At 45.8% G+C, this 57,671-nt stretch carries 50 protein-coding genes (2 of these 50 only partly in view); 34 read left to right on the top strand and 16 right to left on the bottom strand.

Features of this window, described 5'->3' with window-relative positions; genetic code table 11:
* From ABQ275_RS18235 to ABQ275_RS18210, 6 genes are all read left to right on the top strand, one after another.
* Positions 1-1,362, top strand: partial view of a sodium/sugar symporter gene (locus ABQ275_RS18235; RefSeq protein ID WP_349314589.1) — the 3' portion only. 324 nt of this gene lie to the left of the window's left edge; 1,362 of the gene's 1,686 nt are visible here — the last part of the coding sequence; its start codon lies beyond the left edge, outside the window; the stop codon is at positions 1,360-1,362.
* A 50-nt stretch (positions 1,363-1,412) separates the two neighbouring features.
* Complete coding sequence (locus ABQ275_RS18230; RefSeq protein WP_349314588.1) at positions 1,413-2,891, top strand: FGGY family carbohydrate kinase; 1,479 nt, start codon at positions 1,413-1,415, stop codon at positions 2,889-2,891.
* A 37-nt stretch (positions 2,892-2,928) separates the two neighbouring features.
* Complete coding sequence (gene xylA, locus ABQ275_RS18225; protein ID WP_349314587.1) at positions 2,929-4,257, top strand: xylose isomerase; 1,329 nt, start codon at positions 2,929-2,931, stop codon at positions 4,255-4,257.
* Between the two features lie 89 nt (positions 4,258-4,346).
* Positions 4,347-5,291: an aldose 1-epimerase gene (locus tag ABQ275_RS18220; protein WP_349314586.1), complete on the top strand. Its 945-nt coding sequence runs from the start codon at positions 4,347-4,349 to the stop codon at positions 5,289-5,291.
* A gap of 81 nt (positions 5,292-5,372) precedes the next feature.
* Positions 5,373-5,558, top strand: a complete 186-nt coding sequence (locus ABQ275_RS18215; RefSeq protein WP_349314585.1) for a CsbD family protein — start codon at positions 5,373-5,375, stop codon at positions 5,556-5,558.
* Positions 5,559-5,742: 184 nt separating this feature from the next.
* Positions 5,743-6,459, top strand: a complete 717-nt coding sequence (locus ABQ275_RS18210; RefSeq protein ID WP_349314584.1) for a carboxypeptidase-like regulatory domain-containing protein — start codon at positions 5,743-5,745, stop codon at positions 6,457-6,459.
* A gap of 101 nt (positions 6,460-6,560) precedes the next feature.
* Here ABQ275_RS18210 and ABQ275_RS18205 read toward each other — a convergent pair whose 3' ends face one another.
* The gene (locus ABQ275_RS18205) at positions 6,561-7,655 is read right to left on the bottom strand and encodes a S1C family serine protease (protein ID WP_349314583.1); all 1,095 of its coding nucleotides are present in this window, start codon (positions 7,653-7,655) and stop codon (positions 6,561-6,563) included.
* Positions 7,656-7,669: 14 nt separating this feature from the next.
* Positions 7,670-8,245, bottom strand: coding sequence for a sigma-70 family RNA polymerase sigma factor (locus tag ABQ275_RS18200; RefSeq protein ID WP_349314582.1), 576 nt, complete (start codon positions 8,243-8,245; stop codon positions 7,670-7,672).
* 132 nt (positions 8,246-8,377) lie between these two features.
* On the opposite strand from ABQ275_RS18200, the gene ABQ275_RS18195 reads away from it, so the two are divergent.
* From ABQ275_RS18195 to ABQ275_RS18160, 8 genes are all read left to right on the top strand, one after another.
* Positions 8,378-8,611, top strand: coding sequence for a hypothetical protein (locus tag ABQ275_RS18195; protein WP_349314581.1), 234 nt, complete (start codon positions 8,378-8,380; stop codon positions 8,609-8,611).
* Positions 8,612-9,174: 563 nt separating this feature from the next.
* Positions 9,175-9,999, top strand: coding sequence for a prephenate dehydratase (locus ABQ275_RS18190; protein WP_349314580.1), 825 nt, complete (start codon positions 9,175-9,177; stop codon positions 9,997-9,999).
* A gap of 20 nt (positions 10,000-10,019) precedes the next feature.
* Positions 10,020-11,183 carry an aminotransferase class I/II-fold pyridoxal phosphate-dependent enzyme gene (locus tag ABQ275_RS18185; protein WP_349314579.1) on the top strand — a complete coding sequence of 388 codons (1,164 nt, stop codon included), beginning with the start codon at positions 10,020-10,022 and terminating at the stop codon, positions 11,181-11,183.
* A complete protein-coding gene (locus ABQ275_RS18180) occupies positions 11,180-12,022 on the top strand; it encodes a prephenate dehydrogenase (RefSeq protein ID WP_349314578.1) in 843 nt (280 codons plus the stop codon). The genes ABQ275_RS18185 and ABQ275_RS18180 overlap by 4 nt, the downstream gene beginning before the upstream one ends.
* Before the next feature lie 34 nt (positions 12,023-12,056).
* Positions 12,057-13,160 carry a chorismate mutase gene (locus ABQ275_RS18175; protein ID WP_349314577.1) on the top strand — a complete coding sequence of 368 codons (1,104 nt, stop codon included), beginning with the start codon at positions 12,057-12,059 and terminating at the stop codon, positions 13,158-13,160.
* A gap of 11 nt (positions 13,161-13,171) precedes the next feature.
* Positions 13,172-14,197 carry a 3-dehydroquinate synthase gene (gene aroB, locus ABQ275_RS18170; protein WP_349314576.1) on the top strand — a complete coding sequence of 342 codons (1,026 nt, stop codon included), beginning with the start codon at positions 13,172-13,174 and terminating at the stop codon, positions 14,195-14,197.
* 39 nt (positions 14,198-14,236) lie between these two features.
* Complete coding sequence (gene aroA / locus ABQ275_RS18165; RefSeq protein ID WP_349314575.1) at positions 14,237-15,499, top strand: 3-phosphoshikimate 1-carboxyvinyltransferase; 1,263 nt, start codon at positions 14,237-14,239, stop codon at positions 15,497-15,499.
* A gap of 57 nt (positions 15,500-15,556) precedes the next feature.
* A complete protein-coding gene (locus ABQ275_RS18160) occupies positions 15,557-16,552 on the top strand; it encodes a chorismate synthase (protein ID WP_349314574.1) in 996 nt (331 codons plus the stop codon).
* Between the two features lie 110 nt (positions 16,553-16,662).
* Here the strand turns inward: ABQ275_RS18160 and ABQ275_RS18155 are convergent, their stop codons facing one another.
* The 4 genes from ABQ275_RS18155 to ABQ275_RS18140 all read right to left on the bottom strand — a co-directional run bounded on the left by ABQ275_RS18155 (position 16,663) and on the right by ABQ275_RS18140 (position 20,459).
* Positions 16,663-17,391 (bottom strand): FKBP-type peptidyl-prolyl cis-trans isomerase, encoded by a 729-nt coding sequence (locus ABQ275_RS18155; protein WP_349314573.1) that lies wholly within the window; start codon positions 17,389-17,391, stop codon positions 16,663-16,665.
* A 67-nt stretch (positions 17,392-17,458) separates the two neighbouring features.
* Complete coding sequence (locus ABQ275_RS18150) at positions 17,459-19,348, bottom strand: CocE/NonD family hydrolase (RefSeq protein WP_349314572.1); 1,890 nt, start codon at positions 19,346-19,348, stop codon at positions 17,459-17,461.
* Between the two features lie 73 nt (positions 19,349-19,421).
* Complete coding sequence (locus tag ABQ275_RS18145) at positions 19,422-19,772, bottom strand: MmcQ/YjbR family DNA-binding protein (RefSeq protein ID WP_349314571.1); 351 nt, start codon at positions 19,770-19,772, stop codon at positions 19,422-19,424.
* A gap of 174 nt (positions 19,773-19,946) precedes the next feature.
* Positions 19,947-20,459: a hypothetical protein gene (locus ABQ275_RS18140; protein WP_349314570.1), complete on the bottom strand. Its 513-nt coding sequence runs from the start codon at positions 20,457-20,459 to the stop codon at positions 19,947-19,949.
* 267 nt (positions 20,460-20,726) lie between these two features.
* Here ABQ275_RS18140 and ABQ275_RS18135 point away from each other — a divergent pair, with 267 nt between their 5' ends.
* Positions 20,727-21,989 (top strand): ectonucleotide pyrophosphatase/phosphodiesterase, encoded by a 1,263-nt coding sequence (locus ABQ275_RS18135; protein ID WP_349314569.1) that lies wholly within the window; start codon positions 20,727-20,729, stop codon positions 21,987-21,989.
* 134 nt (positions 21,990-22,123) lie between these two features.
* On the opposite strand, the gene gcvP is transcribed toward ABQ275_RS18135, so the two are convergent.
* Positions 22,124-24,946, bottom strand: a complete 2,823-nt coding sequence (gene gcvP / locus ABQ275_RS18130) for an aminomethyl-transferring glycine dehydrogenase (RefSeq protein WP_349314568.1) — start codon at positions 24,944-24,946, stop codon at positions 22,124-22,126.
* 196 nt (positions 24,947-25,142) lie between these two features.
* Here gcvP and ABQ275_RS18125 point away from each other — a divergent pair, with 196 nt between their 5' ends.
* On the top strand, positions 25,143-25,637 hold the full coding sequence (locus tag ABQ275_RS18125) for a YkgJ family cysteine cluster protein (protein ID WP_349314567.1): 495 nt from the start codon (positions 25,143-25,145) through the stop codon (positions 25,635-25,637).
* Positions 25,638-25,780: 143 nt separating this feature from the next.
* Here the strand turns inward: ABQ275_RS18125 and ABQ275_RS18120 are convergent, their stop codons facing one another.
* A complete protein-coding gene (locus ABQ275_RS18120; RefSeq protein ID WP_349314566.1) occupies positions 25,781-27,037 on the bottom strand; it encodes an MFS transporter in 1,257 nt (418 codons plus the stop codon).
* A gap of 129 nt (positions 27,038-27,166) precedes the next feature.
* Here ABQ275_RS18120 and ABQ275_RS18115 point away from each other — a divergent pair, with 129 nt between their 5' ends.
* Positions 27,167-28,390 carry a PQQ-dependent sugar dehydrogenase gene (locus ABQ275_RS18115; protein WP_349314565.1) on the top strand — a complete coding sequence of 408 codons (1,224 nt, stop codon included), beginning with the start codon at positions 27,167-27,169 and terminating at the stop codon, positions 28,388-28,390.
* Positions 28,391-28,540: 150 nt separating this feature from the next.
* Positions 28,541-30,661, top strand: a complete 2,121-nt coding sequence (locus tag ABQ275_RS18110; RefSeq protein WP_349314564.1) for a carboxy terminal-processing peptidase — start codon at positions 28,541-28,543, stop codon at positions 30,659-30,661.
* A gap of 111 nt (positions 30,662-30,772) precedes the next feature.
* On the opposite strand, the gene ABQ275_RS18105 is transcribed toward ABQ275_RS18110, so the two are convergent.
* Positions 30,773-32,380, bottom strand: a complete 1,608-nt coding sequence (locus tag ABQ275_RS18105; protein WP_349314563.1) for a S41 family peptidase — start codon at positions 32,378-32,380, stop codon at positions 30,773-30,775.
* A 213-nt stretch (positions 32,381-32,593) separates the two neighbouring features.
* Here ABQ275_RS18105 and ABQ275_RS18100 point away from each other — a divergent pair, with 213 nt between their 5' ends.
* The 8 genes from ABQ275_RS18100 to ABQ275_RS18065 all read left to right on the top strand — a co-directional run bounded on the left by ABQ275_RS18100 (position 32,594) and on the right by ABQ275_RS18065 (position 42,410).
* Positions 32,594-33,442, top strand: a complete 849-nt coding sequence (locus ABQ275_RS18100; RefSeq protein ID WP_349314562.1) for a BadF/BadG/BcrA/BcrD ATPase family protein — start codon at positions 32,594-32,596, stop codon at positions 33,440-33,442.
* Positions 33,443-33,462: 20 nt separating this feature from the next.
* The gene (gene murQ / locus ABQ275_RS18095) at positions 33,463-34,281 is read left to right on the top strand and encodes an N-acetylmuramic acid 6-phosphate etherase (protein ID WP_349314561.1); all 819 of its coding nucleotides are present in this window, start codon (positions 33,463-33,465) and stop codon (positions 34,279-34,281) included.
* A 31-nt stretch (positions 34,282-34,312) separates the two neighbouring features.
* Positions 34,313-34,876 (top strand): hypothetical protein, encoded by a 564-nt coding sequence (locus ABQ275_RS18090; RefSeq protein ID WP_349314560.1) that lies wholly within the window; start codon positions 34,313-34,315, stop codon positions 34,874-34,876.
* Positions 34,877-35,064: 188 nt separating this feature from the next.
* Positions 35,065-35,748, top strand: coding sequence for a succinate dehydrogenase cytochrome b subunit (locus tag ABQ275_RS18085; protein ID WP_349314559.1), 684 nt, complete (start codon positions 35,065-35,067; stop codon positions 35,746-35,748).
* Positions 35,749-35,767: 19 nt separating this feature from the next.
* The gene (locus ABQ275_RS18080; RefSeq protein WP_349314558.1) at positions 35,768-37,741 is read left to right on the top strand and encodes a fumarate reductase/succinate dehydrogenase flavoprotein subunit; all 1,974 of its coding nucleotides are present in this window, start codon (positions 35,768-35,770) and stop codon (positions 37,739-37,741) included.
* A 66-nt stretch (positions 37,742-37,807) separates the two neighbouring features.
* Positions 37,808-38,572: a succinate dehydrogenase/fumarate reductase iron-sulfur subunit gene (locus ABQ275_RS18075; protein WP_349314557.1), complete on the top strand. Its 765-nt coding sequence runs from the start codon at positions 37,808-37,810 to the stop codon at positions 38,570-38,572.
* 185 nt (positions 38,573-38,757) lie between these two features.
* Positions 38,758-40,149, top strand: coding sequence for a Gfo/Idh/MocA family oxidoreductase (locus ABQ275_RS18070; RefSeq protein ID WP_349314556.1), 1,392 nt, complete (start codon positions 38,758-38,760; stop codon positions 40,147-40,149).
* A gap of 206 nt (positions 40,150-40,355) precedes the next feature.
* Positions 40,356-42,410, top strand: coding sequence for a S9 family peptidase (locus ABQ275_RS18065; protein ID WP_349314555.1), 2,055 nt, complete (start codon positions 40,356-40,358; stop codon positions 42,408-42,410).
* A gap of 5 nt (positions 42,411-42,415) precedes the next feature.
* Here ABQ275_RS18065 and murI read toward each other — a convergent pair whose 3' ends face one another.
* On the bottom strand, positions 42,416-43,234 hold the full coding sequence (gene murI, locus ABQ275_RS18060) for a glutamate racemase (RefSeq protein WP_349314554.1): 819 nt from the start codon (positions 43,232-43,234) through the stop codon (positions 42,416-42,418).
* A gap of 22 nt (positions 43,235-43,256) precedes the next feature.
* Positions 43,257-43,913: a carbonic anhydrase gene (locus ABQ275_RS18055; protein WP_349314553.1), complete on the bottom strand. Its 657-nt coding sequence runs from the start codon at positions 43,911-43,913 to the stop codon at positions 43,257-43,259.
* Between the two features lie 311 nt (positions 43,914-44,224).
* On the opposite strand from ABQ275_RS18055, the gene ABQ275_RS18050 reads away from it, so the two are divergent.
* Entirely contained in the window at positions 44,225-45,871 is a 1,647-nt protein-coding gene (locus ABQ275_RS18050; protein WP_349314552.1) for an ATP-binding cassette domain-containing protein, read from the top strand.
* Positions 45,872-45,997: 126 nt separating this feature from the next.
* On the opposite strand, the gene ABQ275_RS18045 is transcribed toward ABQ275_RS18050, so the two are convergent.
* A complete protein-coding gene (locus ABQ275_RS18045; protein ID WP_349314551.1) occupies positions 45,998-46,393 on the bottom strand; it encodes a response regulator in 396 nt (131 codons plus the stop codon).
* Between the two features lie 461 nt (positions 46,394-46,854).
* On the bottom strand, positions 46,855-47,817 hold the full coding sequence (locus ABQ275_RS18040; protein ID WP_349314550.1) for a hypothetical protein: 963 nt from the start codon (positions 47,815-47,817) through the stop codon (positions 46,855-46,857).
* Positions 47,818-47,920: 103 nt separating this feature from the next.
* Between ABQ275_RS18040 and ABQ275_RS18035 the strand changes: the two genes are divergently transcribed.
* The 3 genes from ABQ275_RS18035 (at position 47,921) to ABQ275_RS18025 (ending at position 50,022) form a co-directional block, all read left to right on the top strand.
* A complete protein-coding gene (locus tag ABQ275_RS18035; protein WP_349314549.1) occupies positions 47,921-48,646 on the top strand; it encodes a ribonuclease H-like domain-containing protein in 726 nt (241 codons plus the stop codon).
* 69 nt (positions 48,647-48,715) lie between these two features.
* The gene (holA, locus tag ABQ275_RS18030) at positions 48,716-49,711 is read left to right on the top strand and encodes a DNA polymerase III subunit delta (protein WP_349314548.1); all 996 of its coding nucleotides are present in this window, start codon (positions 48,716-48,718) and stop codon (positions 49,709-49,711) included.
* Between the two features lie 26 nt (positions 49,712-49,737).
* Complete coding sequence (locus ABQ275_RS18025; protein WP_349314547.1) at positions 49,738-50,022, top strand: hypothetical protein; 285 nt, start codon at positions 49,738-49,740, stop codon at positions 50,020-50,022.
* Here ABQ275_RS18025 and ABQ275_RS18020 read toward each other — a convergent pair whose 3' ends face one another.
* Entirely contained in the window at positions 50,023-50,958 is a 936-nt protein-coding gene (locus tag ABQ275_RS18020) for a bifunctional riboflavin kinase/FAD synthetase (protein ID WP_349314546.1), read from the bottom strand.
* A 132-nt stretch (positions 50,959-51,090) separates the two neighbouring features.
* On the opposite strand from ABQ275_RS18020, the gene ABQ275_RS18015 reads away from it, so the two are divergent.
* Positions 51,091-52,269 (top strand): AIR synthase related protein, encoded by a 1,179-nt coding sequence (locus tag ABQ275_RS18015; protein ID WP_349314545.1) that lies wholly within the window; start codon positions 51,091-51,093, stop codon positions 52,267-52,269.
* A 55-nt stretch (positions 52,270-52,324) separates the two neighbouring features.
* Here the strand turns inward: ABQ275_RS18015 and ABQ275_RS18010 are convergent, their stop codons facing one another.
* Together ABQ275_RS18010 and ABQ275_RS18005 are read right to left on the bottom strand one after the other, a co-directional pair.
* Complete coding sequence (locus ABQ275_RS18010; protein ID WP_349314544.1) at positions 52,325-53,572, bottom strand: M56 family metallopeptidase; 1,248 nt, start codon at positions 53,570-53,572, stop codon at positions 52,325-52,327.
* Complete coding sequence (locus ABQ275_RS18005) at positions 53,569-53,940, bottom strand: BlaI/MecI/CopY family transcriptional regulator (protein WP_349314543.1); 372 nt, start codon at positions 53,938-53,940, stop codon at positions 53,569-53,571. The genes ABQ275_RS18010 and ABQ275_RS18005 overlap by 4 nt, the downstream gene beginning before the upstream one ends.
* Positions 53,941-54,116: 176 nt before the next feature.
* Here ABQ275_RS18005 and ABQ275_RS18000 point away from each other — a divergent pair, with 176 nt between their 5' ends.
* The 3 genes from ABQ275_RS18000 to ABQ275_RS17990 all read left to right on the top strand — a co-directional run.
* Positions 54,117-54,812 (top strand): ATP-binding cassette domain-containing protein, encoded by a 696-nt coding sequence (locus ABQ275_RS18000; protein WP_349314542.1) that lies wholly within the window; start codon positions 54,117-54,119, stop codon positions 54,810-54,812.
* A gap of 163 nt (positions 54,813-54,975) precedes the next feature.
* Positions 54,976-55,248, top strand: coding sequence for a 30S ribosomal protein S15 (gene rpsO, locus ABQ275_RS17995; protein WP_349314541.1), 273 nt, complete (start codon positions 54,976-54,978; stop codon positions 55,246-55,248).
* Positions 55,249-55,374: 126 nt separating this feature from the next.
* A protein-coding gene (locus tag ABQ275_RS17990) for a polyribonucleotide nucleotidyltransferase (RefSeq protein ID WP_349314540.1) crosses the window boundary here: on the top strand, positions 55,375-57,671 show its 5' portion. It continues 46 nt past the right edge of the window; 2,297 of the gene's 2,343 nt are visible here — the first part of the coding sequence; its start codon is at positions 55,375-55,377; the stop codon falls past the right edge of the window.

The following is a 57,671-nucleotide window of genomic DNA, read 5'->3' as shown; positions in this document are numbered from 1 at the left end:
ATCTATACCATGCCCCAGTTCCTGGAACGCAGGTATAATCAAACGGTAAGTACCATCATGGCCGTGTTCTGGCTGCTACTCTACGTGGTCGTGAACCTTACTTCTATCCTCTACCTGGGTGCGCTTGCTATTACCACAATTTCAGGTATTAACTTCTATGTATGTATGGTGGCGCTGGCCTTCTTTGCTATCCTGATCACATTGGGTGGTATGAAGGTAATCGGCTACACCGATGTGATACAGGTGTTCTTCCTGATCCTGGGCGGCCTGGCAACTACCTACCTGGCCTTGCAGCTGGTATCAGCGCATTTTGGTACAACAGGGGTATTGAAAGGGTTTTCCCTCTTAACAGAGCACGCCGGTGATCACTTCCACATGATTCTGAATAAGGAGAATCCCAAATACCTGGATCTACCCGGATTGAGTGTACTCGTCGGGGGGATGTGGATCGTAAACCTGAACTATTGGGGGTGTAATCAGTATATCACGCAACGTGCACTGGGAGCTGATCTCAAAACTGCCCGCAGTGGTTTGCTCTTTGCCGGTTTCCTGAAGTTGCTGATGCCCATCATTGTAGTATTGCCAGGTATCGCAGCCTATGTATTACACCAGCAACACCACGGTTCTTTTGAAACAGAAATGATGAAAGACGGGGTGTTGAATCCGGATAACGCCTATCCTGTATTGTTGAACCTCTTACCTATCGGTTTGAAAGGACTGGCATTTGCTGCGTTGACAGCCGCGGTGGTAGCATCTCTGGCAGGTAAAGCCAACAGTATTTCTACCATCTTCTCCCTGGATATTTATAAGAAGATATATAATAAAGATGCTGATGAGAAAAAGGTAGTAAGCGTAGGCCGTACAGTCGTGATCGTTACGATGATTATCGCCATCGTTATCTCCAATTTCCTGGGTATCGATAAAAAAGGTGGCTTCCAGTTTATCCAGGAGTACACGGGTTTTGTATCCCCCGGAGTCTTTGCTATGTTTACACTGGGTTTCTTCTGGAAACGTACTACTTCCAGCGCCGCCATGTTTGCCATGATAGGCGGTCTGTTGTTGTCTTTCCTGTTGAAATTCATGCCGGCATGGGTCAACCTGGAACCGTTGCATCAGATTGGTTATTCCGCACTGAATCCGGACAGCGGCTTGTGGGAAATGGCCTTCATTGATCGGATGGGTATTGTGTTTGTGATTTGTGTGGTGGGGATGATCATTATCACCTTGTCTGATAAAACAAGCGCCAATAATCCAAAAGGACTTGCCATCGACAGCAGTATGTTTAAACCAAGTTTAGGCTTCACCGTTGGCGCCTTACTGATTACCGGTATCCTGATCGCATTGTATACTGTTTTTTGGTAGTAAATAATATAACACCGTCTATCATTCGTCAATCGTAATTTTTTTCAGGTATGTATTTCATCGGCTATGATATAGGATCTTCTTCGATAAAAGCGGCTTTACTGGATGCAGACAGTGGCAGGTGCGTAGCATCGGCCACCAGTCCATCCAAAGAGATGCCGATCCTGGTGCAACATCCCAGCTGGGCGGAACAGGACCCCGAAAGCTGGTGGCAGGAAGTGATTCACGCCACGCAGCTGTTGCGGCAACAGTTCTCCTTCGATGCGGCCCTTGTAAAAGGTATTGGTATCGCTTACCAGATGCATGGTCTGGTGTGTGTGGATAAAGAGCAGCAGGTATTACGCCCTGCTATTATATGGTGCGATAGTCGTGCTGTGGAGATAGGGAATGACGCTTTTACTGCTTTGGGAGATAAATACTGTTTGTCACATCTGCTGAATTCTCCCGGTAACTTTACTGCTTCAAAACTACGCTGGGTACAGGAAAACGAGCCACAGGTGTATGAGCGTATCCATAAAATAATGCTGCCCGGCGATTTCATTGCCATGAAATTAACCGGTGATGCCTGTACTACGGTGTCCGGTCTTTCTGAAGGCACCTTCTGGGATTTTTCAACAAACAGTGTCAGCAAAAAGTTACTGGATCATTACAATATTGATCAAAACCTGTTGTCTGCGATTGTACCCACTTTCGGCGTACAAGGGGAACTGACAGAAAAGGCGGCGTCCATACTGGGACTGGTGGCAGGTACACCGGTTACCTATCGTGCCGGCGACCAGCCCAACAATGCTTTTTCACTGAACGTGCTGCAACCCGGCGAAGCCGCTACTACAGGGGGCACCTCCGGTGTGGTATATGCCGTACATGATAAAAATGCATTTGATCACCACAGCCGGGTCAACGCGTTTGTGCATGTCAATAATGAAGAAGAGCATGTGCGCAATGGCGTGCTCATGTGCCTGAACGGTACCGGTATCGCCAACAGCTGGCTCAAAAAAATGATAGGGGAGATCTCCTATCCCGATATGAACCAGGAAGCTGCTACCGCACCGGTAGGGGCAGCGGGACTACAGGTATTTCCGTTTGGAAACGGCGCCGAAAGGATCCTCGAAAATAAAAGTATAGGCGCCACCGTTACCAACCTTAATTTCAACACGCATAGCAGGGCGCATATGCTGCGTGCAGTACAGGAAGGCATTGTATTCGGCCTCAATTACGGCATGGACATCATGGCCGAAATGGAGCTGGACATCCACCGCGTGAGGGCCGGGCATACCAATATGTTCCTGAGCCCTGTCTTCCGCGAAGCATTTGCCAATACAGCGAATGTAGTCATTGAACTATACAATACAGACGGCGCCCAGGGTGCTGCACGCGGTGCAGCAGTAGGGGCAGGATATGTTAATCTGAAAGAAGCGTTTCATGGTATGGAGTGTCTTTCAGTCATAGAACCGGATGCAGCACTGCAAACGCAGTTTCGCGATGCATATGGTAACTGGCTGAACGGACTACGCTCCCTGTTACACTAACGGCTATTGATATACGGTATTTTAAATTTTACATTTTATGAGCATTACACTTGGAAATCACGAGTATTTTAAAGGGATAGGGAAGATCGCTTACGAAGGCCCCCAGTCTGATAATCCGCTGGCCTATAAGTGGTATGACGAAAACAGAACGATTGCCGGTAAGTCCATGAAGGAACTGTTCCGTTTTGCAGTATCCTACTGGCATACCTTCTGCGGCACCGGCGGCGATCCGTTTGGTCCCGGTACCAAAGCATTCCCCTGGCTGGCTGCCGCTGATGCCAATCAGAGTGCAAAAGACAAAATGGATGCAGCCTTTGAGTTCATCACCAAAATGGGACTTCCTTATTACTGCTTTCACGACATAGACCTGGTGGATGAAGGCGCTAACATCGCCGAATACGAAAGTCGTATGCAGCAGATTGTTGCATACGCCAAACAAAAGCAGCAGGCCAGTGGCGTAAAGCTGTTGTGGGGCACTGCCAACGTATTCAGCAATCCACGCTACATGAATGGTGCTGCTACCAATCCTGATTTTTCCGTGCTGGCCTATGCAGGTACACAGGTGAAAAATTCACTGGATGCTACCATCGCACTGGGTGGTGAAAACTATGTTTTCTGGGGTGGCCGGGAAGGTTATATGACCCTCCTGAATACAAACATGAAACGGGAACAGGAACACCTGGCACAGTTCCTCACAGTAGCCCGCGATTACGCGCGTAAACAGGGTTTCAAAGGAACTTTCTTTATTGAACCCAAACCCTGCGAGCCTACCAAACATCAATACGATTACGACAGTGCCACCGTAATAGGTTTCCTGCGTCACTTCGGACTGGATAAAGACTTTAAACTCAACATCGAAGTAAACCATGCTACCCTTGCTGGTCATACTTTCCAGCATGAATTACAGGTAGCTGTAGATGCAGGCATGTTGGGCAGCATTGACGCCAACCGCGGCGACTATCAGAATGGTTGGGATACCGATCAGTTCCCCACCAACCTGAACGATCTTATTGAAAGCATGCTCGTAATCCTTGATGGCGGCGGATTTGGCGGCGGCGGTGTTAACTTCGATGCGAAAACACGTCGTAACTCTACCGATCTCGAAGATATCTTCCACGCACACATCGGTGGTATAGATACTTTTGCCAGGGCAGCTATCATTGCCGAAAAAGTGCTGACACAAACTTCCTATAAAAAATTCCGGCAGGATCGTTATGCTTCTTTTGATGCCGGTAAAGGAAAAGAATTTGAAGAAGGTAAACTGTCACTGGAAGACCTTCGCAGCTTTGCCATTGCAAACGGCGAACCTAAGCAACTGAGCGGCAGACAGGAATGGCTGGAGAATCTTATCAACGGCTGTATCTAAAAAAAGGGATGACGAATCATACCACTGATCACTTAGTGGTATGATTCGTATTTTTTTATATTTTATGCTCAATTCAAAGAATAACCCTCATGCTTATACGTACTTTCCAGGAAGCAGGATTTGATATTATTGCGCTCACTAACCAGGAAACTGGTACACAGATAGAGATCATTCCTGCACACGGCGCGTTGTTGCATGCTTTTAAAGTGAAGCGCAACGGTGAAACAATGAACCTTATTGATAATTACAGTAGTATCCGGGATTTACAGGATAATCTCCGCGAAAGCTTTAAGGGGGTAAAACTGAGTCCTTTTGCCTGCCGTATTAAAGATGCCCAATACCAGTGGGAAGGGGTGTCTTATACTATTCAAAAAACAATACCGCCCGATAATGCGCTTCATGGCATGTTGTATGATGCCGCATTTACAGTTACACAACAGCATGCCAATGAACACAGTGCTTCCGTAACCTTATCCCATAGTTTTAAAGAAGCAGATACCGGCTATCCTTTTAGTTATGACTGTAACGCTACCTACACACTGCATGCAGATAACGAGCTGGAGATAACTACCGCGATTGTCAACCACAGCAAAACTTCCATTCCGGTAATGGATGGCTGGCATCCTTATTTCAATACCGGTACACCGGTAGATGAACTGATACTCACTTTTGCTTCCAAAGAAATGGTGGAATTTGATGAGGAGCTGATCCCTACCGGGAAAGTGCTGCCATATACTGAATTTACCCAGGGTAAGAAGCTGGCTGGTGTGGAACTCGACAACTCTTTTTTGCTGGATTTCACGCAGGCGCAACCGTTAGCCAACCTCCACGATCCGGTGAAAAATATCAACATCACCTTCTTTCCGGGTACCAGCTACCCGATCTTGCAAATATATATTCCACCGCATCGTAACAGCATCGCAATAGAGAACCTCAGCGGAGCGCCCAACGCCTTTAACAACGGGCTTGGACTGGTTACGCTGGCTGCCGGGGAAAGCAAGGTTTTTGATACAAGGATCAGGGTTACCGCCTGATTTTTTCTGCTGATGGCATAGTCTTTGGCTCCACTCCTGTAGAAAGTAACCCGATTATATCACCATATAAATTGAAAAGTTATGGATACGTTACAAATCAAAGGAAAGTGGAATGAAATCAAAGGCAGTCTCAAGCAGAAATATGCAGACCTCACAGATGATGACCTGTTATTTGAAGAAGGCCAGGAAGATAAGTTGATAGGTAAGCTTCAGCAAAAGCTGGGTAAAACCCGTGATGAAGTGATCAGCCTTCTTAAATCAGCATAAACATTAAATTAACCTGAAATGTCAATTACATGATCCTTCTGTCTATAGGCAGGAGGATTTTTGTTTTTTTAACACCGCATCATTTTCTTTAATTTGTAGCCGGATAGGATATGAACAATGTACATACTGAGATGTTTGTTCAGGAGAGGAAGGATAGTAGGGATTTAAAACTATATTCAATTCTATGAAGGTTTTCATACGCATATTTGCACTGGGCTGCATTTTCGCCTTGTTATCCACACAGCTGGCGAGTGCACAGGTTACGGTTACCGGGCAGATATCAGACAGTAATAAGCTGGTACTACCGTTTGCTACTGTAACGAATATAAACACAGGTAAGCGTTCTCTGTCTGATCAGGGCGGCTATTATAAAATTTCAGCTTCCCGTAACGACCGCATCGTATTCACTTTCGTGGGCTATCTCCCGGATACACTGAGGGTCAGCCAGACTACCGGTACCGAAACGGTGAATGTGAAAATGGTGGTGGCAGGTCAATTCCTGAAAGGAGTAGAGATTTCTTCTCAATACACCCCGTACCAGATTGATTCTATGGAGCGTCGCCAGCAGTATGGCTATATACTGGATAATCCCAATAAGCCACTGGCCGGTGGTAATACACCGGAGGGCGCCGGTATTGTGTTTAGCCCTATTACCCGTTTTTCAAAGAAAGAAAAACAGAAGCGGCAGTTTAAGAAGAATTATGAAGTGATGGAGAAAGAAAAATATATCGACTCCCGCTTCACGCCGCTGCTGGTAAACCAGGTGACTGGTCTCAAAGGAGATTCCCTGCAGTTATTTATGCGTGATAATTATCCCGATTACAATGTGATCCGCAGCTTACCAAATAATGACCTGCTATATTGGATCACCGATAAGTACAAATCGTGGAAAGCCAAATAGAATAAATATTTAGGGATTTTTTTATTTAGTTATTAAAAAATGCAGCGGAGATTTCCGCTGCATTTCAAATATATAAATTCATAAATAACTAAATCTCTAAATCAATTATATACCTTGACTAAATACACAAAGTCTTCCAGTTTTTTAATCTGATCTACCCTGTTCAGCCCTTCGAGATGGCTTTTATGGCTCCATTCTTTTCTCGGTCCTTTATCTTTCGCTACTTCGTCGAGCAGCCGTTTCAGGTGAGCCGATTTCACTGCAAATGCGATGCCGTCTGAGGTGGTTTGTTTGCCGGTAACGATCCCTACTACATCTCCTTTGCTATCCAGCAGCGGTGCGCCGCTGTTGCCCGGATTTACAGGAATGGATACCTGGTAGGCGGTAGTGTCGCCGTTGAAACCTGTTTTGGCGCTGATATAACCTTTGCCATACACCATTTCATCGCGGGGATAACCCATGGTAAATACTTCTTCGCCCACTTTCACACTTTGCGGTTTTAATGCATAGGGAAGGGGTTGGTTTTTAAAGGAAGAATCAGCGATTTTCAATACAGCCAGGTCACTGGAAATATCTTCAAAAATGCTGATCGCTTTAAATGCTTCTCCTTTATTATTCTGTACATATACGGAGTCGGCGCCTGCTACTACATGATAGTTGGTCACGATATAGCCATTGCCGGATACTGCAAAGCCGGTTCCACCGTAGGTGCCGGGGTTTACAGGTGCTTTATTCTTACTGTTGATATCGTTCATGAGTGCAGTCTGGGAGCGTTGAATATTATTCAGCACCCTTCTTACATCTTCATATTGTGCAGTGGATTTATTTTTGGCGGCTTTCTGTATTACAGCGATGGTAGACAATGATGTTACCAGTGCGATGCAGGCAGCTGCTGCCAGGTTGGTAATGGTTTTACGGCGTATGGATATCCTTTTAGCCGTATAAGTGGCTTCCTGTGCCTGTTTGCGCAGGTTGGGCATGTCCAGTTGCTGATGGATCTTATCCATTTTTGCCTGTAATGACTGTCGTTGACCATAGCTGCCCAGCTGTTGCAGGAAAAGCTGGTGTTCTATTACCTGTTTGTTGATCAGCGGATGAGTTCTACGCAGTTCTTCGAATACAGCTTTTTCCTGTCCGCTCATTTCCCCCTCCAGGTAACGCTCAATTTCACGTAATAACATCATATCTTCTTTCATGGCCGCTTTACTGCTTATAGTGATATATTATACTGATCAAAAAATAACTTTTTCAAACGCATCAGGCATTTGTACTTCTGGTTTTTGGCATTTTCGGCGTTGGTGTAGCCAAATTTGTCTGCTATTTCCTGCATGGATTTTTTATGCAGATAATAATCTTCCAGGATTGTTTTGCAGGGTTCTCCGATGTTGCCCATGGAATTTTCCATGATCCTGAACTGTTCATCTTTGGCTGCGTGGTCATCCAGTGCTTCAGTAGCGGGGATGATCTCTTCCATTTCGGGGGGCAAAGCAAAAAGTCCGTAAGTACTTTGTACTTTTTTCAGCCACAGATGCCGGCAAACGGAATATAAAAATGTTTTTAGTTTGCTGGTTAAAGAAAAATCGCCGCTGATCACCTTCTCATATAACACGATAATTGCTTCCTGAAAAACATCCTTTGCATCATCTTCCGAGCCATTGTGCTGCAAAATCATCCGAAGTACTACCGGAAAATTTTCCGAATAAATGATTTCCAATGACTTGTCATCGCTTTTTGCCAGTCCTAGCAATAACTCCCTATCTCTTGTTATGTCTTGATTTTGCTTCACTCTTAATACAGTTATTAGGCATTTGGTAACCCAAAGTACCGAAAAATTTTTTTTTTAAAGTTTGGGTTACCTTTTGGGTGATCCCGGTATAAAGATTAAATCATTCAAAAAACACCTTAAAATTATTGTACGATGAAGAACGCAATCAAACTTGGTTTCTTAGCACTTTCTTTCGGTCTGTTCGCTGTTGCTTGCGGTGGCGCTAGCACTGAAGCTACTGGTGATTCAACTGCTACTGCAGCTGCTAATGCTATCGATTCTACCGTTCAGGTAGCTGATTCAGCTACACAGGCTATTGGCGATTCAGCTAAAGCTACTGTTGATTCATTAGCTAGCAAAGTTGATTCTGCAGCTGCACATAAATAATTAGTAAACTATTCAGGTTTAATAAATAACCGTCCCGACTTTGTCAGGACGGTTTTTTTATCTTATCTGTATTGCCGGGCCTGATATTTTTACGTTTTTTCGAAAAATGTCAAAAATCGATAGTTTTTTTTGAAAAAAGTATATTTTTTATCATTAGAGCTTGGATAATTAAAATCGTGCCGTATTTTTGCCCTGCATTCAAAGCAACTGAGAAAATATCATGACTACACAAACGACTTTTGGATTTTTTGGCTTTTATTATTTCTGGTACCAGAAATAGGAAGGTCGTTTGTAAGTACAAAATAAAAAGAAACTGCAAAAGAGGCCTTCCGGTAAACCGGGGGGCCTTTTTTAGTTATTAAATATTATTATCATGTTAAATCGCAGCTTTAGTACTTATTATTTTTACTTCTTCTTTTTTGCGGAGAAGCCGGGGACTCGTTTGCAATAAAATAACTTTATATACAAAGGTAAAATGCAAAGGGTCCCGTAGACGGGGCCCTTTCTGTTTCAAATAGCTAGTTGCTGTAGCAACTATAAATAAAAAAATCAATCACATACACATGAAAATTGCCATACAAGGGTTTGAAGGTTCTTTCCACCAGGTAGCAGCGCAGGGATATTTCGGTAAACAAACGGAAATCGAAGCCTGTGCCACGTTCTCTGACCTGGTGCGTAGAGTAAAAAAACAACCCGATGTGGATGCCGGCATGATGGCCATAGAAAACTCCATCGCTGGCAGCATTTTACCAAACTATAGCCTGATCAAAAACTCAGGACTGCATGTAACCGGCGAACAATATCTGCAGATCAACCAGCACCTGATGGTATTACCCGGTCAGACAATGGAAGATATCCGTGAGGTACATTCACATCCTATGGCACTTTTGCAGTGTATCGATTTCCTGGAAAAATACCCGCATATCAAGCTGGTAGAAACAGAAGATACTGCCCTCAGCGCGAAACATGTACGGCAGAAAAAGCTGAAAAGCGTTGCGGCTATTGCCGGCAAACTGGCAGCAGAGATCTTCGAACTGGATATCATCGCACCAAACATTCAGACGAATAAGAATAACTATACCAGGTTCCTGGCCATTTCCCGTACACCGGTGATGGCTGCACCGGATGCCAACAAAGCCTCCGTCTATTTTCAAACCAGTCACGCGCATGGTGCGCTGGCCAAAGTGCTCACAAAAATTGCAGATTCAAGCATCAACTTATCAAAACTGCAATCCTTTCCCATACCGGCAAAAGAATGGAACTATTACTTCTACGCCGATATGGAATTTGATAACAAGGCGCACTTCGAAAAGGCCCTCGCGAAAATAGAAGCACTCACAGAACACCTGACAGTGCTGGGAATTTATAAAAAAGGGAAAACACATTAATCAGTTTCAGAACGCAGAATATGCAGATACAGGTTGCTAAAAGATTACAGGGTACAGAAGAATACTATTTCTCCAGGAAACTACGAGAAATAGATGAGATGAACCAAACCGGCGCAAAGGTGATCAACCTCGGCATCGGTAGTCCGGACCTGCCGCCACACCCTTCGGTGGTAGCCGCATTGAACGAGTATGCTGCCTTGCCAAACACCCACGCATACCAGGGCTACAAAGGTATCCCCGCACTGCGCAAGGCTATGGCAGACTGGTATCAGCATTATTACCAGGTTACCCTCAACCCGGATACGGAAGTATTGCCGCTGATCGGCTCCAAGGAAGGCATCATGCACATCTGCATGACCTACCTCCAGGCTGGCGACGAGGCACTGATCCCTAATCCCGGTTACCCTACCTATCGTGCTGCTGTAAACCTGAGCGGCGCTACCGTAGTGGATTACGACCTGGTAGCAGCAAATGGCTGGCTGCCCGATCTCGATGCCCTGTCGAAAAAAGACCTGAGCCGTGTGAAGCTGATGTGGGTAAACTATCCACACATGCCAACCGGTGCTAAAGTGAACAAGGAATTTGCTGCAAAGCTCGTGGCTTTCGCAAAACAACATAACATCCTCATCTGCCATGATAATCCGTACAGCTTCATTCTCAATGAGCAACCGGAAAGTCTGCTGCAGTTTGAAGGTGCCAAAGAGGTGGTACTGGAGCTGAACTCATTGAGCAAATCATCCAACATGGCCGGATGGCGTGTAGGCATGCTCGTGGGTAATGCTACCTGGATTGCCGAAGTGCTGCGCTTTAAAAGCAATATGGACTCCGGTATGTTCCAGCCCCTGCAAATGGCTGCTGTAAAGGCTTTACAGCTGGGCAGGGAATGGTATGATGAGCTGAATAAAATATATCGTGGCCGCCGCGAAAAAGTGTACCAGTTGCTGGACCTGATCGGCTGTAGCTACGATAAAAACCAGGTGGGCATGTTTGTATGGGCCAGCATACCGGCGACTTACGCCGACGGCTATACGCTGAGTGACGAAGTGCTGCAAAAAGCCCGTGTATTCATTACCCCCGGCGGTATCTTCGGAAGTAACGGAAACGGCTATATCAGGGTGAGTTTGTGTCAGGATGAAAAGGTATTCCAGGAAGCGATTGACCGTATAAAAACAAGCGTAAAATGATTGTAACTATTATAGGAACAGGTTTAATTGGTGGCTCGCTGGCTATCACCCTTAAAGAAAAGGGAGTGGCAGAGTGGATCATCGGGGTAGACCAGCAGGCATCTCACCTTCAGCGCGCCAAAGAGCTGAACATCATCGATGAAGGCGCGTCGCTGGAGGAAGCCATGCAACGCTCCGACCTGGTTGTATTGGCCATTCCGGTTGACGGCGTACTCCAGGTACTGCCCGGCATCCTGGATAAAGTACGCCCCGGCCAGGTGATTATGGACGTAGGATCTACCAAACAAATAATACTCGAACTCGTTGCCGGTCATCCCAACCGTGGCCGCTTCGTTGCTGCCCATCCGATGGCCGGCACCGAGTACTCCGGCCCCGACGCTGCTGTACGCAACCTTTTTGTAAATAAGACCATCGTATTATGCGATGTGAAGAACAGCGATGATGACGCGCTGGAAATGGTGGAGAATATGGTAGACCAATTGCAGATGCGTACCGTATACATGAATGCAGAAGAACACGACGTGCATACCGCCTACGTTTCCCACATCTCCCATATCACCTCTTTCGCACTGGCATTAACAGTATTGAAAAAGGAAAAGGAATCAGGACGCATCTTTGAACTGGCCAGCGGTGGTTTCGAATCTACCGTGCGCCTCGCCAAAAGTTCGCCGGATATGTGGGTGCCTATCTTCAAACATAACCGCACCAACGTGCTGGATGTACTCGAAGAACATATCAACCAGTTACAACAGATGAAAACACTGCTGGAACAGGAAGACTACGATACCTTTTATAAATTGATTCAGAAATCCAATAAAATCAGGAAGATCCTGAAATAACATAAATTCTAACAATCTCCTTAACTTCAATACTATGGTACAGACAATGGAACAGATATTATCCAAAACCAAATTCTCAGATCCTTCTTCTGACAAAAAGCCGTTGATTATTTCCGGTCCTTGCAGCGCAGAAACAGAGGAGCAGGTATTAGCCACCGCACTGGCCCTGCAAAAAACAGGTAAAGTGGACGTTTTACGCGCCGGCATCTGGAAACCCCGTACCCGCCCCGGTTCTTTCGAAGGCATCGGTACCAAAGGTCTGGCATGGCTGCAGAAAGCCCGCGAAATTACCGGCCTGCCGCTGGCAGTGGAAGTAGCGACCGCTAAACAGGTAGAAGATGCACTGCACTTTGGTGTGGATATTCTGTGGGTGGGTGCCCGTACTACTGTAAACCCTTTCTCCGTACAGGAAGTAGCCGACGCCCTGAAAGGTGTGGATACAACCGTACTGATCAAAAACCCTATCAATCCTGATCTGGAACTGTGGATAGGCGCTGTGGAAAGAATCCAGAAAGCCGGTATCACCAAAGTAGGTTTGATTCACCGCGGATTCTCCAGCTATGGCAACACTCAATACCGTAATGCGCCTATGTGGCATCTCGCTATTGAACTGAAACGCCGTATGCCTGAACTGCCTATGATCTGCGACCCAAGTCACATCTCCGGCCGCCGCGATATCTTACAGGAAGTTTCACAGGAAGCAATCGACCTGGATTATGATGGTCTGATGCTGGAAACACACATTGATCCTGATAACGCATGGAGCGATGCCAAACAACAGGTTACACCTGAAAAACTGGCTGAACTGCTGGACGGTATCGTATGGAGAAGAGAGCATTCCGATAAAAAAGATTTCAACTCTGCACTGGAAAAACTGCGCGCGCAGATCAACCAGGTAGATGATGAAATTATGCTGTTGCTCGGCAACCGTATGAAAATTGCTGAAAAAATCGGTTCCTATAAAAAGGAAAATAACATCACCATCCTGCAAACAAACCGCTGGAACGAGATCCTGGACCGCGCCACCGCTAAAGGTGAAAAGCTGGGCCTGACCAAAGAATTCATCGTGAAATATTTCGATGCAGTACACCTGGAATCCATCAACCGCCAGAACAAGGTGATGAACGAAGATAAATAAGTAACACAACCATGTTAAAAATAACGCACCAATTTCAGCAGCAGGCAACTACCTTTTTTTTAGGGGAACGCCTGCTGCAACTGGGCAATCATGTAGACAGGAACCGGGCGGTACTGGTGATTGATGAACATGTGGAACGGCATCACGGTCATCAGCTGCACGACTGGAAGAAAATAATAGTACCCGCAGGCGAGGAAGTGAAGAATATGGCTACCGTTGAATTGATCATCGATGGCCTCATTGCACATGAAGCGGATCGCAAAACCACACTGGTAGGCATTGGTGGCGGTATGATCACAGATGTAGCCGGATTCGCTGCCAGCATTTACATGCGTGGTATTCCTTTCGGTTTTGTACCCACCACTTTGCTGGCACAGGTGGATGCTTCCATCGGTGGTAAAAACGGCGTGAGTCATGGTAAGCATAAAAACCTGCTGGGCATTATCCGTCAACCGGAATTCATCCTCTTTGATTATGAACTTCCACTAACTATGCCCGATGAGGAATGGCACAACGGTTTTGCAGAGATCATCAAATATGCCTGCATCATGGATGCCGCCTTGTTTGACTACCTGGAAACCAACCGTGAAAAAGCCCTCGCACGCGATGTGGCCGTGCTGAAATACCTGGTGGAAAAATCTGTGGAAGCAAAAATAAAGGTGGTCCTGGAAGATGAGTTTGAAAACGGACCACGCCGCTGGCTTAACTTTGGTCATACCCTTGGGCATGCCGTAGAAAAGCTGGAACATATTGCACACGGCAAAGCCGTAGCAATAGGCATGGTGGCGGCAGCCCGCTTCTCCGAGAAACTGATGGACCTGCCGGCAGATCAAACACTGCGCCTGATAAAACTGATCAACGATTACCAGTTACCGGTTGCTTTTTCTTCCGATAAAGAAGCCGTATTCGACATATTCAAACTGGACAAGAAACGTGAGAAAGACGTAATACATTTTGTATTGCTGGAGAAGATAGGAAAGGCCACTACGATGCCTGTGCCCATAGCAGAACTGAAAGGTTTGCTACAGGAGTTGTAATTTTTTTCTAAACAAATTAAAGGCGGACGACATATACATATGCAAGTTACTGTATCACCAGCCATCATTAAAGGCACCGTTACGGCAAATCCTTCCAAGAGTGCTATGCAACGCGCTGTAGCAGCGGCTTTGCTGGCCAAAGGTAAAAGTATTATCCGTAACCCCGGCCTGAGCAATGATTGCCTGGCAGCACTGGAAGTAGCGGAAAATCTGGGCGCTAAAATCAAAAGAGAAGAAGATCATTTTGAAATCACCAGCAACGGTGTACAACCGTTTTATGATGAAATCAATTGCGGCGAATCCGGTTTGGGTATCCGTATGTTTACGCCGATTGCAGCATTAGCTGCCCTGCCTATTACAATTGTAGGCCATGGTAGCTTAACCACCCGCCCGATGGGATTCTTCGAAGAAGTACTCCCACAGCTGGATGTAAAATGCAGCACACAGGCAGGTAAACTGCCCCTGCACATAGAGGGCCCTTTACAACCTAAAAATATTACGATCGACGGCTCCCTGAGCTCCCAGTTCCTGACTGGTTTGCTCATGGCCTATGGCGCTGCCGCCGAAGATGTGACCATCACCGTGAAAGATCTTAAAAGCAAACCATACATTGCGTTAACCCTGCAATTGATGGCGCATTTCGGTGTAAATGTGGAGGAGAAGGACTTTGAGCAGTTTCACTTTGGAAAAAAACAGGCGTATAAAGCCCGCGAATATACAGTGGAAGGTGACTGGAGTGGCGCTGCATTTTTGCTGGTGGCCGCCGCAGTAGCCGGTAAGGCAGAAGTACATCATCTCAGTACAGAATCTGCCCAGTCCGACAAAGCCATTATGGAAGCCCTGGAAAAAGCCGGCGCATATATTCTGCCTGGTTTATTTACGGTAAATATTGAAAAAGCCGGACTCCAGGCTTTTGAAATAGATGCAACGGATTGCCCGGATCTGTTTCCGCCACTGGTAGCACTGGCTGCTAACTGTAACGGCACTACGAAAATAAAAGGAGTGAGCCGCCTGGCACATAAAGAAAGCGATCGTGGATTAACGTTGCAGGCAGAATTTGGCAAGATGGGTATAAAGATAGCATTGCAGGGAGATGAAATGCTGGTATACGGTGGCACCGGTATTAAAGGGGCTGTAGTACATTCGCATAATGATCACCGCATCGCCATGGCCTGTGCCGTAGCGGCACTTACAGCCGATGGTCCTGTGGTAATAGAAAGCGCGGAAGCGATCAATAAATCGTATCCCGAATTCTATGATCATCTGCAGCAATTGGGCGGCCTGGTAGCCGTGCATGCATAACTCCCGGCGCTATGCCGGTAGCCAGCGATTCTTTTTTTCATTTTAAATCATCAGCGTGTGAACAGTTTTGGCAGAATATTCAGGGTAAATGTTTTTGGGGAATCACATGGCGCCAGCGTGGGCGTTAATATAGATGGCATCCCCGCAGGTATTCCCTTAAAACAGGAAGATTTTTTATCCGACCTGGAACGCCGCAAAGGTGGTTCAAGAGGTACTACGCCCCGTAAGGAAGAAGACCTGCCTTTTATCAAATCAGGTGTATTCAACGACCGCACTACCGGCGCACCTTTGACCATTCTTTTCGAAAATAATAATACCCGCAGCGCAGATTATGAAAAGCTGCGCGAATTTCCACGCCCCGGCCATGCCGACTTTGTTGCCACTGAAAAATTCGGCGGCTTTGAAGACTATCGTGGCGGCGGGCATTTCAGCGGCAGGCTTACCCTAAACCTGGTGGCTGCCGGTGTAATCGCAAAAAAGATCCTGGGTGATAGCGTAAAAGTACAGGCTACTATAACAGAAGTGGGCGGTTATGCAAATGCAGAAGAAGGACTGGAAGCAGCTATTGCTGCCAAAGACTCTGTAGGTGGTATCGTGGAATGTGTGGTAGATGGCCTCCCCATCGGTTTGGGAGAGCCTTTCTTTGATTCCCTGGAATCAGCACTGGCACATGCCGTATTTGCTATTCCTGCCGTTAAAGGCGTTGAATTCGGCGCCGGCTTTGCCGCTGCCAAAATGAAAGGACTGGAACATAATGATCCCATTATAGACCAAACCGGTAAAACAGCCACCAACCATGCCGGTGGTATAGTAGGCGGCATTACCAACGGTAACCCGCTGGTTTTCCGTATTGCGGTAAAGCCTACCTCCAGCACACCAAAGGAGCAACATACACTCAATATCACAAGTGGTGAGGTAGAAACGTTTAGTGTAAAAGGTCGTCATGACCTGTGCATAGCACTGCGCGTACCTGTAGTACTGGAAGCTGTAACAGCCATGGTACTGGCGGATTTCATGCTACTGGAACAAATAAGACCGAGGATCTGGAAATAGCTGTTTTGAATTTGGGGATTTATTTATTTTCTTATTTAGATATTTTGTTCAGCGGTATATCTGCTTTGAAACAAAATATCTAAATAAGAAAATAAATAAATCCCCAAATTTTATTTAACGATCTCGAGTAACTCCACATCAAATATCAATGTGCTTCCGGGGCCGATTTTCGGACCTGCCTGGCGATCACCATACGCAAGATCAGCAGGAACATACAGGCGCCATTTGGAACCTACAGGCATTAACTGCAAGGCTTCTGTCCAGCCTTTGATCACACCACTTACCGGAAAAGAGATAGGCTCGCCTCTGTCAACCGAGCTATCGAACACAGTACCATCTATTAAAGTACCATGATAATGTGTTTTTACTTTATCATTGATAGTCGGTTTGGGGCCATCACCTTCTTTCAGGATCTGGTATTGCAGTCCGCTGGGAAGTGTTACCACACTTGGCTTTGATTTGTTTTCAGCCAGGAATTTCTCACCTGCTTCGCGGTTCTTGGCGAATTTCTCACCTTTTAACTGTTGCAGAAAATTACTTATACTCATATCACATTGTTCTTTAGAAAGCGTTAATGTTTTATTGGCCAACGCATCCTGGATACCTTTAGCCAGTAGCGTTGTATTCACGTTATCGAATCCCTGTGCTTTGAGATTGTCGGCTATATTGACGCCAATGCCATAACTCACGGAATCAAGACGTGTTTTGAGTGGATGTGCCTTTACTGCTGTTTTTACAGCGGGGGCTTTAGGTTTAGGTTTGGGAGCAGGTTTATTCTGACTAAAGCCGGGTAAGGCCAGTAGTCCGAGTACACCTGAAAATAAGAACTTCTTGTACATAGATGTGTGTGATTGTCAATAATTGAGTCGGATAAGATAGCGTTATTCCTGCAAGTTAATGAATTAACTATTTCATAATTGGTAGCTGCACATTTGACGGATGCGCTGCATCATGATAGATACGGATCGTTGCTTTCTTAAAGTCTTTATCAGTTGCTTTATAGATATCCATGAATTGCTGCGGATTGCGGTCTGTCAGCGGAAACCAGCTGCTCTGTACCTGGATCATAATGCGGTGGCCTTTCTGAAAGGTATGCGCTACATCCGGCATGGTGAATTTTACGGGAGTGGGCTCACCGGGAACAAAGGCTTCCGGTTTTTCAAAGCTGTTACGGAACTTGCCGCGCATGATTTCTCCACGTACCAGCATCTGGTAGCCACCCATCGGGTAGGTAGAAGAAGGCAGCCGGCGATGTTCGGTCGGTTCATCTTCTTCATATTTAAAATCATCCGGGAAAACATCTATCAGTTTTACGATGAAGTCTGCATCAGTGCCGGTTGTACTGGCGATGATGTTGGCCACCAGCGGACCTGCAAGGGTAATGTTATTGTCCAGTACGGCCGATTCAAATACCACCACATCGGGTCTGCGGGAAGCAAACCGCTGGTCATCTGTCATATAACTGATGGTCCGGTTGAAGTGAACATCTTCTGTATAAGGAACCGGTTTGGAAGGATCGCTGACATATTCGCTGAAACTATTACTGGCAGATGGTTTGGAGAAAGACAATTTACCATCTGGTTGCAGGTAGGCAGCTTGTTCCTGCATCGCAGCCGGTGGCCATTTAGGGAATTGCTTCCACTTGTTTTCACCGGTGAAGAAGATGGTGGCTTCGATATCCGGCGCCTGACCTTTACCTTTCAGGTAATAGTTAAAGAAAGGAATTTCGATATTATTGGCGTAATAAGTAGATGTGTTGCTGTCAAAGCGCACATTGCCCAGGCTGGTGCCATCGTTGGAAGCCCACTGTCCGTGGTACCAGGGACCCATTACAATGCGGTTGTTGGCTTTGGGATTCTGTGTTTCAATTGCTTTGTAGGTATTCCAGGCGCCGAAGCAGTCTTCTGCATCAAATACACCCCCTACTTCCAGCATAGCCGGTTTTACATTATACAGGAAGTTACGCACATTACGCGCTTTCCAATAGCTGTCATAATTAGGGTGGTCATACATTTCCTGCCAGAAGGCAACGCTGTCGCCAATGATCTTTGAAAAGTTTGGCAGCGCACCTGTTTCCAGGTAAAACTTGTAGTTATCGTGGGTATAATAATCGTATCCTTTAGGGCCTTCCATGGTAGGTTTTGGATGCGGATGATCAAAGACGGTATAGAAAGAGAAGGCATCCGCAATAAAGAACGCACCGTTGTGGTGGAAATCATCTCCCATAAACCAATCCGTCACCGGTGCCTGCGGACTTACCGCCTTCAACGCCGGATGTCCGCTCAAAGCGCCCATGGTAGAGTAAAAGCCGGGATATGAGATGCCGAATATGCCTACATGGCCGTTGTTGCCCGCCAGGTTTTTCACCAGCCAGTCGATAGTATCATAAGTGTCGCTTGCTTCGTCAATATCTTTTTTACCTTTTTTATTGGGATTAAAAGGCCGCACATTTACAAATTTGCCTTCACTCATCCAGGTACCTCTCACATCCTGGATCACCATGATATAGCCTTCGTGCAGGTATTGGTTGTAGTGGTTGCGGTATAGCGGCCGGAAATTGTTTTCACCATAAGGTGAGCAGGAGTAAGGTGTGCGCGTCATCAGTATAGGATGCTTCTCCGACTGATCTTTAGGCAGATATACCGAGGTGAACAATTTTACACCATCCCGCATAGGGATATACACTTCTTTTTTTGTGTAGTGTTCATACATCCACAGGGAATCCTGGTTTACCGCTTTGGTAATAACCGGGAATATAAACAGCGCGGCGCAGGCCAGCAGCAGCCATTTTCTCATAAAAACGATTTAGTTAGATTGGAACTAAAGTAGTGAAAAAACGGGGAATGGGGCAGGGGAATTGGGCGAGTGGTTAGGGCGCTAATTTCTCCCTTTCTTTTTTAGGTAAACTGGCTACCACCAGGTCATAGGAGTTTTTAATCCACTCAAGCAGCAGCTTGTTGGGGATGTTGGAATGCACGTCTACGGTGTTCCAGTGTTTTTTGTTCATGTGATAGCCCGGTGTTACGCCTTCATAACGTTCCCGTAATTCAACGGCTTCTTCCGGATCACATTTCAGGTTAATGGTTTCAAATGTTTCAAGACCGCTCAGGGCAAACATCTTTCCGGATACTTTATATACAAGGGTTTCTTCTCCAAAAGGAAATTCTTCCGTAACACCGCGGAGGGAAAGACAATATTCCCGGAATTGTTCTATGTTCATGAGCCATCTTGTTAGATAACAAATATAAGAATTGACAGGATGATATAAAAACACCGGCCGCAAGCATTTACTGCTGGTGGCCGGCTATGTGGATAATTGATTCGTCGTATATACCTGTACGTTAGCAAGCCAACGTACAGGATTTTTTTGTTTATAGATAAAAAAAGGGAAAGCTTATTTTTTATTGATCGAAATAATTACGCGGGAATAACGGGCATAGGTAATCTCTACTTCCTGGCCTGCACGGTATCCTTCCAGTACACCGTTCATCCAGTAAAAGAGGCGCTTCCTTTTATGCTCTCCCCGGATCATAATATTGGTTTGCGTATCGTTATTTTCCAGGTATACAGCCTCCATAGGCGCTTGTATGATGCCTTTCTGCAACTTTACGAGATCTTTTTTCAATGCCCAGTAACGGATATCCGTTACCTTGATCAATGCAAAGATCAGTGCAATCACAAAGCAGATAAGCCAGATCCAGAACCAGATATTCCGGTAGGAAAACAGGGACCCGTCTGCATCTCCCAGGTTGTTGTGTGTGTATAGATACAGTTGTGGGACCACGGCAGCAATTAATAACAACCCAAAGCCTATCAGTACAAACTTGGTTAATTGTTGTTTGTTCTTTTTTAACGCTTGCTGTAATAGGAAATTCTCCTCAGTTGTGATAAAGGTGTATTCGGACATAGTTCAGTAGGTTTTTCAATAAGCTAATATAAAGACAAACAATCAATTAATTAAAATTATATATATAAAAATTTAATTGATAAATGTTATTTTGATTGTTTTGGGAGATAAAATAAAAATATATGATAAAATATTATCGATAGATTTAATGAAGATATAATTATCGCAAGTCCTTACAAATGAAAATAGTTTTCTAATTTGCAGTCCATTGTAACCCATCCTGCTGTTATATCCCCGTCATTCATCTGTAATTATAAAACGACAATATTGAAACGGATTTTTTTATTTGTTGCAGTGCTGTTACTGACAAGCACAGCAAACTATGCACAGGATACGGCACAACTGGTGGTAGAAGGACGGAAAAACAGTGCCACACAACAATCCAAGCCTTATGTGATCATGATTTCTATAGATGGATTCAGGTATGACTACGCGGAAAAATACCAGGCGGAAAACCTGTTGAAACTATCGGACGAAGGCGTACGTGCTGCAGCTATGCAACCTTCCTTTCCTACGCTTACTTTTCCAAATCACTACTCCATGGTTACCGGCATGTACCCTGCTCATCATGGCCTGGTAGATAATCTTTTTTATGACCGCCAACGGAAGGCAGTATATAAAGTAGGCGACCGGAATGCAGTGGAAGATGGTACCTGGTACACCGGCATGCCGCTATGGGTGCTGGCAGAGAAACAACAGATGCTCAGCGCCAGCTACTTCTGGGTAGGCTCTGAAAGCGCCATTCAAAATATCCGACCCTCTTATTATTTTAAATACCACGAGAAAACTGCGATCGATCAACGCATACAACAGGTAGTGAACTGGCTCAGCATGCCGGAAGATCAACGCCCCCACCTGATTACCTTCTACTTCCCGGAAGTGGATCATATGGGACACAGATACGGCCCTGATTCCGATAGCGTACGTAACGCCGTACAGTTTGTAGATGCCGCTATCGGCAGCATGACGGAAGCCGTTAATAAACTGAACCTGCCCGTCAACTTCATCGTAGTATCGGATCATGGTATGACACAGGCCGACACAGTTAAAACACTGTCACTCCCCGATGTGCCTGTACTGAAGCCTTTAAAAGTAATGGCCGGCAATGAGAAAATAATGCTTTACGGCAACAACGAAACGGACATAAAAGCAGCCTACGACTACTTCAAAAAACACGAAAATCACTATACTGCTTACCTGAAAAAAGGAACACCGGAAAGATGGCATTATGGAGAGGAAGATGTGTATAACCGCATCGGAGATATTATCCTTTTAGCAGCACCGGGTTATGCTTTTCGTACATCAGGCAAAAAAATGCATCCCGGACATCATGGATACGATAATAACTTCACTGACATGAATGCTATATTCATGGCCTGGGGACCCGATTTTAAAAAACATATGCGTATCCCCGTTTTTGAAAACGTACATGTGTTCCCGTTAGTAGCAAGAATATTGGGACTGGATATCACACTACCGATTGATGGCAAGCTGGAAGTATTGGAGCCCATACTGAATGACCAGGATTAGCAGGAATAAAAAAGGATTAATAGGATGGGTGTTTTGTTGACCAGGATTAAATAGATTTAAAAGATTAATAGGATGGGTGTTTTGTTATTGATAAACAACAAAACACCCATCCTATTAATCCTTTTTTATTCCTGCTAATCCTGGTATGCGCTTACCGGTTCGCAGGTGCAGATGAGATTTCTATCACCGTGGGTGTTATTCACACGGCTCACAGAAGGCCAGAATTTATTTGCTTTTACATATGCCAGCGGATAAGCTGCTTCCTGGCGACCGTAAGGAAGGTTCCATTCATCAGCAGTGATCACGGATTGGGTATGTGGTGCATTTTTCAGTACGTTGTTTTGTTTGTCAACACGACCTTCTTCAGCGGCACGGATCTCTTCACGGATAGCGAGCAATGCATCGCAGAAACGATCCAGCTCACCTTTATCTTCACTTTCTGTAGGTTCAATCATGATGGTACCTGGTACCGGGAAGCTCATTGTAGGAGCGTGGAAACCATAGTCCATCAGGCGTTTGGCTACATCTTCCGCTTCCACACCGGCACTGGCTTTGAATGGACGCAGATCCACAATGAATTCATGCGCACAGGTGCCATTTACACCGCTGTAAAGAATGTCGTACGATTTTTCCAGTCTTGCCTTCATGTAGTTGGCATTGAGGATCGCAAATTCGGAGGCTTGTTTTACGCCTTTGAAACCAAGCATGCGGATGTATGCGTAAGAAATCAGCAGGATGCTGGCAGAACCGAATGGCGCTGCAGATACGGCGTTTGATGGCTTACCGTCATTCAGTTCCACATGACCGGGAAGGAATGGTGCGAGGTGTTTGGCTACGCAGATAGGACCTACACCTGGACCGCCACCACCATGCGGAATAGCGAAAGTCTTGTGCAGGTTCAGGTGACATACATCTGCGCCGATAAGACCGGGCGCTGTTAAGCCTACCTGTGCATTCATATTGGCGCCATCCATGTATACCTGTCCGCCATGTTCGTGGATCGTTTCACAGATCTCTTTCACACTTTCTTCATATACACCATAGGTAGATGGATAAGTGATCATGATACCGGCGAGATTTTCCGCATGTGCGGCTGCTTTGGCTTTCAGGTCCGCTACATCTATGTAGCCGTTTTCCAGTGCTTTCACTACTACTACCTTACAACCGGCCATGATGGCGGATGCTGGGTTGGTGCCGTGTGCACTGATAGGGATCAGCATGATGTTGCGGTGTCCTTCTCCGCGGCTTTCATGGAACTTGCGGATCACCAGCAGGCCGGCATATTCGCCCTGGGCGCCACTGTTGGGTTGCAGACTGCAGGCATCAAAACCGGTGATCGTGCTGAGATATTCACCCAGTTCCTGAGCAATCTGTAAATAGCCGCCAACCTGGTTTTTTGGGGCAAAAGGATGCATCTTGCTCCAGTGTGCCCAGCTTAAAGGAATCATTTCAGTAGCTGCATTCAGTTTCATGGTGCAGGAACCGAGAGAGATCATGGAAGTATTGAGGGAAAGATCTTTATTTTCCAGCGATTTCAGGTAACGCATCATCAGCGACTCACTGTGGTGGGTGTTAAACACCGGGTGCAGCAGGTATGGGGAGGAACGTTGCAGTGTTGCAGGAATACCGGTGGTGCCCTTGGTAATACCGGCTGCATCTGTTTTACCCGCATCAAAGATCCGGAGGATGTCGTTCACGTCACCGATAGTAGCGGTTTCGTCAAGAGATATACCTACCTGACCATTTGCAAAATAGCGGAAGTTGATGCCGGCCGCTTCTGCGGTAGCTTTTATGTCGCCTGCATTTTCTATGACGATGGTGTCAAAGAAGTTGCCAGCAGATAATTTTAATCCTTTCGCCAGCAGTTTTTCTGCCAGTGCTTTCGTCAGCAGGGAAACACGGGTCGCAATATTTTTCAGTCCTTCCGGTCCGTGGTACACGGCATACATAGCGGCCATGTTAGCCAGCAATGCCTGTGCAGTACAGATGTTGGAAGTAGCTTTTTCACGTTTGATATGTTGCTCACGTGTTTGCAGCGCCATACGTAGTGCACGTCCGCCCTGGGCGTCGATGCTTACGCCAATGATACGGCCGGGTATAGCGCGTTTGAAATCGTCTTTCACTGCAAAGAAGGCTGCGTGCGGACCGCCATAACCCAATGGTACACCGAAACGTTGTGCGGAACCAAATGCGGCGTCAGCGCCCAGTTCACCGGGCGTTGTCAGCAGTGTCAGCGCCAGCAGATCGGTGGCGATACCAACGTAAGCACCTGCTGCATGTACCTGGCCAATGAATGCCTGGTAATCTTCTACGGCGCCTATATTGTTGGGATACTGGATCAGCGCACCAAAGTAGCTGGTATCAAATTGAGCTGTTTTGTAATCGCCTACTACTACTTCAATGTGAAGCGGTGTAGCACGGGTATAAATAACATCTAACGTTTGCGGATATACGTTATTATCTACAAAGAATTTAGCCCTGCTTACATGATCATGATCTTTGTTCAACGCATTGAAAAACATGGTCATGGCTTCTGCTGCTGCCGTAGCTTCATCCAACAGGGAAGCGTTGGCAATAGGTAAACCTGTCAGATCGCTTACCATGGTCTGGTAATTCAACAGGCTTTCCAGCCGGCCTTGCGAAATCTCTGCCTGGTATGGCGTATACTGCGTATACCACCCCGGATTTTCAAAAACGTTACGCAGGATCACGCTGGGAGTAATCGTATCGAAATACCCCTGGCCGATGTAGTTGCGTAATACTTTGTTTTTCAGGGAAATAGCTTTCAGCTGTCGGAGATAATCACTCTCGCTGATGGCTGCAGGAATTGCCAGCGGCTGCTGCATACGGATGGCACCCGGTACAGTTTTGTTAATCAGCTCATCCAGACTGGAAGTTCCAATGGTTTCCAGCATCTGTTTTTTCTCAGCTTCATTCGGCCCTATGTGACGGTGCACGAATTCAATTTGTTGAATATCAAAAAGATTCATGATGTATGCAGGTAATTTGAAATAGAATGCGCAAAGCTATGCAGATTTTAAGCAACCGCCAAACGACCAGCCCTGCCGGTGGAAAACAGTGATAATTGGTGGATAAACAATACTTGTATATGTCATGGTTTTGTCCATTCAGTAATTGATTATCTTTGCGGCAATGAGCAAAATATTAGAAGACTGGGAACAGAAGGCCAAAGACAAACAAAAGGCCAATAAACAGTTTCTCCAGAAGCTACAAACCCGCAGAGGAAAGGGGGTAGAAAAACTGTTGCCTGAACTCCATGAAGAAGCTTTTAGTAAAATTGATTGCCTGGAATGCGCCCGCTGCTGTAAATCGATCAGCCCCCGCTTCAAAGGACCCGATATCAAACGCATCTCCAAACACCTCGGTATGAAGGAAGGAGATTTTACAGATACCTATCTCCGTTTGGACAACGACGGCGATTACGTCGTAAAATTCACCCCTTGCCCGTTCCTGGGCGCTGACAACGCCTGCGGTATCTACGATGTCCGCCCCGGCGATTGCCAGAACTACCCATACACAGATAGTTACGATTTCTTCAAACGCCCCAATATCACTTACGAAAACAGCACCATCTGTCCTGCTGCCTATTATGTACTGGAAAGATTAAAAGATAAGATGGGAATATAATTTGGGGATTTTGGGATTTAGGAATTTAGGAATTTGAAATGCAGCAGAGATTAACATTTGAAACAAAATCAACAAATCAGATCTCCGCTGCATTTCAAATTCCTAAATTCCTAAATTCCTAAATTTGTAAATCCCAAAATATTTCACGGTTTCAAATCCAGCTTTCGCATCGCCGGTGATATGATGTAAGTGGTGATCACTACACCAAGCGTTACACATCCACCGAAAACAACCGATGCCGTTAATCCCATAGCGCGCGCCATAAAGCCGCTTTCAAAGGCGCCGAGTTCATTAGAGGAGCCTACAAACATAGAACTTACGGAAGCCACCCGGCCACGCATATCGTCAGGTGTTTTTAATTGCAGGATCGTTTGCCGGATGATAACGCTCACCCCGTCCAGGGCACCACTGATCAACAAGGCAGCGATAGACAGGTAGAAGCTGGTAGAAATACCGAAAAGGATAATGCACAGGCCAAATCCGAAAATGGCCGCCAACAGCTTGATACCAGGTTTGTTTACCAGCGGGCGGTGCGCCAGGATGAACATCGTCACCAATGCGCCTACAGCAGGGGCGGAGCGCAAAAAGCCATACCCCAGCGATCCCACATGCAATACATCGGTAGCAAATGCCGGCAACATAGCCACGGCGCCACCAAACAATACGGCAAACATATCCAGGGCCATAGCTCCCAACACCACTTTGGTATGCCACACAAAACGCATCCCCTTGGTAAGTCCATCAAAAAAGCTTTCCCCCTGCGATTTGTAATAAACAGGCTTGGGTTTTATCTGTAATAAACTGAACAAAGGCGCCAGAAAGATCGCTACCACCAGCAACATAGACCAGTGTACCCCAAACAGGTAAATGCAAAAGCCGCCCAGTGCAGGGCCCAGCACACCGCCTACCTGCCACGCAGAGCTGCTCCAGGTGGAAGCATTGGCATACAACTGCCGCGGCACCAGCAACGATAATAAAGTGAAGGTAGAAGGACTGGTAAATGCACGGATGGTACCACCCATAAACACCAGCAGGTAGATCAGGTTTAATACCCAATGCCTGGAGATGCCTGCTACGGCGCGGTCCCAGGTAAGAAGGAACAACCCCGTGCTAATAAAAATATAGGCGATCACACATTTCAGCAACATACCCCGCTTTTCCCGCTTATCCACCAGGTGACCGGCAAAAGGAGCAAGCAGCACCGCAGGGATCACTTCAGACAACCCGATCAGCCCCAGCGAAAAAGGATCTTTAGACAATTCATACACTTTCCACTCTATAATGGCAAACTGCATGGTAAGCGCAAACACAAGTGCAAAGCGGATAACGAGATAGTAATTGAATTCGGGAAAACGAAGCGAAGCGTAAGGATCGTTTTTAGGAGATACCGTATTGTCCAAGCTGATGTATTTTTTACTAAAGTTATGAAAAAGGTAAAAAGATGTATATAAAAAGACAAACCCGCCCGCCGGGTACTAGCAGTTTTGCATTTTAAACTATACTTTTATTGTGCAAAATTCCGCATGATTATGAGCATACAAGGATTGTTATACCGGGTGCTGTTGCCCCTCATGTTCGGGCCTGTTGTCTGTATGGCAGATCCAGGCGGGGAAGGCAATGATCCGCCTGCCCGGAAAGCAAGGCTGGAGCTGGTAACAGACAAATTTATATCTCCTGTAAATATGTCCGTACCACACGATGGTTCAGGAAGATTATTTATCTGTCAGAAAGAAGGGAAAGTATGGATAGTAAAGAAAGGCAGCCTGTTGAGCCAGCCCTTTCTGGATGTGAGCAGCGATATGATAGCCGTGAACCCCGGATATGATGAAAGAGGGTTGCTGGGCATGGCCTTCCATCCCGATTTTAAAAAGAACCATAAATTTTATGTGTATTACAGTTCCCCGCTGGAAAAGCCGGTAAAGGGGTTGAATCATAAGAGCAAATTAGTGGAATTTACTGCATCGGCATCCAATCCGGATATCGCAGATCCGGCCACCAAAAGGGTGTTGATGGAAATCGATGAGCCGCAATCCAATCATAATGGCGGTCAGCTGGCATTCGGTCCGGATGGGTATTTATACATTGGTTTGGGCGATGGCGGCGGCGGTGGCGACAAACACGGCACTACCGGCAACGGCCAGGACCTGGGCGTTGTACTGGGGAAGATTCTCCGTATCGATGTAAACGGTGTGCCTTACAAAGTGCCTGCCGACAACCCTTTTGTAAAGACAGTCGGCGCAAAACCGGAAATATGGGCCTATGGCCTGCGCAATCCATGGCGTTTCTCCTTTGATCGTGGTACCGGCAGGCTATTTGCCGGAGACGTAGGACAGAATCAGTATGAAGAAGTGGATATTATCACCAAAGGGGGTAATTATGGCTGGCGCATCATGGAAGGTTATCATGATTACAATGTTCCCGCAGGGGCGGATAAAAGCAAACTGATTGCACCCATCCACGAATACAGCCACGATCTGGGGATTAGTATCACCGGTGGGTATGTATATCGTGGGAATGCCATCCCCTCTCTCAAAGGATTGTATGTTTTCGGGGATTACAACGGGAAGTCCTTTGTACTGGCGCCTGATGGCAGGAAATGGGAGCGTGCAGAACTGCAGCTCTCCGGCCGTCCCGCCGATCAGCTATACATTCTCAGCTGGGGAGAAGATGAACAGGGTGAACTCTATATGCTGACCAGCTCTTCTACCAGCGCAGGATTCAAAGGCGCAGTGTATAAACTGGTGAAAGAATAAAATGGGGAAAATCACGGCCCATCAAGCCCAGCACCCGTTTGGCCCAATTTTTTGTTAAAAGGACATAAATTGAGTCAGCGACGGACGATTTTATTTTATATTTGATTACACAACGTAACCACACAAAATTTACGTTCAATTGAGATACATATGAGACTGAAAGTGATTATACCGGTTTTGCTACTCAGCATCTCCGCAGGCGTGTTAGCTTTTAATAAGCTGGGGCATAACGACGATCCTCCTGGTCGTTATGAGGTGATCATGAACCTGGTGGGTCAAATGCTGAAAGAAGGGCATTATCAACCCAAACCCATTGACGACGCCTTCTCCCAACAGGTTTTTAATAAATATTTGCGTAGCCTGGATGTGGAAAAGAAATTTTTCCTGAAAACAGACATCGACAAACTGCAACCGTTAACAACCCATATCGATGAAGAGCTGAAAGGCGCACCGCTGGATTGTTTCCGCACTATTAATACCCTGATAAAACAAAGAGTGGCAGAAGCAGCGGCTATCTATCCCGAAGTGCTGTCCAAACCCTTTGATTTTACAGTAGATGAAAAAATAACACTTGATCCGGATAAAATAGATTTCCCTGCTGATGAAAATGCACGGAAAGAAGCCTGGCGTAAAGTGTTGAAATACCGTACACTTGAAAAGTTGACAGACCTCCAGGAAATGCGGGAAAAAGATAAAGGGAAAGACAGTGTAAAAGCAAAAACAGATGCGGAGCTGGAAGTAGATGCACGCGCGAAAGTTAAACAACTGTACGATCGTTATTTTGAACGTTTGAAAAACAGGCAAAATGATAACGACCGTTTCAACTTGTATGTAAATGCGATCACCAGCACGATGGACCCGCATACTGACTACTTCCCGCCTGATGAAAAACGTGCGTTTGAAGAACAGATGGCCGGTAAATTTTTTGGTATCGGTGCACAGCTGAAAGAAGAAGGGGATAAGATCAGGGTGGTAAGCATCGTAACCGGTAGCCCTAGCTGGAAGCAGGGCAAACTGAAAGCGAATGATGTTATTCAGAAAGTAGCACAAGGCAATAATGAATCGGTAGACATCACGGGATACCCTGTGGAAGATGCGGTGAAACTGATCCGCGGTAAAAAAGGTACGCCGGTAAAACTGACTGTTAAAAGTGTGGATGGTACGATCAAAGAAATTACGATTGTCCGCGATGAAATTGTTACGGAAGAAACCTTCGCAAAATCTGCTATCATCAACGGACAACACAAAATAGGATACATTTATCTGCCTGAGTTTTATGCCGACTTCAACGACCGTAACGGCGCCCGCAGTGCGGACGATGTGGCCAAAGAAGTAGCCAAACTGAAAGCAGAAAAGGTAGAAGGCATCATCCTCGATCTCCGCTTCAACGGCGGTGGTTCACTCCAGGATGTAGTGCAGATGGCTGGTCTGTTCATTCCGGAAGGTCCGGTAGTACAGGTGAGATCCAGAGGTGGTGAAGCCGTGGTACTGCGCGATCGTGATAAAAACGTACAATATGATGGTCCGCTGGCCATCATGGTAAATGAATACAGCGCATCAGCCTCTGAAATAATGGCCGCTGCCATGCAGGATTACAAACGTGCCGTGATTATCGGCAGCACCCAAACCTTTGGTAAAGGCACCGTACAACGTCTCTTCAACCTGGATGATTTCTACCCGGTAAAAGATGGTGGCAGCCTGGGCGCACTGAAACTCACCCAGCAGAAATTCTACCGTGCAGACGGTGGCTCTACCCAGCTGAAAGGCGTCGCCTCCGATGTGGTATTGCCAGATCCTTATTATGAAGTAGCAGAGCGTAAAGACAGCGATGCACTGGCATGGGATGAAATTCCACGCGCCAGCTTTACTCCCTGGGGAAATCCGGTGAACACAGAATCACTCAAGAAAAACAGTGAAAAAAGAATGGCGGTAAGCCCTGCTTTTAAACTGCTGAATGAAAACCTGAGCACCCTGAAAAAATTGGAAAAACAGGACGCCTATTCATTGAACCTGCAAACATTTAAAGCAGAACAGAAATCAAATACAGCTGCGCTGAAGAAATATGATGCTGTTAATGATAAGGTGAAAGAACTGAATATCGTGAACATGAAATCAGATATGGAGAAACTGGGTAATGACTCATCCAAAGTTGCACGCAACAAGGACTGGATCAAGATAAGAACCAAAGACATCTACCTGGACGAAGCTGTAAATGTGATGAATGATCTGATTGTACAGTCACTACCGAAGATGCAACGTAAAACCCAATAGAACTGACCAGGGATTGAACAGATTCCTGTGATAGAAGAATACTCATAAAAGAATCCCCGGAGAAAAACATCATCGTTTTTCTCCGGGGATTCTTTTATGATCTCAATTTATTTAATCCGGTTCTTTCTCCAGTACTTCCAGTGCTTTCTTCACCATGGGATCAGTTGCATTCACGGTTTCATAGAAACCTTCTGTACGCCACAGCTGACGTGCCAGCATGGCTTTTAGACGGGTTCTGATCTCTGTTTCATCATGTATGCTAAGACGATCCAGTCCGGGAATGCTGTCCTTTTTAGCGTACTCCTTGAATTCATTGAGCAGCTCAGGACTGGTCTGGAATGTTTTAGCGAATGCCTCCGCATCTTTGTATTGCTTGAAGTCGTCTTTGTGTGCAGTAAAATACCGGTACACAAAGTTGCTGAAGGTATTACGTGTATAGATCGCCGTTAGTGTTGGTGTAAAACGGGAAGTGTCGAAAGGAATGAAGATATCGGGGGTGATGCCGCCGCCACCGTATACACGGCGTCCTTCGTGTGTTTTATAAAGTACGGTATCCGTGATTTTGATACTGTCTTTATTCACCATTTCGCCGTGGTTATAGCGATCTATGATATCGTCATCATAATTGGCATGACCATTACCATAGGGTTTCTGTATACTTCTGCCGGAGGGAATATAGTAGCGGGCCACTGTGAGGCGCAATGCGCCGCCATTGTCCAGGTCATACTGTTCCTGTACAAGACCTTTACCAAAGGTACGGCGGCCTATGATGACGCCACGGTCCCAGTCCTGGATAGCGCCGGCCAGTATTTCGCTGGCGGAGGCAGAGCCTTCATCGGTAAGAATGGCCAGGCCGCCTTTCTCAAACATGCCGGGACGCCTTGTTTTATAATCTGTACGTGGATAATCTTTGCCCTTTGTATAGAGGATGAGACGCTGGTCATCCAGCAGTTCATCGGCGATGCGGGTGGCTGCATCCAGGAATCCACCTGGGTTCTGGCGTACATCGATGATCAGTTTTTTCATGCCTGCTTTATCGAGTTTGCGCATGGCGCCAAGGAATTCATCGAAGGTGGTAGCTGAGAATTTGCTGATTTTGATATAGCCTACACCGGGAGCGGCCATGTAGGAGGCATCAATACTATATAAAGGGATGATACCTCTTTTGATAGGGATCTGTATTTGTTTTTGCTGGCGTAGCATGGTGGCGTTTACCAAAGAGCCGGCAGGGCCTTTCAGCAGTTTACGGATCTTGTCGGGGGTGATGCCGTTTCCGGCCACGAGGCTATCATTTACTTTCAGGATCTTGTCGCCGGTTTGTACGCCTGCTGCTTCTGAAGGGCCGCCACTCAGTACGGATACCACGTTTACGGTATCTGCTGTAATATTAAATTCCACACCGATCCCTTCAAAATTACCTTCCAGGTCTTCGTTTACCTGTTGTAGCTGGGAAGGTGGAATATAGATGGAGTGAGGGTCCAGGTGGGCCAGTAAGCCTTCAATGGCTTCCTGCTGTAAGTCATCTGTATTGAGAGAATCTACATATTTTGCTTTGATAAGATCCATTACCTCCTGCAATGGCCCTTTGCTGGGCTTCGTGAAAAATACAGTGGCTCCGCCGGTATTTGATCCGGGCATTTTATGCCCGAGGAACATTCCCAGGGCTAAGACAACTGCAAAAAGAAGAGGTAAAAAAACATTCAGCTTCCTGTTAGACATAATTTGATTATTATCCCGCTAATTTATAACCATTCATTCACCATGTAATATAAGCTGCCCACAGAAAGATATCTGTCGCATGCATGCATCATCATAGCTTAAACTTAAAGGGCGCTATTTGTTTATATGAAACCCTTTTGTTTAAATTGTGACAAAAATAGCATAAATCGGGTGCAAACTTTTACGATTCTTTAATTTCATAAATTACCGGATATGGCCACAAGAATAAAGCTGATAGCAGATAGTGGGTCTACAAAGACCGAATGGGGCCTGCTTGGACGCAGTGAGCCTACGCTTTTCCGGACACAGGGAGTCAGCCCGTATTTCCAGTCTGCAGAACAAATCAGGGATATCCTGACAAAAGAATTATTACCACAATTTCCTGCAGATGTCGTTGTCGATGAAGTCTATTTTTATGGTACAGGGCTGTCCCAGGAAAAAAATATCCACCTGGTAGCAGACAGCTTAAAAGCAGTATGGCCCGATGCGGTAATAGGCGTAAACCACGACCTGATGGGTGCGGCACGTGCACTTTGCGGCCATGAGCAAGGTATTGCCAGTATTCTGGGTACAGGGTCCAATTCCTGTTATTTTGATGGGCAGGATATTGTGAAGAATAACCCGGGCCTGGGTTACATCCTGGGCGATGAAGGTAGTGGCGCTTATCTCGGCAGAAAAGTATTGCAGTATTATCTTTACAGTACGCTGGACGAGGAACTGAGCACCCGCTTCGACATGAAGTATAAGACCAACAAAGATGAAATACTGGAAAATGTTTACCGCAAACCATTAGCCAACCGCTATCTGGCCGGATTTGCAGAATTTTTATCTGAAAACAGGGGACATTTCCTGATCGAAAATATTTTAGAAGACGGCCTGAATGATTTTTTCTTCAGCCATATTTATAAATACCGGGAAAGCTGGACAACTTCTTTACACTTCGTAGGTGGCATTGCCTGGCATTTCCAGGACATCATAAAAGAGCTGTGCGAGTTATATGAATTGCCGATGGGTAAAATATTGCGCACACCTATGGATGGCCTCCTGGTATATCATACTTAATCATCTCCAACCGCACAAATATGACATTTGTAAAAATAACTGAACAAACCTCTGGTTATCGTCATCTTGAAAAGATGACCATTCAGGAATTACTCTTTAATATAAATAAAGAAGACAGGTCAGTTCCGCTGGCAGTGGAAGAATCCATTCCACAGATTGAAAAGCTGGTGGCAGCCATTGCAGATAAAATGCTGGCCGGTGGCCGTTTATTTTATATGGGAGCCGGTACCAGCGGACGACTGGGTATCGTTGATGCTTCTGAGTGCCCGCCTACATTTGGCGTACCGTATGGACTGGTAATTGGCATTATTGCCGGTGGCGATGATGCTATCCGCAAGGCGGTAGAGTTTGCGGAAGATGACCGGGAGCAGGGCTGGAAAGACTTACAGGAATTTAATATCTCCGATAAAGATGTAGTGGTAGGCATTGCTGCCAGCGGTACTACGCCTTATGTGATCGGGGCATTGGACATGTGCCGCAGCAAAGGCATCATTACCGGCAGTATCAGCTGTAACCCCGATTCGCCGGTATCTGCGGCCGCCGACTTCCCCGTGGAGGTAGTGGTAGGACCGGAGTTTGTTACGGGCAGCACGCGCATGAAAAGTGGTACTGCGCAGAAACTGGTGCTCAATATGATATCTACAGCCGTTATGATCCAGTTGGGCAGGGTAGAAGATAATAAAATGGTGAACATGCAGCTCAGTAATGAAAAACTGGTAGACCGGGGCGTGAAGATGCTGATGGAGAAATTATCGCTCACAGATTATGAACAGGCACAGGCGCTTCTCTTAAAAGCCGGTAGTGTAAAAAAAGCGGTGGATGATTTTGTGAAAGTATGATTTAATCTGACATTTGCAGCGATAACCGGACATGCACAACATAGAACCATATTACAATTGGCGGCATCTGTATACGGCAGAAGAGGACGAGTATTCGCCATTTTATGGCCGTGAGTATAGCGAATTTGTATTCTCAAATACGGTATATAATTATTATGTACATCCGCAGTGGGACGATTTCGGCTCCCGTAACCTGTACCTGAAGATCCTGTACACGGATTACCAGTTCAATTTTGTTATCATAGAATTATTAGGGGAATGGAATGATGCCATTGATAACGATATCATGACCCTCAAGCGGGAAATCATTGATATACTTATCTCCCAGGGCATTACCAAATTTATACTGCTCACTGAAAATGTGATGAATTTCCATTCTTCTGATGATTGTTATTATGAAGAATGGTGGGATGATATAAAGGATGATGGCGGATGGATTGTGAGCCTGAACATGCCGGAACAAACAAAACAGGAATTTGAACGGGCCCGTTTACATCATTATGTGCACTTGCTCGAAGATCATAAATGGCGAACATATCAACCTCTCCATCTGTATAATATGATAGATAACATCATGCTGAGGCGGTTAGAATAATATTAATTTTCATTGCAAAATGAAAGATATCATGCATGAATAACTGATTTACAATTGATTTATATATTATTAAAGAGATGCACGTATTTTGAAACCTGATAAATATCATTTGGTTTTTATTTTTCCTGCGCTAAATTTGCGCGACATTTCAATCATCTTTTCATACTAGGAAGCTTAGAATTTTACTTATGAAGTGGTCACAGTTCTTTAATACCTCTATCGGTAAGAAGTTATTGGTAGGTGCTACCGGTTTGTTTCTTTGCAGTTTTGTTGTTGTGCACCTGGCAGGTAATTTCCAGCTGCTTTATAACGACGAAGGCAAGGCTTTTAACGCATATGCAGCGTTTATGGGGCATAACAGCCTGATTCAGTTTATTGCCTGGGGGCTTAAAATTGTGATTCTGCTCCACGCGGTTATAGCCATCCGGCTTACTTTCAGCAACAGGGCAGCCCGTCCGGTGAAATACGCAGTGAGTGCGGGCAATCAAACATCTTCCTGGTTCAGCCGCCAAATGGCGATCATGGGAAGTATCCTTTTCATCTTCATTATTATCCACCTGGCTAATTTCTGGGCAAAGTTCCACTACGGTGAAATGCCTACCCAAACCTACGCGGGTATGGAAGAACCATTAAAAGATCTCTACCGGGTTTCCCAGGAAACTTTTAAACAGGGCTGGTTGGTTGTACTGTATGTAGTGGGTATGATCGGCTTATCCTTTCACCTGGTGCATGGTTTCAAAAGTGCCTTCCAGACCTTCGGTTTAAATCATAAGAAATACAACGGGTTAATCAATTTTGTAGGCGTATGGCTGTTCGGAATAGCTATCCCTATTGGTTTTGCTATCATTCCGGTTGTAATCTATTTCAAATAATTCTGTAAAGTTAGGATATATGTTGAACGCAAAAATTCCTGCCGGACCATTAAATAGTAAATGGGAAGACTATAAAGGACATTGTAAACTGGTGAATCCAGCCAATAAGCGTAGCCTGGAAATAATTGTGATTGGTACTGGTTTGGCGGGCGCTTCAGCAGCGGCTTCATTGGGTGAGTTGGGGTATAAAGTAAAAGCTTTCTGCTTTCAGGATAGTCCGCGTCGTGCGCACAGTATTGCTGCCCAGGGTGGTATCAATGCCGCTAAAAATTATCAGAACGATGGTGACTCTGTTTTCCGTTTGTTCTACGACACTGTAAAAGGTGGCGACTACCGTTCCCGCGAAGCCAATGTGCATCGCCTGGCGGAGGTAAGTGGCAATATTATAGATCAGTGCGTGGCACAGGGTGTTCCCTTTGCACGTGAATACGGTGGCCTGTTGAGTAACCGCTCTTTCGGTGGTACACAGGTACAACGTACTTTTTATGCAGCAGGTCAGACAGGCCAGCAGCTGCTGCTCGGCGCCTACTCTGCATTGGAGCGCCAGGTAGCATTGGGCAACGTGAAAATGTACAGCCGTCATGAAATGCTGGAAATCGTGAAAATCGATGGTAAAGCACGCGGTATCATTGCCCGTGACCTGGTAACAGGTGAACTGGAACGTCATTTCGGTCACGCTGTATTAATCTGCAGTGGTGGTTATGGCAACGTTTTCTACCTGTCTACAAACGCGATGGGTTCTAACGTTACAGCAGCCTGGAAAGCTACCAGGAATGGTGCTTACTTCGCTAACCCCTGCTTTACACAGATCCATCCTACCTGTATCCCCGTTTCCGGCGACCACCAGTCAAAACTGACACTGATGTCAGAATCACTGCGTAACGATGGCCGTATCTGGGTACCCAAAAAACAAAACGATACACGTAAAGCCAGCGAAATTCCTGAAGAAGAAAGGGATTACTACCTGGAAAGAAGATATCCTGCATATGGTAACCTCGTTCCCCGTGACGTGGCTTCCCGTGCAGCAAAAGAAAGATGTGATGCCGGTCATGGCGTAGGTACTTCCAGGCAGGCGGTATTCCTCGACTTCGCCGCAGCTATTGAACGTTATGGTAGCATCGAAGTGGGTAAACGCCAGCTCTCCAACATTTCCAAAGAAGAAATCATTAAACTGGGTAAAGAAGTAGTAGCCGAGAAATATGGTAACCTGTTCGACATGTACGCCAAAATCACCGGTGAAAATCCTTACGAATTACCCATGCGTATTTATCCTGCGGTGCACTACACTATGGGAGGCCTGTGGGTGGATTACGAACTGAATACCACCGTTCCCGGTCTGTATTCCCTGGGAGAAGCCAACTTCTCTGATCACGGTGCAAACCGTCTCGGTGCCTCTGCACTGATGCAGGGACTGGCAGATGGTTACTTTGTGCTGCCTTATACTATCGGTAACTACCTGGCGGATGAAATCCGTACCAAGGCAATACCTACTGATCATCCCGCCTTTGTGGAAGCAGAGAAAAATGTAAAGGATACGATCAACAAATTCATGACGGTAAAAGGTTCCAGGTCTGTTGATTATTTCCATAAAAGATTGGGTAAGATCATGTGGGAAAAGTGCGGTATGGCACGTAACGAACAAGGTCTGAAAGAAGCTATCGAAGAGATTAAAGCACTGCGTGCTGAGTTCTGGAGAGATGTGCGGGTACCAGGTACAGAAAAAGAATTCAACCCCGAACTGGAAAAAGCAGGTCGTGTTGCAGACTTCCTCGAACTGGGTGAGCTGATGTGTTTAGATGCGCTCAACCGCCGCGAATCCTGCGGTGGCCACTTCCGTGAAGAATCACAAACAGAAGAAGGAGAAGCAAAACGTGACGATGAAAACTTCTCCTACGTAGCTGCATGGGAATACAAAGGCGATGGCCAGTACGAACTGCACAAAGAGCCGCTGGTGTTCGAAGAATGTAAACCTACACAACGTAGCTACAAATAATAAGGGTTATTGGTTGATTGTTTAACAGTTGATCAGGATTATAAATCAAATAATTGTCCAGGGATTATGGAACATTATAACATGAACCTCACATTAAAAGTGTGGAGGCAGAAAAATAGAAATGATCAGGGTAAGTTTGAAACATTACAGGCTAAAAACATTTCTTCTGAAATGTCTTTCCTCGAAATGTTTGATGTGGTGAATGAAGAACTGATCAACGAAGGAAAAGACCCGGTAGCATTTGACCACGATTGCCGCGAAGGTATTTGTGGTGCATGCTCCATGCATATCAATGGCCGTGCACACGGTCCCTGGGAAGGTACCACTACCTGTCAGCTGCACATGCGTGCGTTCAAGGATGGCGATACTATCACCGTAGAACCCTGGAGGGCAGGCGCTTTCCCGGTAGTTAAAGACCTGACGGTAGATAGAGGCGCTTTTGACCGCATCATTGAAGCAGGTGGTTATATCTCTGTCAACACAGGGAATGCACAGGATGCCAACAGCCTGCCCATCGATAAAAACAAAGCAGACCTGGCTTTCGCCGCTGCGGCGTGTATCGGTTGCGGCGCCTGCGTAGCAGCTTGTAAAAACTCTTCCGCGATGCTGTTCCTGTCTGCCAAAGTTTCTCAGCTGGCACTGTTGCCACAGGGGCAACCTGAAAGGAAATCACGTGCGCTCAACATGCTCGCACAGATGGACAAAGAAGGCTTTGGTAGCTGTACCAACACCGGCGCCTGCGAAGCAGAATGTCCTAAAGAAATCTCTTTAACCAATATCGCCCGTCTGAACAGAGAGGTGATTGGTGCAGGGATGACAGTAGAAAAATAGACCAGGATTAACGGATTATAAGGGATTAGCCTGATTGGTGAAGATTAAAACGGATATGGTTATTATTCGTTTCAATCTCTGCTGATCAGGCTAATCTTTTTTCTGATTAACCGCTCATAATTCTATCTCTCGTAATTCGTAATTTTTTTACTATTATGTACCTCTATTCTTAAAAAATATATTTTATGTCAGATCAATCCCGTAGGAAATTCATTAAGCATCTCGGCAGTACCGCAGCATTGCTGGGTATAGGTCAGCTGGCTGCCATGGGTAGGGAAAACGAACCGGTACATTTACTACAACCGGAAAATAATTTTTCCTCAAATGATAAAATCCGTGTTGCCTGCGTAGGTATGGGCATCATGGGATTTGGTGATGTACAAACAGCCATCAAAGTTCCGGGAGTGGAATTTGTTGGCGCGGCAGACCTCTACACCGGCCACCTGGAAAAGGTGAAAGAAGTTTTCGGACCAAATGTATACACCACCCGCGACTACCGGGAGCTGCTGAAACGTAAGGATATTGATGCGGTTATTGTAGCCACGCCGGATCACTGGCACGATACAATTGCTATCGCAGCTATGGAAAGCGGAAAAGCCGTTTACTGCGAGAAGCCGATGGTACAACAGATAGAAGAAGGACATAAAGTAATAGCAGCACAAAAGCGTACCAAAGCAGTTTTCCAGGTAGGCAGCCAGCGTGTAAGCAGCGTGGCACTTGCGGAGGCACGTAAGCGTTATCTCGCAGGTGAAATAGGTCAGCTCAACGTAGTGGAAGCCCGGATGGATCGTCATAGCGCCCTCGGTGCATGGCAGTATTCTATTCCTACGGATGCATCTCCGCAAACAGTGGATTTTGACACCTTCCTGAAAGATACGTCCAAAGTACCTTTCGATCCGGTGCGCTTTTTCCGCTGGCGCAATTATCAGGCTTACGGCACCGGCATCCCCGGCGACCTGTTTGTACACCTGATCTCCGGCCTGCATTTTATTACCGGCTCACTGGGCCCCACCAGCGTATACGCCAGTGGGAACCTCGTGCAATGGAAAGATGGCCGCGATGTACCTGATGTAGTGGTGGCTATTTTTAACTACCCTGAAACAAAAGAACATCCCGCTTTCCAGATGACCCTGCGTGTAAACTTTGCCGATGGCAGCGGCGGAGGAGAATATACCCGTCTCATTGGTACCGAAGGTGTACTGGAACTGGGCTGGAACGATTTCAAAATAAAAAAACATAAACTGCCGGAAGCTCCCGGCTATGGCGGATGGGATACTTATAACACCTTCACCAAAGCAGAGCAGCAGGCATTTGAAAAACAGTATAAGGCTAAATATCCTGCCGGCAGCGACGCAGCTATTGAATCATCCAACGCATACGCCGCTCCAAACGGTTATGATGACAGGCTGGACCACTTCAAGAACTTCTTTGAATCTATGCGTACCGGCAAACCCGTAGTGGAAGACGCTACCTTCGGTTTGCGTGCTGCAGGGCCCGCCCTGATCACCAATCAGAGTTATTTCAGTAAAAAACTGATCAACTGGGACCCCTTGAAAATGCGCGTGATCCAAGGCTAAGCCAGGATTTAACTATGTAGGAATTTATTTATTTACGAATTTAGATATTTAGTTTCAGTGGCAGGTCTTCCATTGAAACTAAATATCTAAATTCGTAAATAAATAAATTCCTAAATAATTTAACCCTTCCCATGTCCAAAGGTTTTCCACTTCAATGTTTGGTTTTAGGTGTTGTGTTATTGTCTTGTAATGAAAACAAACGTAGTATGAATAATCAGGAGAGCATCACGCCACCTGTCGCTGAGAAAATAGCGAAAGAACTAACCATTCACGGAGATACCAGGATAGATAATTATTACTGGATGAACAACCGGGAAGACCCTAAAGTACTCGCCTGGCTTACCGCTGAAAATACTTACCTGGATACTGTGATGGCACCCGAAAAAGAACTCCGGGAGAAGCTGTTCGGTGAAATGAAAGATCGTATCAAGGAAACAGATATGAGTGTGCCGTATCTCAAAAACGGCTTCTACTATTATACCCGTTTTGAAAAAGGGAAGGAATACCCCGTTTACTGCCGTAAAAAAGGCAGCCTGGAAGCAGATGAGCAGATTATGCTCAATGTGAATGAACTGGCTGCAGGGCATCCTTATTGCCACGTAGGAGGTATCAGCGTGAGCCCCGATACCAAACTGCTGGCGTATGGACTGGATACCGTGAGCCGCCGCCGCTATACCATTCACATCAAAAACCTCGAAACAGGTGAAATGCTGCCGGATGAAATCAGGGAAACCACTGCCGGCTCTACCTGGGCAAACGATAATAAAACATTGTTCTATAGCCGCAAGGATACCGTCACGTTGCGTGCCGACCGTATTATGCGGCATACATTAGGCGCTACCGCTGATAAAGAAGTGTATCATGAAACCGATGAAACATTTGCGGTGAGTGTGCGCAAAACAAAGTCAGGCAAATATATTGTGATCAGCAGCGGTAGTACATTGTCGTCTGAAAGCCGCATCCTGGACGCCGATAAGCCCGATGGCACCTTCCGTGTATTCCAGCCGCGTGAAAAAGATATGTTGTATGATATCGATCACCGGGAAGATAAATTTTACATCGTTACCAACTGGGACGCACTGAATTTCCGGTTGATGGAAACCCCGCTGGAAAGGACTTCGCGGCAAAACTGGCAGGAACTGATCCCAAACCGCAGCGATGTGCTGCTGGAAAACCTGGAAGTGTTCAAAAACTTCCTGGTACTGGGAGAAAGAAAAAATGGTCTGACGCAGATCCGCGTGATCAACAACCAGAAAAAGCAGGACGAATATTTGTCGTTTGCCGAACCGGCTTACACCGCCTACATCGGCAACAATCCTGAAATGGATAGCAAGGAGCTGCGCTTCAATTATACTTCCATGATCACACCCAATTCTGTGTATGATTACGATATGGAAACAGGCAAGCGCGAATTGAAGCGGCAACAGGAAGTACTGGGAGGATATGACCCCAAAAATTATGCTTCCGAAAGATTGTTTGCTACCGCCAACGACAGTACGAAAATCCCTATCTCCATTGTCTATAAAAAGACTTTTGATAAAAATGGTAAAAGCCCGCTGCTGCTGTATGGATACGGTTCTTATGGCAACAGTATGGACGCTGATTTTGATGGCAACCTGTTAAGTCTCCTGGATCGCGGCTTTGCCTTTGCCATTGCACATGTGCGCGGTGGTCAGGAAATGGGGCGGCAGTGGTATGAAGACGGAAAGATGTTTAAGAAGAAAAATACTTTCACTGATTTTATAGCCTGTGCGGATTACCTGGTACAGCAACATTATACCCGCAAAGAACAGCTGTATGCAATGGGTGGCAGCGCCGGTGGATTACTGATGGGCGCTGTAGTGAATATGCGCCCTGAACTATTTCACGGAGTAGTAGCGCAGGTACCTTTTGTGGATGTGGTCACCACCATGCTGGATGAAAGTATTCCATTGACCACCGGTGAGTTTGATGAATGGGGAAATCCAAAACATAAAGATTCCTACGACTACATGAAATCGTATTCTCCTTACGATAATGTAACTGCTAAAGCATATCCTAATCTCCTGGTTACAACGGGCCTGCACGATTCGCAGGTACAGTACTGGGAGCCGGCCAAATGGGTAGCTAAGCTACGTGAAATGAAAACAGATCATAACCTGCTGTTGCTGCACACCAATATGGAAGCTGGGCATGGCGGCGCTTCGGGACGCTTTACTGCACTGAAGGAAGTAGCATTGGAATATGCCTTCTTATTGAAACTGGAAAAAGACCAGGATTAAAAAATTTAATCCTGATCTATTTTATCTGACGCTACTTCTTTCCCAAAAAATATTTCCGCCATATGGTTAAAAATGGCCGGATCATCTGTGGTATAAAAGCGGTGTTCCTGATTTTTTGTGAGCCTGCTCTCCATTTCCGGATGACGTTTGAGATAGTCTTTCAGACTGCGGGCAACGATCTTTCCCTGTGCCAGTACAGTGATGCCGCCGGGAAGGTATTGGCGGATCTTTTTCATCAGCAGGGGATAATGGGTACAACCCAATACCAGTGTGTCGATGTTGGCAGATTGCGCTAATATTTTACCGAGATATTCTTTTACGAAGAAGTCCGCGCCGGCACCTTCATGTTCATTGTTTTCCACCAGTGGCACCCACATGGGACATGCCAGCTGATGAGTAATTACATGCGGGAAAAATTTGTTGATCTCCAACGGGTAAGATTCAGAGGAAACAGTACCATTGGTGGCGAGGATACCAACTTCACCGGTTTGCGTAATCGTGCCCACCATTTCGGAAGTAGGACGGATAACGCCCAGTACCCGGTTATCCGGTGCAATACGCGGAAGGTCTTTTTGCTGGATGGTACGCAATGCCTTTGCAGAAGCCGTATTGCAGGCTAATATTACCAGCGGGCATCCCATGTCAAACAGCTTTTGTACACATTCCAGCGTGTAGGCGTGGATGGTATCAAAGCCGCGGTTGCCATAAGGCGCGCGCGCATTATCTCCCAGATAGATATAATCATATTCCGGTAGCTCTGCAACAATTTCTTTCAAAACGGTTAACCCGCCGTAGCCGGAATCAAAAACGCCAATCGGACCCATTATCGTAAGCTTTTAGGCTACATTATTTCTTTTGCATCATGCCGGAGCCTGTCAGATCGTAGATCTTTTGTATTTCGTGCAGCGCGCCTTCGAAATCTATTTCCAGGTCTTTCAGTATGCCGCTTTTAATATCATACACCCAGCCGTGTACGACAGGATATTTATTTGCCAGATATGATTTCTGTACCGCTGCTGTTTTTATCACATTAATGCATTGTTCTTCTACATTCAGTTCTACCAATCTGTTATAGCGGGCGTGTTCATCTTTGATGGCATTGAGTTCATCCATATGCAGGCGGTATACATCACGGATGTTCCGGAGCCAGGGATTTAGCAGACCAAGGTCTTCCGCTTCCATGGCTTTTTTAACACCACCACAACTGTAGTGTCCGCATACAACAATATGTTCCACGTTCAGTTGTAAAACGGCGTAGTTGATAGACGCCATTACGCTCAGATCAGCATTACATACCAGGTTGGCGATATTCCGGTGCACAAATACCTCGCCTGCGTCCATTCCCATGATTTCGTTGGTAGGAACGCGACTGTCGCAACAACCTATGCAGAGATACTTAGGATGTTGGGTAGTAGCCATTTTTTTGAAAAAATCTGCATCGGTGTTTAGTTTGGAAGCTACCCACTGCTTGTTGTTTTCAAATACCTGCTGATAGTCTGACATACCTTATTAATTTTTTTGTGCTGCTAAGATACGCAGGGACATGCAAAATGATGGTATACTGTTTTTAACTTTTCTTTGTTTTTTTCGCGACCTGGCCGGTTGCAGTATCTTTTTATCCTGTTTGCTACCTGTTATGCTACGCGCAGGTTGGTCTTACGTATTTATCTTACATAAAATAACTTACGTATATGTTTTAAACATATAGTTTTAGTAGTGAATAACTGCCTGATACGCCTGTGCATGCCTTGCTATAAGTTGGAAAGCCCATATTCTATTCGTACCTTTGCAGCTTCAAAATTTACATAGCCAGCATGATCAGTGTTAAAAACGTAACGCTCTCTTTTGGTAAGAGAGTATTGTTTGACGAAGTAAACCTCAATTTCACAAAAGGGAACTGTTATGGTGTGATTGGGGCCAATGGAGCGGGTAAGTCTACCTTCCTTAAAATATTGTCCGGCGAAATAGAGCCGAACAAAGGCACCGTGGAAATCACTCCCGGCGAGCGCATGAGCGTACTGAAACAGAACCACTTTGAGTTTGACGAGATTACAGTACTGAATGCCGTATTGATGGGCAACAAAAAGCTTTGGGAAATAGGCAATGAAAGGGATACCATCTATGCTAAGGAGGATTTTACCGAAGAAGATGGTATGCGTGCAGGAGAACTGGAAGCAGAATATGGTGAAATGGGCGGTTATACCGCAGAAAGCGATGCAGGTGTACTGCTGGGCGATCTGGGTGTAAAAGAAGAAATGCACAGTATCCTGATGAAAGATATTGCCGGTAGCCTCAAAGTACGTGTTTTGCTGGCACAGGCGTTGTTTGGTAATCCAGACATCCTGCTGCTGGATGAACCTACGAATGACCTGGATGTGGAAACCATCGGTTGGCTGGAAAACTTCCTGGCCGACTACGAAAATATTGTGATCGTGGTATCGCATGACCGTCACTTCCTCGATGCGGTTTGTACGCATGTAGCGGATGTGGATCGCGCCAAGATCCAGATTTTCAGCGGTAACTATACTTTCTGGTATGAATCATCCCAGTTGATGGCCCGTCAGATGTCTGATAAGAACAAGAAGATGGAAGATAAGCGTAAAGACCTGATGGACTTTATCGCGCGATTCAGTGCCAACGCCTCCAAAAGTAAACAGGCTACTTCCCGTAAGAAAGCCCTGGAGAAACTGGTGATGGAAGATATCCAGCCATCCAACAGAAAATATCCGGGTATCATCTTCAAGCAACTGCGTGAAGTAGGTAACCAGATCCTGAACGTAGAGAAACTGGAAAAACTGGTAGATGGCCGTAGTAAGTTGTTTACCGACGTTACTTTTTCTGTAAATAAGGGAGATAAAATTGCGTTCCTGTCTAAAGATCATCTTGCACTGACCACCTTCTTCCAGGTGATCAACGATGAGGCAAAAGCAGACAGTGGTAAATTTGAATGGGGTACTACCGTTACAAAAGCTTACCTGCCAAACGATAACGCTGAATTTTTTACCGATAATAGCCTGAACCTGATGGACTGGCTGCGTCAGTACGTGCCTGCGCACGTTACAGATGTGGATGAAGCCTTCCTACGTGGTTTCCTGGGTAAGATGCTGTTTGGTGGCGACGAGATCATGAAGAAAACTTCCGTACTGAGCGGTGGTGAAAAAGTGCGTTGTATGACCAGCCGCATGATGCTGCAGGACCCCAACGTACTCATCCTGGATGAGCCTACCAACCACCTGGACCTGGAATCTATCCAGGCATTCAACGAAAGCATGATCAACTACAAAGGCGTGGTGTTGTTTACAACGCATGACCATACCTTTATGCAGTCTGTAGCCAACCGTGTTATAGAAATAACACCCAAAGGCATCATCGACAGACTCATGACGTTTGATGAATACCTGGCAGATGATCGCGTGAAAACATTACGTGAAGAAATGTATGGCACAGCCGTATTAGCATAAAACAAATATTTACGAATTTTTGATTTACGAATTTTGAGATTTTGGGGATTAGAAATGTAACGGGATTAAGAAACATATCCGCTGCATTTCAAATCCCCAAAATTCGTAAATCAAAAAATCCCTAAATCATAAATATTCCTCTATTACCTTCATTTTATTCTTATCAAGCGGCTTTGTAATGTAAGCCATCAGTTCGGGGGTGTGTTGCACTTTTTGTATATCGCGTACGTCTACAGAAGAGGAGCACATGATAATCGGGATGGTTTTTTTGAGAGATGTTTTAAGCCCCCTGTACGCTTCAATAAAATCCCACCCGTTCATACGCTGCATGTTCATATCCAGGATAATAAGAGAAGGCAATGGTGGCTCCGGAATTGTTGACAGTTGCTCCAGCGCCTCTTCAGCGCATAAAAAGGAGGTAATAGTAAGCTTGTTGCCTTGGTGCCCTAACATCTTCCTGATAATGAAATGAAAAATCTCATCGTCATCTACAACGTACACTATTTTATTCATGTCTTCCATGCTTATGTTTTAATTGGGCTACTGAACTTTTCCGGGAATAACAAGCGCAAAGGAAGATGATGTAATAGTATAGTCCTGTATCAGGTTATTCCGGGCATAGCAATAAATGACCACTGGCATCAGGGATGACAAGCTGCTGAAATCGGCGATCCTTTAAGGTTATGACATGGGTTAAAATCTTGATTCAAGAATATTCAGTTCACATGCTTCTTCTTGGGCATTGATACAAATTGACCAGTTATACTGGCCTTGCTACTTGTTATTACAGGCGCAAAGAAAGTTAATTTTATTTTATTATTATATATAATTTTTTATCAATAACTAATCATTAACAATTTGTAGTAGCGAAAAAAGCATCAGAAAAGCAGACTAGTACGCTTGTTTCCGGGGTTAAACGGGGAGCAAAAAAGGGAAGGCGGAACCATCGTTCCGCCTTCCCTGAAATAATATTGAAAAATGACTTAAAACAGTCCGCCTTTCTTCAGGGTTACTTTACCCTGACCGATTTTGAAACCATTGTGATAGATTTCCACTGCATAATCTCCTACTTTGTAGTCAGAGTTCTGCTTCCAGTCCATGCTAACGGTTTGTTTCTGGCCGGTAGTATAGGCAACAGTTTTCTTGGCAGTATATAATTTCTCTGTACCGTCTTCCAGCGTAAACCTGCCGGAACCCAGTGCTTCAACAGCCAGTGGAGAACCATCAGGAGCAGTAATGGCTACATAAATGTCTTTGTCGCCGCTCGGTGCAATCCTGTTATCATCCAGGTCAAACGTTACCCGCATCATATCAGCGCGTTTTGCTTTGGATGTTTCGATTTCCTTACCATTGTGTCTAACCCGGATCGGCAGCAGCTTGATATTGGAAGCATGTAGCACAGAACCAAGATCCACCTGTTTATTCAGACTGTCTTTTACGGTAGATACAGAATCCCGCTCTTTACGGGCATAATCTCTTTCACCAGCCAGTACGATCTTCTCACCTTCCAGGCGCTCAATTGTTTCTGTATAACCTTCTATGTTGGATTTTAACTGCTCAATCAGGCGGCGTGCTTCTGCCAGCTGAGCCTGGGTAGCATTCTTGTTGGATAAAATACTGGAGATCCGGGCCTTCATGTCCTGGATTTCCTTATCCTTGGTTTTTACCAGGCTATCCATACGGGTGTTCTGAGAAATCAGATCATCCAGACGTGCATTGGCGGCATTATATTCCTGCTGTAAAGCATCGCGGGAAGAAGAGATGGAATCTATCTGCGTGGTTTTTTGTACAATTTGCTCGCTGGATTTATTTTTGTCGTACAACATATAAATCCAGGTACCTGCAAGCGCAGCAATTAAAATACCGTAAATTAGACCATTGCGGCTGCGCGGTTTTTCTGGTCCGGGTGAACCCGGTGCAGGTGCGTTGAAAGTGTTCTCAGTCATAGTTGTTAGTTTTATATTTAATTGTTATATGGTTAAAATTCGTTATTGAAGATCAGAAATTATAATTTTTATTTTATAAAAGATATAAAACTGTTTACCGAACGTGTTACCAAATATTGCACTTGATCAATTATTGCTGCTGGACATAGAAACAACCCCGGCTACACAGGCTTTTGAGCAATTGCCGGAGGATATGCAAGGACTCTGGCTGGAGAAAATTGCAAAAACTGCGCCAGTTTCGGAAAACGGTGTAGAAGCATATGCAGACAGGGCTGGCATCTACGCGGAATTCGGCAGGGTGGTGTGTATTTCAGCCGGCTTCTTCAGCCTGGAGAATAACCGGTATCATTTACGGCTGAAGTCGTTTTACAATGATGATGAATCGCTTGTATTGAACGGTTTTTTAGAATTGATAAATAAATTTCATATAAAGCACCCCCGCTTCCTGTTTGCCGGCCACAATATCAAAGAATTTGATATTCCTTTTATTTGCAGGAGGTCTGTTGTTCATCAGTTATCTTTGCCGCTGCCTTTACAGTTGCATGGATTTAAACCATGGGAAATGCCCATGCTGGATACCCTGCACCTGTGGCGCTTCGGAGACTTTAAAAACTATACTTCCCTCAAACTGCTGACAGCCGTCCTGGGCATCGATACACCCAAAGATGATATAGACGGCAGCATGGTAGGGAAAGTATACTGGCAGGATAAGGACCTGGAGCGGATAGCCGCCTATTGCCAGAAAGATGTGGTAGCCGTAGCCCAGCTCCTGCTGCGCTTTAAACGCATACCCCTCCTGCAAGAGGAAGATATTGTAATCGTTAAATAATCAATTGCCGGATAGCAGGCTGTCCTACATGACCAACAGCCATCCGCACACAGCTCAACATCAGCATACATGGAGTACCAGGATATCATCAAAGATTGGAAACAAAAGAAATTCCGCCCTTTATACTGGCTGGAAGGAGAAGAAGACTTTTTCATCGACCAGGTGACCACCTTCGCCGAACACCACCTGCTGGATGAAGCCGAAAAAGGCTTTAACCTCACCGTTTTATACGGCAAGGATACTGATTGGAGCACGGTTATCAACACCTGCCGCCGTTATCCCATGTTCGCAGAAAGACAGGTAGTAGTGCTGAAAGAAGCCCAGGCCATGCGCGACCTGCTCAAACTGGAAACATACATCGATAACCCGCTTACTTCCACCGTTTTTGTAGTAGCACATAAACAGGGGAAGATAGATGGCCGTAGCAAAATGGCCAAACTGATCAAAGAAAAAGGCGTTTTACTCTCCACCAAAAAACTATATGATAACCAACTCGCAGGCTGGGTGGAAACCTATGTAACCAGCCGCGGACTGGCCATTTCACAAAAAGCCGCCATCCTGCTGGTAGATCACATCGGGAATGACCTGTCCCGCATCGCCAACGAAATAGATAAACTGCTGGTCAATCTCCCGGCTCAAAAGAAAATAGACGAAAGCGACATCGAAAAATATGTAGGCATCAGTAAAGAATACAACGTATTTGAATTACAGAATGCCCTCGGACAAAAGAACGCTGCCAAAGTATTCCGGATCATCGGCTATTTTGCCGCAAATCCCAAAGCGGCTCCCATTCAGATGACACTGCCGGCATTATATAACTTCTTTGCAAAAGTAAATCTCATTTTCAGTGTAAAAGGAGGAGAGAAGGAAGTGGCTGCCGCACTGAGCGTACACCCGTTCTTTGTAAAAGACTACATGAACGCTGCCCGCCAGTATGGCCCGGATGGTACTGAAAAAGCCATCCTGTTACTGCATCAGTATAACCTGCGGAGTATAGGCATTAACGATAGTGGGGCAGAAGACGGTGAGCTGATGAAAGAACTGATGTATAAGATGATGTATTAGATATCATTTTTTCAACCTGTAATACCATGAAAGAAAAATATCGATCCATTATCCGTATAGTCTATGCTATATTATTATTTTTTTTAGGCTTGCTGATATTGCTGGTCGATTGGATCTTTGTAAATATTCTGATATCCGGTAATTTTAAGCCTGCTGATCCCTATGCTATCCTGCCTTACGGTATTGCAGTTGTGTTAATGAGTGTACTGCTTGGGGGACTTACTTATTTCATTTTCTATAATTCATATAAACTAAGTAAACCGGTAAAGAAGAGAGAAGTTATTGAACTGTTAGGAGAACATTTTTATTAATTATCTCCCTAAAATCTCCTTCGACTGTGCGGAATCTTTATCCATCTGTACTACCAGTGCATTGATATCATCAAATTTCAGGTTTGCCCGGATGTAGTCAATGAAATGAACCGTTAACTCCTGTCCATAAAGATCTTCGTTGAAATCAAACAGGTGTACTTCCAGGCGCAGGTCTGTGCCATTAAAAGTAGGACGGAAGCCAATACTCATCACTGCCGGTAATAACTGGCTATGGTGGTGGAGGCCCACACGCACGGCATAGATGCCTTCTGCAGGAATCAGCTTTCTTTCATCTCCAAGACGTAGGTTGGCAGTGGGATAGCCCAGCTCACGACCCATTTTATCGCCATGAATGACTTCTCCCGATAAAAAATAGGAATAGCCCAGCAACTCATTGGCCAGTTGTACGTGTCCTTCCTGCAGGCTCTTACGGATTTTGGTAGAGCTCACCGTAAGGTCATGTACTACCTGCTGCGGAATTTCCACCAGGGTAAATCCATATTGCTGCTGCTCTGCTTCCAGCAGTTCCAGGCCGCCTTCGCGGTTATGGCCAAAACGGTGATCATAACCAATGATGATGGTATGTGGTTTGAAACGTGCTACCAGAAAGTCTTCCAGGTATTCACGGGCAGAAAGTTCGGAGAATGCTTTTGTAAACGGCACCACTACCAGGTGGTCTATGCCGGCGCGTTCCAACAAGGCGATTTTTTCCGGTAAGGTGGTTAACAGCCGGATATTATTAGGGCCGGGCAACAATACCTCCCTTGGATGCGGATCAAAAGTAACGATCACTGTTTCCCCGCTACAGTTCACCGCAGCCTGTTCCAGCTGTTGCAAAATGAAGCGGTGTCCTGCATGTACTCCGTCAAATGTACCGATAGTGATAACAGCATTGCGGAATTCCGGTAAATGGTCTAAGTCCCTGTGAACCTGCATATAATTCAATAACAATCAAAAACGCCGGGCAAAAGTAACACATTCGGCGGGCATTCTGCGCGGAATCTGTTACTTTTGCAGCCTGAAGAGCATCTTTATTTAATTATTTCTTTATTTAATTATTTTTTCCCGGTGGATAATAACATTTACGCCAAACGTGGTGTTTCGGCAGGCAAGGAAGATGTACACAATGCCATTAAGAATATTGATAAGGGATTATTCCCGAAAGCATTCTGCAAAATAGTGCCCGATATTTTAGGGGGCGATGATGCTTACTGCAATATCATGCATGCGGATGGCGCCGGCACAAAATCTTCACTGGCTTATATTTACTGGAAAGAAACCGGTGATCTGAATGTCTGGAGAGGCATTGCCCAGGATGCTATTATCATGAACATGGACGACCTGCTTTGCATAGGCATTACAGATAATATCCTTCTTTCTTCTACCATCGGCCGCAACAAACAACTGGTACCGGGTGAAGTAATCGCTGCTATCATCAATGGCACGGAAGAAATACTGGCAGAACTGCGTAACCACGGCATCAGTATCTATTCTACCGGTGGTGAAACAGCAGACGTGGGTGACCTGGTACGCACTATCATCGTGGATTCTACGGTAACAGGCCGGATGAAACGGGCGGATGTGATCTCCAACGACCGCATCCAGGCCGGCGACGTAGTAGTAGGACTGGCCTCATACGGACAGGCCACTTACGAAACGGAATACAATGGTGGCATGGGCAGCAATGGTCTTACCAGCGCGCGTCACGACGTATTCAGCAAAGCGATGGCGGAAAAATATCCCGAAAGTTTCGACCCGAATATTCCGTTTGAACTGGTGTTCAGCGGCAAAAAATCACTGACAGATAAAATTGATGTTCCTGGTTTCGGCGCTATTGATGCCGGTAAACTGGTACTATCACCTACACGCACCTACGCACCTGTTATTAAAAAGGTGTTGGAGCAATTCCGTCCGCAGATCCATGGTATGGTGCATTGCAGCGGCGGCGCCCAAACCAAGGTGTTGCATTTTATTGAAAACCTGCATGTAATCAAGGACAACCTGTTTCCGGTTCCGCCGTTGTTTACCCTGATCCAGGAGCAATCCGGTACACCGTGGAAAGAAATGTACCAGGTGTTTAACATGGGGCACCGGATGGAATTATACGTACCGGTAGCGATTGCAGCCGATATTATCAGCATCTCTAAAAGCTTTAATATAGATGCACAAATTGTTGGCCGCGTAGAAGCTGCTGCACAAAAGCAGGTAACAGTGAAGGCACCAGCGGGAGTTTTTGAATATTTCTAACAGGCGTATAGCAAATAATAGAGAAGCGAATGATGGGTTCCGTCATTCGCTTTTTTTATTCCTGTAGTGTAAAACGTACCGGCAAATTAAACTGTACTGATACCAGCTGCCCATTCTGTTTGCCTGGATTCCATTTTGGCATTGCCTTTACCACCCGGAGAGCTTCCTCTTCCAGGCCGCTGCCCCATACTTTACCCACTGTTTTAGGGGTTACTACCTCACCCTCCCGGTTTATAACAAATTGTATGAAAATGGTGCCATAGATACCCTTTTCCTGCGCTTCCCTGGGGTAGCGGATATTGTGGGAAAGAAAGGCTGCCAGTGAGTCTTCGCCTCCTTTATAGGTGGGTGGCTGTTCTACAAAAGTGAAAATTTCCTGTATGTTTTTCCCTTTTTCTATAGCGGTAGCCGGCTGAATACCGGTGTTGCTTTGTTTGTCGGCAACAAAAGCGAGGGAGCTGAAAATCAGCACGGATAACGGTAATACCATGATCCTGCGCAAATAGCTGAACCGTGGTGTGTGAAATTGTGTGAGCATGGTGATCCGCCGGTGCAGGGGCGGATGGAAAAAGTCGTTGGAGATAGAGAACTGTTTGCTCTGGAAGGTTATCCGGAGAATGGTTTGCGCATATCCCGCCACTTCGGTGCCTGCGGCTTTTTTGTCTGCAATAAACTCATGCACGAGGGCCAGCTCACGTTTGAGCAGGTGGAAGAAGGGATTAATCCAGCAAATAGCCGTGACAATTTCCATGAAAAGTTTGTCTGCGCTGTGTTTTTCTTCCAGGTGAACCAGTTCATGTCGCAGGATCTGTTGGCCGGCAGTGCTTTCCAGCGGTGTGTGCTGATCCCAGAAGATGTAGCGGAAAAAAGAGAAGGGCGCTGTTACCGTTTCGCTTTTTACAAAGTGGTAGGGAGGTACTTCCTGTACCTCGCCATGACGGATCAGGCTTTTTATTTTACGGATACTGATCAGTAGCCGGGTGATGAAAAGAAGGATCACGAGTCCGTAAATAACGGCGATGGCTATACGGAAGTTGATAGCCGGTCCGGTAGAAGGTACTACTGCTTCCCGGAGTGTGATGATCCGGTTAGTGTAGGTCATCATGGCGGAAGGCGCCTGCTGGGCGCTGAATGGCAGCGGGATCTTCAGCAGGGGAATGATTAGTGATACTACCGTGATCAGTACCAGGTAATACCGGTTCCACTGGTGGAAACGGTTATTGCGCAGGGCTGCATAGTAATAGGCGTAGAGTAGCGCACTGCATAATATTACTTTGGCGAGATAGGTGATCAGCAGTATCATGGCCTGGGTTTTTGCGTGTCTTTAATTTTTTGCACCAGTTTTTCGAGATCAGTTATACTCAGTTCCTTTTCTTTTACAAAGAACGATACCATGTTGCTGAAAGACCCTCCGAAATAGCCTTTCACGAGGGTGCTCATTGTTTTATGGCTGTAAGCATCTTTTGTTATCAGGGCAAAATACTGGTGTGACTTACCATAGGCTTTAAAGTCGATAAACCCTTTTTCTATCAGGATCTTTACCAGAGTGGACACGGTATTGTAATGGGGTTTTGGTTCGGGCATGACTTCGATGATATCTTTTACAAAAGCGGGTCCTGTTTGCCAGAGCGCCTGCATAATCTGTTCCTCTGCTTTGGTAAGTTGTTTCATGTCGGGTTTAATTATAAATCCAAGTTATAACTAAGTGTTTAGTTGTACAATTATTTTTTTAGCAGAGATAAGCAGGAGGGGGGAGATGATTTTTGTATATATTATCACAACGAGTTATTTTTTAATTGGTTATTTTTGCCCGCAAGAATCAGTTTGTATTAAACAGAAATAAGGACATGACGCCTGAACAACCTATCATCCAATTAACAAACGCCAGTGTATACCAGGGAAATTCGTTGATTTTATCTGATGTAAATATCACGGTAAACAAGGGAGAGTTTGTGTATCTCATTGGGAAAACGGGTACTGGTAAATCCAGCCTGTTGAAAACCCTGTATGGTGATTTGTCGTTGAACGACGGCACCGGCCAGGTGGTGGGTTTTGATCTGAAGAAGATGGATTGGAAAAAAGTACCTTACCTGCGCCGCAACCTGGGGGTTGTATTTCAGGATTTTCAATTGCTGACAGATCGTAACGTACACGATAACCTGAAATTTGCTTTGCGGGCTACCGGCTGGCAGGACCAGAAGCAGATGGAAGACAAGATTGCAGATGTGCTGGATAAGGTAGGTCTCGGCACCAAAGGGTTTAAAATGCCTTATGAGTTGTCGGGCGGGGAGCAGCAGCGTGTGGATATTGCGCGTGCGATGCTGAATTCACCCAAGCTGATCCTGGCAGATGAACCCACCGGTAACCTGGACCCTGAAACGTCTGATGGTATCATGCAGCTGTTATTCCGCATTTGCCGGGAAGGCACCGCGATTGTAATGGCGACGCATGATTATATCGTATTACAGAAGTTCCCATCCCGTGTGCTGCGTACAGAAAATGGATATGTAACTGATAATGCGGCAGTTAATTTTTCTTCTTAATATATTTTTCTTTGTTATTGAGAGAGAAAGATTTACAGTTGTTAATTATTCAGCACAAGTTATAAAATTTCCGCTTTATTGGTAATTCGTATTTTTTGAACTACCTTTGCCCCGGAAAAATAGCGACGAAAAAAACATTATTATTACTTATTTATTATTAAAGATGTCTTACTTAACTGTTGAAAAGAAAGCCAATATTTTTAAGGAATTTGGTGGAAGCGAAAAAAATACAGGCTCTGTGGAAGCGCAAATAGCACTGCTGACTGAGCGTATCAACAGCATCTCCGGTCACCTGAAACAAAACAAAAAAGATTTCTCAACCCACCGTGGTTTGATGAAGATGGTAGGTCAGAGAAAGCGTTTGCTTACTTATCTGACTAAAACTAACCTCACAGGCTACCGTGCCCTCATCGAGAAGTTAGGTATCAGGAAATAACCAAGACTTAATTATAGCTCTATTCCCAACTTTTAGGTTGGGAATAGTTTTTTTGTATGTATATGTTTTGTTGTTCTTTCTTTACGATGAAAAAAGAATAACTTTATATTTAATCCTCACTTTATTATGAATCTGACACCTATTTCAGTGAAATTCGATATAGGAGACGGTCGTATGGTGACCATCGAAACCGGCAAGTTGGCCCGCCAGGCTGACGGTGCGGTTACGGTGCGTTTAGGGAATGCTATATTGCTTGCCACTGTGGTAGCTAATAAAGAACCCAAACCAGGCCAGTCATTCTTCCCGCTTACTGTTGACTACCAGGAAAAATTTGCCTCCGCCGGCCGCATACCCGGTTCCTTCTTTAAACGTGAAGGCAGACTGTCAGACTCCGAAGTACTGATCTCCCGCTTGATCGACCGCGCCCTGCGCCCTTTGTTTCCCGATAACTATCTCTGCGAAGTGCAGGTACTGGTTTCGCTCATCTCTTCCGATCCTGAAGTAATGCCTGATGCACTGGCCTGTCTGGCTGCGTCTGCTGCTTTAGCCGTTTCTGATGTGCCTATCCAGGAAATCATTTCCGAGGCACGTGTTGCCCGCATCGACGGTAAATTCGTGGTCAACCCTAACCGTACAGAACTGGCGAAAGCCGATATGGATTTCATCATTGGTGCTACTGGAAAGAACATCATGATGGTAGAAGGTGAGAGCAAGGAATGCCAGGAAGAAGACCTGATCCAGGCAATTGAAGTAGCACACGCTGCTATCAAAGTGCAGGTGAAAGCGCAGGAAGAACTGCGTGATCTGAAAGGTCAGAAAGGCAAGCGTGAATACGCACAGCCGCACGAAAACGAAGAACTGAAAGCAAAAATAACTGCTTTCGCAAAAGATAAAATCTACCAGATTGCCAAATCGGCCTCTGCCAAGCATGACCGCAGCGATGCGTTCTCCGCTATTGGTGTAGAGCTGAAAGAACACCTGGGAGAATTGCCGGAAGAAGATCAGCCGCTGGTAAAAGAATACCTGCATGATCTGGAAAAAGAAGTGATCCGCAACATGATCCTGGACGAATCCGTTCGTCTGGATGGCCGTGCACTGGATCAGGTTCGTCCGCTGGCAATGGAAACAGATATCCTGCCTTCCCCGCATGGTTCTGCCCTGTTTACCCGTGGCGAAACACAGTCCCTGACTACTGTAACCCTGGGTACACCGGATGATGAGCTACTGGTAGAAAGTGCAGCTGTTTCCAACTACTCCAAATTCATCCTGCACTACAATTTCCCTCCCTTCTCTACCGGTGAGGTGAAAATGATGCGCGGCCCCGGCCGTCGTGAAGTAGGTCATGGTAACCTGGCGATGCGCTCACTGAAGCAAATGATGCCGGGTAGTGACTATGCTTACACAGTAAGAGTGGTTTCCGACATCCTGGAATCCAACGGTTCTTCCTCCATGGCTACCGTTTGTGCCGGTTCACTGGCACTGATGGATGCAGGTGTACCTTTACCGAAACACGTTTCCGGTGTGGCAATGGGACTTATCTCCCGTGCTTCAGATGGCAAATGGGCGGTATTAACCGATATCCTCGGTGATGAAGATCACCTGGGTGATATGGATTTCAAAGTAACCGGTACCCGCGATGGTATCGTTGGTATCCAGATGGATATCAAAGTAGACGGTTTAAGCATGGATGTAATGCGCTCCGCACTGGCTCAGGCCAAAAAAGGACGCCTGCACATCGTGGAAGCGATGTACGAAGCATTCCCTGTTGCCCGTCCTGAACCTAAACCACATGCACCACGCATGGAGAAGATCATCATCGACCGTGAATTTATCGGCGCTGTAATCGGACCCGGTGGTAAAATTATACAGGAGATCCAACGCGAAACCGGTACTACCATCAACATCGAAGAAGTTGGTGAAACCGGTGAAGTAAGTATCTTCTCTGCACAGAAAGAAAGCCTGGACAAAGCCGTTGCATGGGTGAAAGGAATCGTTGCTATCCCTGAAGTAGGGGAAGTATACGAATCTGTTGTGAAATCCATCATGCCTTATGGCGCTTTCGTAGAGTTTATGCCTGGCAAACAGGGATTACTCCACATCTCTGAAGTTTCCTGGAAACGCCTGGAAACAATGGAAGGTGTGCTGGAAGAAGGTGAAAAAGTAAAAGTAAAACTCACTGGCACCGATCCTAAAACCGGTAAGTTTAAGCTGAGCCGCAAAGTGCTGATGCCTAAACCGGAAGGTTACGTAGAAAGACCTGAACGCGATGATCGTGGTGACAGAGGCGATTTCCGTGATCGTGGCGATCGTGGTGGCGACAGGCGTGATAGCCGTGGTCCACGCGACGACAGACGCGGTGGTGGTGGTGACAGACGTGATAGCCGCGACAGTCGTGGTGGTGGTGACCGTGGTCCCCGTCCTGA

The organism is Chitinophaga sp. MM2321 (assembly GCF_964033635.1).
Lineage (GTDB): Bacteria > Bacteroidota > Bacteroidia > Chitinophagales > Chitinophagaceae > Chitinophaga.
Note: the sequence above shows the minus strand (reverse complement) of the source record. Positions and strands in the feature narration are given on the sequence as shown.

Bases quoted from the DNA above. Each gene is read 5' to 3' on its own strand.
- ABQ275_RS18100 (WP_349314562.1), top strand. From the start codon at position 32,594: ATGGCCACAAGAATAAAGCTGATAGCAGATAGTGGGTCTACAAAGACC.
- ABQ275_RS18150 (WP_349314572.1), bottom strand. From the start codon at position 19,348: ATGAGAAAATGGCTGCTGCTGGCCTGCGCCGCGCTGTTTATATTCCCG.
- ABQ275_RS18205 (WP_349314583.1), bottom strand. From the start codon at position 7,655: ATGAAAGAAGATATGATGTTATTACGTGAAATTGAGCGTTACCTGGAG.
- ABQ275_RS18185 (WP_349314579.1), top strand. From the start codon at position 10,020: ATGCAGATACAGGTTGCTAAAAGATTACAGGGTACAGAAGAATACTAT.
- ABQ275_RS18050 (WP_349314552.1), top strand. From the start codon at position 44,225: ATGATCAGTGTTAAAAACGTAACGCTCTCTTTTGGTAAGAGAGTATTG.
- ABQ275_RS18190 (WP_349314580.1), top strand. From the start codon at position 9,175: ATGAAAATTGCCATACAAGGGTTTGAAGGTTCTTTCCACCAGGTAGCA.
- ABQ275_RS18090 (WP_349314560.1), top strand. From the start codon at position 34,313: ATGCACAACATAGAACCATATTACAATTGGCGGCATCTGTATACGGCA.
- ABQ275_RS18000 (WP_349314542.1), top strand. From the start codon at position 54,117: ATGACGCCTGAACAACCTATCATCCAATTAACAAACGCCAGTGTATAC.
- ABQ275_RS18065 (WP_349314555.1), top strand. From the start codon at position 40,356: ATGAATAATCAGGAGAGCATCACGCCACCTGTCGCTGAGAAAATAGCG.
- ABQ275_RS18080 (WP_349314558.1), top strand. From the start codon at position 35,768: ATGTTGAACGCAAAAATTCCTGCCGGACCATTAAATAGTAAATGGGAA.
- ABQ275_RS18155 (WP_349314573.1), bottom strand. From the start codon at position 17,391: ATGTACAAGAAGTTCTTATTTTCAGGTGTACTCGGACTACTGGCCTTA.
- ABQ275_RS18180 (WP_349314578.1), top strand. From the start codon at position 11,180: ATGATTGTAACTATTATAGGAACAGGTTTAATTGGTGGCTCGCTGGCT.
- ABQ275_RS18115 (WP_349314565.1), top strand. From the start codon at position 27,167: ATGAGCATACAAGGATTGTTATACCGGGTGCTGTTGCCCCTCATGTTC.
- ABQ275_RS18110 (WP_349314564.1), top strand. From the start codon at position 28,541: ATGAGACTGAAAGTGATTATACCGGTTTTGCTACTCAGCATCTCCGCA.
- ABQ275_RS18025 (WP_349314547.1), top strand. From the start codon at position 49,738: ATGAAAGAAAAATATCGATCCATTATCCGTATAGTCTATGCTATATTA.
- ABQ275_RS18045 (WP_349314551.1), bottom strand. From the start codon at position 46,393: ATGGAAGACATGAATAAAATAGTGTACGTTGTAGATGACGATGAGATT.
- aroB (WP_349314576.1), top strand. From the start codon at position 13,172: ATGTTAAAAATAACGCACCAATTTCAGCAGCAGGCAACTACCTTTTTT.
- ABQ275_RS18055 (WP_349314553.1), bottom strand. From the start codon at position 43,913: ATGTCAGACTATCAGCAGGTATTTGAAAACAACAAGCAGTGGGTAGCT.
- ABQ275_RS18140 (WP_349314570.1), bottom strand. From the start codon at position 20,459: ATGTCCGAATACACCTTTATCACAACTGAGGAGAATTTCCTATTACAG.
- ABQ275_RS18105 (WP_349314563.1), bottom strand. From the start codon at position 32,380: ATGTCTAACAGGAAGCTGAATGTTTTTTTACCTCTTCTTTTTGCAGTT.
- ABQ275_RS18220 (WP_349314586.1), top strand. From the start codon at position 4,347: ATGCTTATACGTACTTTCCAGGAAGCAGGATTTGATATTATTGCGCTC.
- ABQ275_RS18125 (WP_349314567.1), top strand. From the start codon at position 25,143: ATGAGCAAAATATTAGAAGACTGGGAACAGAAGGCCAAAGACAAACAA.
- ABQ275_RS18020 (WP_349314546.1), bottom strand. From the start codon at position 50,958: ATGCAGGTTCACAGGGACTTAGACCATTTACCGGAATTCCGCAATGCT.
- murQ (WP_349314561.1), top strand. From the start codon at position 33,463: ATGACATTTGTAAAAATAACTGAACAAACCTCTGGTTATCGTCATCTT.
- ABQ275_RS18215 (WP_349314585.1), top strand. From the start codon at position 5,373: ATGGATACGTTACAAATCAAAGGAAAGTGGAATGAAATCAAAGGCAGT.
- ABQ275_RS18005 (WP_349314543.1), bottom strand. From the start codon at position 53,940: ATGAAACAACTTACCAAAGCAGAGGAACAGATTATGCAGGCGCTCTGG.
- ABQ275_RS18210 (WP_349314584.1), top strand. From the start codon at position 5,743: ATGAAGGTTTTCATACGCATATTTGCACTGGGCTGCATTTTCGCCTTG.
- ABQ275_RS18070 (WP_349314556.1), top strand. From the start codon at position 38,758: ATGTCAGATCAATCCCGTAGGAAATTCATTAAGCATCTCGGCAGTACC.
- ABQ275_RS18175 (WP_349314577.1), top strand. From the start codon at position 12,057: ATGGTACAGACAATGGAACAGATATTATCCAAAACCAAATTCTCAGAT.
- ABQ275_RS18230 (WP_349314588.1), top strand. From the start codon at position 1,413: ATGTATTTCATCGGCTATGATATAGGATCTTCTTCGATAAAAGCGGCT.
- ABQ275_RS18085 (WP_349314559.1), top strand. From the start codon at position 35,065: ATGAAGTGGTCACAGTTCTTTAATACCTCTATCGGTAAGAAGTTATTG.
- aroA (WP_349314575.1), top strand. From the start codon at position 14,237: ATGCAAGTTACTGTATCACCAGCCATCATTAAAGGCACCGTTACGGCA.
- ABQ275_RS18010 (WP_349314544.1), bottom strand. From the start codon at position 53,572: ATGATACTGCTGATCACCTATCTCGCCAAAGTAATATTATGCAGTGCG.
- ABQ275_RS18075 (WP_349314557.1), top strand. From the start codon at position 37,808: ATGGAACATTATAACATGAACCTCACATTAAAAGTGTGGAGGCAGAAA.
- rpsO (WP_349314541.1), top strand. From the start codon at position 54,976: ATGTCTTACTTAACTGTTGAAAAGAAAGCCAATATTTTTAAGGAATTT.
- ABQ275_RS18040 (WP_349314550.1), bottom strand. From the start codon at position 47,817: ATGACTGAGAACACTTTCAACGCACCTGCACCGGGTTCACCCGGACCA.
- ABQ275_RS18195 (WP_349314581.1), top strand. From the start codon at position 8,378: ATGAAGAACGCAATCAAACTTGGTTTCTTAGCACTTTCTTTCGGTCTG.
- xylA (WP_349314587.1), top strand. From the start codon at position 2,929: ATGAGCATTACACTTGGAAATCACGAGTATTTTAAAGGGATAGGGAAG.
- ABQ275_RS18145 (WP_349314571.1), bottom strand. From the start codon at position 19,772: ATGAACATAGAACAATTCCGGGAATATTGTCTTTCCCTCCGCGGTGTT.
- holA (WP_349314548.1), top strand. From the start codon at position 48,716: ATGGAGTACCAGGATATCATCAAAGATTGGAAACAAAAGAAATTCCGC.
- murI (WP_349314554.1), bottom strand. From the start codon at position 43,234: ATGGGTCCGATTGGCGTTTTTGATTCCGGCTACGGCGGGTTAACCGTT.